This window comes from Thermocrispum agreste DSM 44070, from assembly GCF_000427905.1.
GTDB lineage: Bacteria > Actinomycetota > Actinomycetes > Mycobacteriales > Pseudonocardiaceae > Thermocrispum > Thermocrispum agreste.
The window spans coordinates 1-40,937 of record NZ_ATYX01000012.1 but is presented as its reverse complement, the minus strand read 5'-3'; the positions used below and the strand labels follow the sequence as shown (position 1 = coordinate 40,937).

The 40,937-nt window shown below is 68.7% G+C and carries 30 protein-coding genes, 1 tRNA gene and 1 pseudogene; 23 read left to right on the top strand and 9 right to left on the bottom strand.

The features are described from left to right. A partial coding sequence (locus YWY_RS21285) for a tetratricopeptide repeat protein (protein WP_028847500.1) occupies nt 1–285 on the top strand: 285 nt, incomplete at its 5' end. Nucleotides 286–754: 469 nt separating this feature from the next. On the opposite strand, the gene YWY_RS0110005 is transcribed toward YWY_RS21285, so the two are convergent. From YWY_RS0110005 to YWY_RS21280, 3 genes are read right to left on the bottom strand one after another with little or no spacing between them, the layout of a single operon-like run. Then, nucleotides 755–1,246 (bottom strand): hypothetical protein, encoded by a 492-nt coding sequence (locus tag YWY_RS0110005; RefSeq protein ID WP_028847499.1) that lies wholly within the window; start codon nt 1,244–1,246, stop codon nt 755–757. After that, nucleotides 1,243–1,626: a hypothetical protein gene (locus YWY_RS0110000; RefSeq protein ID WP_156899184.1), complete on the bottom strand. Its 384-nt coding sequence runs from the start codon at nt 1,624–1,626 to the stop codon at nt 1,243–1,245. The genes YWY_RS0110005 and YWY_RS0110000 overlap by 4 nt, the downstream gene beginning before the upstream one ends. 60 nt (nt 1,627–1,686) lie before the next feature. Beyond that, the gene (locus YWY_RS21280) at nt 1,687–2,409 is read right to left on the bottom strand and encodes a CDP-alcohol phosphatidyltransferase family protein (protein ID WP_038044956.1); all 723 of its coding nucleotides are present in this window, start codon (nt 2,407–2,409) and stop codon (nt 1,687–1,689) included. 64 nt (nt 2,410–2,473) lie between these two features. Here YWY_RS21280 and YWY_RS21275 point away from each other — a divergent pair, with 64 nt between their 5' ends. After that, nucleotides 2,474–4,069, top strand: coding sequence for an alkaline phosphatase family protein (locus YWY_RS21275; RefSeq protein ID WP_038044954.1), 1,596 nt, complete (start codon nt 2,474–2,476; stop codon nt 4,067–4,069). A gap of 6 nt (nt 4,070–4,075) precedes the next feature. Here the strand turns inward: YWY_RS21275 and YWY_RS0109985 are convergent, their stop codons facing one another. Together YWY_RS0109985 and YWY_RS21270 are read right to left on the bottom strand one after the other, a co-directional pair. Continuing rightward, nucleotides 4,076–4,897, bottom strand: a complete 822-nt coding sequence (locus YWY_RS0109985) for a class I SAM-dependent methyltransferase (protein ID WP_028847497.1) — start codon at nt 4,895–4,897, stop codon at nt 4,076–4,078. Further along, on the bottom strand, nt 4,894–6,003 hold the full coding sequence (locus YWY_RS21270) for a glycosyltransferase family 4 protein (RefSeq protein WP_156899182.1): 1,110 nt from the start codon (nt 6,001–6,003) through the stop codon (nt 4,894–4,896). Before YWY_RS21270 ends, YWY_RS0109985 begins: the two co-directional genes overlap by 4 nt. A 134-nt stretch (nt 6,004–6,137) precedes the next feature. On the opposite strand from YWY_RS21270, the gene YWY_RS0109975 reads away from it, so the two are divergent. The 9 genes and pseudogenes from YWY_RS0109975 to YWY_RS25030 all read left to right on the top strand — a co-directional run bounded on the left by YWY_RS0109975 (nt 6,138) and on the right by YWY_RS25030 (nt 14,336). Then, nucleotides 6,138–6,854: an FkbM family methyltransferase gene (locus YWY_RS0109975; RefSeq protein WP_245566632.1), complete on the top strand. Its 717-nt coding sequence runs from the start codon at nt 6,138–6,140 to the stop codon at nt 6,852–6,854. 20 nt (nt 6,855–6,874) lie between these two features. Then, a complete protein-coding gene (locus YWY_RS0109970) occupies nt 6,875–7,267 on the top strand; it encodes a ferric reductase-like transmembrane domain-containing protein (protein ID WP_028847495.1) in 393 nt (130 codons plus the stop codon). A gap of 50 nt (nt 7,268–7,317) precedes the next feature. Beyond that, nucleotides 7,318–7,614: a CYTH domain-containing protein gene (locus tag YWY_RS21265; protein WP_245566631.1), complete on the top strand. Its 297-nt coding sequence runs from the start codon at nt 7,318–7,320 to the stop codon at nt 7,612–7,614. A 105-nt stretch (nt 7,615–7,719) separates the two neighbouring features. Beyond that, nucleotides 7,720–8,082 (top strand): hypothetical protein, encoded by a 363-nt coding sequence (locus YWY_RS21260; protein WP_051310118.1) that lies wholly within the window; start codon nt 7,720–7,722, stop codon nt 8,080–8,082. 729 nt (nt 8,083–8,811) lie between these two features. Then, nucleotides 8,812–9,759, top strand: coding sequence for a replication-relaxation family protein (locus YWY_RS23225; RefSeq protein ID WP_028847494.1), 948 nt, complete (start codon nt 8,812–8,814; stop codon nt 9,757–9,759). Nucleotides 9,760–10,202: 443 nt separating this feature from the next. Beyond that, nucleotides 10,203–10,517 (top strand): hypothetical protein, encoded by a 315-nt coding sequence (locus YWY_RS24085; RefSeq protein WP_156899181.1) that lies wholly within the window; start codon nt 10,203–10,205, stop codon nt 10,515–10,517. 129 nt (nt 10,518–10,646) lie between these two features. After that, nucleotides 10,647–11,804: pseudogene (locus YWY_RS24650) on the top strand (recombinase family protein); the annotation flags it as partial. Nucleotides 11,805–12,757: 953 nt separating this feature from the next. Next, on the top strand, nt 12,758–13,678 hold the full coding sequence (locus YWY_RS23710; RefSeq protein ID WP_084609162.1) for a YDG/SRA domain-containing protein: 921 nt from the start codon (nt 12,758–12,760) through the stop codon (nt 13,676–13,678). Between the two features lie 343 nt (nt 13,679–14,021). After that, entirely contained in the window at nt 14,022–14,336 is a 315-nt protein-coding gene (locus YWY_RS25030; RefSeq protein WP_425426125.1) for an endonuclease domain-containing protein, read from the top strand. Between the two features lie 22 nt (nt 14,337–14,358). Here the strand turns inward: YWY_RS25030 and YWY_RS0109930 are convergent, their stop codons facing one another. Continuing rightward, nucleotides 14,359–15,741 carry an IS701 family transposase gene (locus YWY_RS0109930; RefSeq protein WP_051310117.1) on the bottom strand — a complete coding sequence of 461 codons (1,383 nt, stop codon included), beginning with the start codon at nt 15,739–15,741 and terminating at the stop codon, nt 14,359–14,361. Between the two features lie 1,257 nt (nt 15,742–16,998). Between YWY_RS0109930 and YWY_RS0109920 the strand changes: the two genes are divergently transcribed. Then, complete coding sequence (locus YWY_RS0109920; protein ID WP_028847490.1) at nt 16,999–17,217, top strand: hypothetical protein; 219 nt, start codon at nt 16,999–17,001, stop codon at nt 17,215–17,217. 14 nt (nt 17,218–17,231) lie between these two features. Next, complete coding sequence (locus tag YWY_RS21235) at nt 17,232–18,212, top strand: hypothetical protein (protein ID WP_028847489.1); 981 nt, start codon at nt 17,232–17,234, stop codon at nt 18,210–18,212. 1,256 nt (nt 18,213–19,468) lie between these two features. Here YWY_RS21235 and YWY_RS0109905 read toward each other — a convergent pair. Beyond that, a tRNA-Arg gene (locus tag YWY_RS0109905) sits at nt 19,469–19,541 on the bottom strand. A gap of 110 nt (nt 19,542–19,651) precedes the next feature. After that, complete coding sequence (locus YWY_RS0109900; protein WP_038044952.1) at nt 19,652–22,303, bottom strand: AAA family ATPase; 2,652 nt, start codon at nt 22,301–22,303, stop codon at nt 19,652–19,654. A gap of 298 nt (nt 22,304–22,601) precedes the next feature. Here YWY_RS0109900 and YWY_RS0109895 point away from each other — a divergent pair, with 298 nt between their 5' ends. From YWY_RS0109895 to mycP, 4 genes are read left to right on the top strand one after another with little or no spacing between them, the layout of a single operon-like run. After that, complete coding sequence (locus YWY_RS0109895; RefSeq protein WP_028847487.1) at nt 22,602–24,923, top strand: helix-turn-helix transcriptional regulator; 2,322 nt, start codon at nt 22,602–22,604, stop codon at nt 24,921–24,923. A 51-nt stretch (nt 24,924–24,974) separates the two neighbouring features. Next, nucleotides 24,975–27,389, top strand: a complete 2,415-nt coding sequence (locus tag YWY_RS0109890) for a right-handed parallel beta-helix repeat-containing protein (protein ID WP_028847486.1) — start codon at nt 24,975–24,977, stop codon at nt 27,387–27,389. 3 nt (nt 27,390–27,392) lie between these two features. After that, a complete protein-coding gene (locus tag YWY_RS21230; protein ID WP_051310116.1) occupies nt 27,393–29,813 on the top strand; it encodes a hypothetical protein in 2,421 nt (806 codons plus the stop codon). After that, the gene (gene mycP, locus YWY_RS21225; RefSeq protein WP_245566630.1) at nt 29,810–31,285 is read left to right on the top strand and encodes a type VII secretion-associated serine protease mycosin; all 1,476 of its coding nucleotides are present in this window, start codon (nt 29,810–29,812) and stop codon (nt 31,283–31,285) included. The genes YWY_RS21230 and mycP overlap by 4 nt, the downstream gene beginning before the upstream one ends. 817 nt (nt 31,286–32,102) lie before the next feature. Here the strand turns inward: mycP and YWY_RS0109875 are convergent. Continuing rightward, complete coding sequence (locus YWY_RS0109875) at nt 32,103–36,056, bottom strand: type VII secretion protein EccC (RefSeq protein ID WP_028847485.1); 3,954 nt, start codon at nt 36,054–36,056, stop codon at nt 32,103–32,105. A gap of 368 nt (nt 36,057–36,424) precedes the next feature. On the opposite strand from YWY_RS0109875, the gene eccD reads away from it, so the two are divergent. From eccD to YWY_RS21220, 6 genes are all read left to right on the top strand, one after another. After that, nucleotides 36,425–37,822 (top strand): type VII secretion integral membrane protein EccD, encoded by a 1,398-nt coding sequence (gene eccD, locus YWY_RS0109870; RefSeq protein ID WP_028847484.1) that lies wholly within the window; start codon nt 36,425–36,427, stop codon nt 37,820–37,822. Continuing rightward, a complete protein-coding gene (gene eccB / locus YWY_RS0109865) occupies nt 37,822–39,249 on the top strand; it encodes a type VII secretion protein EccB (protein ID WP_028847483.1) in 1,428 nt (475 codons plus the stop codon). Before eccD ends, eccB begins: the two co-directional genes overlap by 1 nt. A gap of 180 nt (nt 39,250–39,429) precedes the next feature. Next, on the top strand, nt 39,430–39,753 hold the full coding sequence (locus YWY_RS0109860) for a hypothetical protein (RefSeq protein WP_028847482.1): 324 nt from the start codon (nt 39,430–39,432) through the stop codon (nt 39,751–39,753). Between the two features lie 39 nt (nt 39,754–39,792). Next, nucleotides 39,793–40,086 (top strand): WXG100 family type VII secretion target, encoded by a 294-nt coding sequence (locus tag YWY_RS0109855; protein ID WP_028847481.1) that lies wholly within the window; start codon nt 39,793–39,795, stop codon nt 40,084–40,086. A 94-nt stretch (nt 40,087–40,180) separates the two neighbouring features. Further along, nucleotides 40,181–40,558 carry a hypothetical protein gene (locus YWY_RS0109850; RefSeq protein WP_028847480.1) on the top strand — a complete coding sequence of 126 codons (378 nt, stop codon included), beginning with the start codon at nt 40,181–40,183 and terminating at the stop codon, nt 40,556–40,558. Nucleotides 40,559–40,571: 13 nt separating this feature from the next. After that, on the top strand, nt 40,572–40,937 hold a 366-nt coding region (locus tag YWY_RS21220), incomplete at its 3' end, for a hypothetical protein (RefSeq protein ID WP_156899180.1).

The window sequence follows — 40,937 nt, the reverse complement described above, 5'->3', positions numbered from 1 at the left end:
GCCATCGAGCTGGGCCCCGACGAGTACACGAACTTCAGGGATCGGGCGGTCACCTACCGATGCATGGGGCGGTTCGAGGATGCGCTGGCCGATCACGACCGGGCCATCGAGCTCGGGCCCAACCGCTACCAGAACTTCGTCGAGCGGGCGGTCACCTATGCCCTGATGGGACGCGAGGAGGAGAAGGCGGCGGACGTGGCTCGGGCGATCGAACTGAACCCCGGCTGCGCGTCGATGTGCGCGCAGCCGGATGACCAGCCACCCGGCCGGCCGGATCCCGCATAGTCAGGCCGCATCGGCGGGCTCACGGAGAGCCGGGCTTGCTGTACCGGATGTACTCGTCCGCCGTGAACGACATGCCGAGGCCGTTTCCCCCTCGGAACCGGCCGACGAGGCGCGCCGGGCGGATTCCCGAAGTGCTGAAGGCGCTGCCGCCGTCACTCGTCGGCGCCGACGTTCCACATCCGCTTGCAGTCATGACCAGCCCAGCCCCGCGAGCCCCGGTCGAGCCTCCGGCCGAAGCACGAAGCCAAGCGCGCCCGACCGTCACCGCCCTCGCCTCGTGCGCGGTGGCCCCCACTGCCGGAGCACCTCGGCCGCGGCGAAAGGGCAGCCACAGCGCGACGAAAGCTGGGACGAGACATGAGGTCTTCCTCCTTCGCGTGCGGTCTGCACGCGCTTGGCTCACGCCCGGCCAGGACAGGAGGTTGCCGCACCGGAGCCGATGCTCGGTGCGCAGGCGGTCGTCGTGCGGCTAACCGGCCCTCGACCTGCGGCTCCAGGTCGTCGTGATGCCGATCGAGAGCAGCACGAAGCCGACGATCGACATGATGAATGCCGTGGCGATCTTGGTCGTGCTGTGCGGCCCGGCGGTGAAGACCAGCTCGTACGCGAAGGCGATGCCGGCACCGGCGAAGACGCCGCCGAGCGTGTTGGCGGTGGTTTCCAGCGCCCCGGACGTCTGGCTCAGCCCCAGCCGAGAGCTGGCTTGCTCGACGTGGAACTCGTCGACCGTCTGCACACCACCGCGTCGCGCGGTCCGGATGGCCTCCTGCGCCAGGTCGGCGAGATAGTCGGCGTGCAGCTCGGTCAGCCGGTCGCGGGCCTGCTGGCTGAGCATCATCGGCCGATGCGAATGCCGGTGCAGCTCGCTATTGATACGGCGGGCGGCTCGCAGCAGGTTGGCGTCCTGGCCGACGTCCGGGTTCTCGGATCCGGGCACGTCGCTGTCGAGGTCCTGGCTCAACGGTTGTCCTCCGTGCGGCCGGCGGGCACGACTTCGAGTTCGCGGCGAAACCAGACGATGTCCTGCGTGGCTTGATCGAACAGTTTTCGTAATTCGGGATCGGTGATGTCGGCGAGCGTGAAAATCGTCTTCGGGCGTATTCGTGACAAGGCAAACGACAGCGCCAGACCAACGCCGAGCAAGGCCACCAATGTGGCGAAGCTGACCAACTCGATCCGATTCAGAAGCTCGGGGAAGACGATGGTGAAGCTGGCCGAGAGGGCGGAGGTGAGAGCCATGAGTTGGGTGACCGCGAGCGCGCTTCGTCCGACGAGGGTTCCCACACGCTTGTCACCCACCGCTTTCGGCGTTGCCTGCTCCGATGGACGCTCGTCACCCACGCGATCATGGTATCGACCTGATCGGCGAAGAAGATGCCAGTTCGCGATCGTTCCCGCTTGTCAGCCGGGCGGCCGCGCTCGCCACAGCCGCACGATGTCCCGTCCGAAGGAGAAGACCAGAAGCGCCAGTGCGGCGGCCACCATGGTCGTCGTGGCCCACGCCGGGAACACCCGCGAGCACGCGGCGATCAGCACGATCCCTTGCATCGCGGCGACGGTCTTGCCGAGCCGGGTCGGTTTCAGCGGCCCGCGGAGCCAGGGCAGGAGCCACCCGGCCACGACGAACGCGTAGCGCATCCCTCCGATGGCCACCACCCACAGGCCGGCGGACGGCACCAAGTAGATGCTGAGCACGGCCAGCAGGGAAGCGTCGACCTCCATGTCGAACCGCGCGCCCAGCGGTGACGCCGTGTTCGTCGAGCGGGCAACCACACCGTCCACGGCGTCCAATGCGAGTGCGACCACCGCGGTCGAGGTGATGAGCACGTACCGGTCCGGCGCCCCGGCAAGGCTGTCCGCGGCAAGCGCTGCCACCGATCCCACCAAGGTCGAGCGCAGCAGGGTGACGACATCCGCCGGCCCCACCGTCCGCCGCTGCGAACGCCGCAGCGCCCCGATCAGCAGCGCGGCCGTCACCAGCCCGTACCCCCCACCGATCAGCCAGCCGGCGACCGTCAGGCCGGATGAGACGGCCAGCAGCCCGAGCTCGGCGAGCTGTGCCGCGACACCGGCCAGCGGCCAGACCAGCGGACCGACCCGCGGCCTTGGGGTGGTGGTCGTCATTGATCAAACATAGGCGACGGTCGGCGCGCCGTCAGTGCGAAATGCGGCGGGTAGTGTCCCAAAGGTGCCGTCAGAGCTGAAGCGCGGCCGGACGCTTGCGGCTGGGATTGTCACCGTTCTCGGTCTCGGCGTGGCCCTGTTCGCCGTGCTGGCCCCGGTCGATCCCGCGGCACTGAGTGTGTGGTCGTTCTTCCGGATCCCCGTCGAGCCGGTCGTCGTCGTTGTCGTGCTGCTGCTTCTTCCTGTCCGGGCGGTGCGCCCGGTGGCGGCCGGTTTCGGGTTCACGCTGGGGGTCGTCGCTTTCGTCAAAGCCCTCGATCTGGGTTTGTTCACCGCACTCGGCCGGAGCTTTCATCTGGCCTACGACTGGCAATCGCTCACCCCGGTGATCGATCTGCTGACGCCCCAGGTCGGCAGGCCGCTGGCCATCGCCACGGTGATTGCGGTGGTGCTTGCTGCCGCTGCTCTGGTGGTCTGCTGCACGATCGCTGCGGTCCGAGTGAGTGGCTTCGTGCGAGCACGCCGGACGCCCGCGATGCGGACCGCCCTCGCCCTTGCCGTGGTGTGGGTGGTCGCGTTGGTTGCCGGGCTGCCGGTCGCGGCGAGCAGCGCGGCCGGGTTCGCCTACGACCAGGCCAGGGAGATCGCAGCCGACCTGCGAGATCGCGCGCAGTTCGAGCGTGCCGTCGCGGACGACCAATTCGCGGACGTTCCAGCGGACGAGCTGCTTACCGCGCTGCGCGGCAAGAACGTCGTGCTGATGTTCGTGGAAAGCTACGGGCGGGTCGCGCTGCAGGACCGGGAGATCGGTCCGCAGGTGCGCGCAACCCTCGCCGAGGGCACGGCGCGCCTGCGGTCGGCGGGCTTCGGAGCACGGTCCGCCTTCCTGACTTCCCCGACCGTCGGCGGCGGCAGCTGGCTGGCCCATGCCACGCTGCAGACCGGGGTGTGGGTGGACAACCACCTCAAACACGCCGACCTGATGGACACCGACCGGTTCCACCTCACGGCCGCGTTCGACCGGGCGGGCTGGCGGACGGTCGGCGTCGTGCCGGCCAACACCGGACCGTGGCCGCACCGCGGCTTCTACGACTTCGACGCCTACTACGACGCGGAGGCGCTGGGTTATCGCGGCCCGCGCTACGCGATGGGTGGCATTCCCGACCAGTACACCCTCGAAGTGTTCGCTCGCCGGGAACTCGCTCGGCATGGTGGGCCGATCATGGCCGAAATCGACTTGATCAGCAGCCACTGGCCATGGGACAAGGTGCCCAGGATGGTGCCGTGGGACGAGCTCGGCGACGGGTCGATCCTGCGCCGGACGCCCGCCACGGTGTCGCCCCCTGGCGGCTCCCGCGCCGGTTACGCCGACACCATCCGTTACACCTTGCGGACGATCACGTCCTTCATCGAACGCTACGGCGACGACAAGACCGTGTTCATCGTCGTGGGCGACCACCAGCCCGCATCGATGATCACCGGAGGTGGCCCGGAACGCGACGTGCCGATCACCGTCGTCACCCGCGACAGAGACGTGCTTGACCGGATCGCGGCATGGCGCTGGGAGCCCGGGATGGCGCCGAGTCCGCGCGCGCAGGTGTGGCGGATGGACACCTTCCGCGATCGTTTCCTCACCACGTTCGGCCGGCCGCCGAGCTGAACCTCGTCACCTGCCCGGTGGGATCGCAAGCAGATCCACGTGGTGCACCACGATGCGGAGCGTCCCCGCCTCCCACGCCGTCCGCCACCGGGTCATGGCTGCCTCGATCGTGGGGACGAGGTGTTGATCGTGCTCGGCCGCGGCCGCGCACCATTCGGTCAGCCAACGCATCTGCAGGTCGGCATGGGTGGCGTCGAGTCGCCACGGGCTCGGTTCGGCCACCACGGTCCAGCCGTGTCTGCGGAAGGCGTCGGTGGTGACCGCTGGGGCCGAAGGACCCAGCAAGCGGCCGCGTCCGCGGATCGGGCGCTGTTGATGGCCGTTGAACGCCGCAGTGATGGCGGCCGTGCCGGGATCGGACGGCTCGCATTCGACGCGGCCGGTGACCGAGAGGGCGAACAACGCCGGAGTGCCTGCGGCTGCCACGGTGTCCACCAGGGTCCGGACTTCGTCAGCAGTCAGCAGGTCGAGCAGCGCCGACGCGCTCACCAGTGACGCATCGGTGAAGTCGTCCGTGGTCAACCGGGTGAGGTCGGCACATCGCGTTTCCACGGTCACCGGAGCGCCGTCGGCTGCGGTGAGAGCGGTCTGCTCGGCCAGCTCGAGCAGACGCCGGTCCTGGTCGATCAGCCACCAGACCTGGGCGCCGGAAATGCGGGGTGCGAGCCAGCGCATGTTCGCCCCGCTGCCGCTACCCAGATCGACCACGACCGACGGCCGTGTGGAGAGCCGTTCGGCAAGCAGGTCGACCAGCTCGGCGGTGCGTGCCGCCGCATCCGCGGGTTCGCGCAGCGCGAGCCAATCGGCAGTGACCCATCCGGGCGTCATGATGCCGTCCCGGAGGGCGTGAGTCGGCGAAGCACCGTGGCGAATCTGCGGGCCGCCGCCGACCACGGCTCGAGTGCGGTGCGACGCTCGTGCGCCGCACCGCGGAGACGGTTTCGCTCGGCGCGGCTGGTCAACCATGTGCGCACCGCCACGGCGAGTGCGGGCGGGTCGTCCGGAGGGACCAGGATTCCGGGCGGGCCGATGCTCGTCGTACCAACCGCCTCCAGCAGGCCACCCACCGCCGACGCCACGACCGGAATGCCGCGTGCCAACGCCTCGACGACGACCATCCCGTAGGACTCGGCGCGGGACGGCAAGACCAGCAGGTCCGATTCGGCGTAGGAGGCCTCGAGCTGATCGTCCGTCTGTGCGCCTGCCAGCACGATCCGGTCCGTCAGACCGAGGTCGGCGATCCGGCGGCGCACGGATGCGGCGAAATCGGCGTGGCGCTCGGCCCCGACACAGCGACAATGCCACGGCAGATCCGTCAGTGCGGCCAGGGCGTCGACGAGCACGTCCTGGCCCTTGACCGGCGCGACCGAAGCGACGCACAACAGCCGATCGCCCCGGGTGCTGGGCCTGGCCCCGGGAGCCGGGTCCACGCCGGGCTCGACGACCTGGACATCCAGTCCGTGACTCCGGCGAAGGCGGTCCGCCGTGGCGTTGCTCGTTGCCACCACGGCACGGGCCATCCGAAGTGTGCGCCGCTCTCGGTCGGCCAGCTCGGCCGCCACCTGGGCGGGCAGCCCGACGTCATCGCCCAACGGCATGTGCACCAGCACGACCAGCCGCAGCCGCTCGGCGTGCCCAGCCAGGACGTCCGGTGCCGAGCAGGCGATCAGGCCGTCCAGCACGACGGGCGCATCGTCGCTGATCTGGTCCAGCACTCGCGCGAGCCCGGCACGATCCTCCCGGGACGGTCGCGGCCAGCTCCCCGCCGCAGCGGTGAACGTGACTTGCAGGCCCGCCGCACGCAGGCCCTCCACCATCCGGCGGTCGTAGATGTTGCCGCCGGTCGGCTCGGCACCGGAAACCGCGCCGGGCGGTGCGACGAATGCCAGGTGTGCCGCCAAGCGCCGATCCTCCTCCACCACGGCCTGCCACACGTTCGTCGACCACCCTCGACGACACCTTCCACAGGGCCTCCGACACTGTAGCGTTCACCACAGGATCCGACGGCCGGACGACGGTAGGGGACGACATGGTGCGGCGTGTTCGCGGGATCGCTCGATCGCTCGTGATGTACCACGGGATTCCGGGGCGGAGCCGTCGCCTGCAGCGCTTCTACCGGGAATTCCTCGGTCCCGGGCGGCTCGGGTTCGACATCGGCGCCCATGTCGGCAGCCGGACCAGGGCGTGGCGGAAGCTCGGTGCCGAGGTGATCGCGGTCGAACCACAGCTGGATTGCCTTGCCGTGCTGCGCTGGCTGTTCCGGCGCGACGAAGGCGTGACGATCGTGCCGCTCGCAGTCGGCGCCCGGCCAGGCCGGGTTCAGCTGCGCGTCTCGACCGCCACACCGACGGTCTCGTCGGCGTCGCCGGAATGGACGGAGACCGTCTCGCGAGACCGCCGGTTCGCCGGTGTGGAATGGGACGCGACGATCGACGTCGAGGTCACTACGCTCGATGCGCTCATCGCCCGGCACGGCGAGCCGGCCTTCTGCAAGATCGACGTCGAAGGATTCGAGGTCGAAGTGCTCGCCGGGCTCAGCAGACCGCTCCGCGCGCTGTCGTTCGAGTACCTGCCGCAAGCGCACGACCAGGCACTGGAGGCGCTGCGGCTGGTCGACGAGCTGGGGGCGGCGGCGGGCGGATACCGCTACAACTACTCGCCGGTGGAGACGATGCGCCTGGTCAGCGAACACTGGCTGGACGCAGAGCAGCTGCTGCGGGTGCTCGACCGCGTGCGGCCCGGTGGGCGGTCCGGTGACATCTACGCTCGGTTGACCGGCGAGTGATGCGGGGTGGGGTGGGGACTGTGGCGACGAAAGAAGAAGTGGCGGAGGAAGCGGTGCCGCCCAGCCAGCGGGCGCGGCATGTGGTGTTGGCAGGCGTGCTCGGTGCCGCCGCCGTCGTGGAGTTCCTTTTCGTCACCGCCGGGTCAGGCAAGAACGCGATCCTCACGGTGGCGAAGTTCTTCGGGCTGCATGCCGCCCTGCTGCTGATCGTTCAGCTGACGCTCGCTGCCCGGCTGCCGTGGCTGGATCATCGGATCGGCATGGACCGGCTGACCGTGTGGCACCGGTGGACCGGGTTCGCCCTGTTCTGGGTGATCGTGACGCATGCGCTGCTGATCCTGATGGGCTATGCCGCGCTGTACGACATGTCGATCGGCGCCACCTTCCTGTCGCTGGCGACGAGACCACGCTGACCGTCAAGCAGATCACCAGCGACGCCATCGACGGCACCCACGAGATCGAAGTGGGCGTCGATGACTTCGCCGCCACCAACGCGCTTCTGAACGTGCTCGGCTTCACCGCGAAGTCCTACCAGGAAACCAAGCGCACGAGCTTCATCCTCGACGGCGCGCAGGTCGAGATCGACACCTGGCCCCAGATCCCCCCGTACCTGGAGATCGAAGCCGGGTCCAAGGACGAGGTGATCAGGGTCGCTGGACTGCTCGGCCACACCGAAGCCGACCTGACCGGCGAGAACACCATCAAGATCTACGCCCGCTACGGCATCGACCTCGACACCATCCCCGAGCTGCGCTTCTGACCATCGCTACCCGTCCACTGCGTCCGCACGCCCGCGCACCGCCGATCGGCCCGCGCGGGTGTGCGGCCCCGCACGCCCACCAGGAGCCCGCCAGCCGTGAGCGCCATGCCCGCGCAAGCAGCCCAAGAGCTGGGCCGACGCCTCCATGCCGCAGGCTTCCGCCCGCTGCCCGACGTCGATGACGACGGCGGGTTGATCGGCACCCGGCTCTGGCGAGTCCGAGCCGGATACGTTGAATACCTCGCGCTGCGCCCCAGCGGACTCGCGCACGCCGTCCGCGCCGAGGCTCTGTTCGACTATCGCCACCCAGCCGAGCACGGCGCGGTGGTCGAACACCGCTTCGGCCACGCCACCAACGCCCTGAACTGGCTGCTGAACAGCGCCGACACCACAGGGGCGCGGCTGCCCCGCCCCTATGCCCCGCACGCCAGATCGTGGCCGCCGAGCGAACCCGACGAGATCGACTGAACCGCCACCCACCGCACCACCATTCACCCGGCAACTCCCTGGGCAACTCATCGACCATTCCCTAGGCAACCCAGAGTTGCCGGGTACGCATCTGGCGTTAGTAGCGGTTGACCTGCGGTTTCAGTCGTGCGGCAGTAGTGGGCGAGTGCCCGGATGGCCCTATATGGCCACCCGTGGCGCGGCGTACACACATCCACACGACCGGATGCGCGCCGGGCGACCAACGGCCACACCAGCGGTTGACGACCACGGAGCACGGATGCAATCTTGATAGATTGATCCGCTGTCGGCTCGGGTCTGCGCAGGTAGACGGTCGAGACCCCGCCGAGGATCGACAGAACGTGTCCCGCACCGTGACGCGCCTTGGTGTTTTCCGCGTCGTCCGACGCCGAGCCAAGTGCCTACCGCGTCCCCGTGTCGTGCGGGATGGTCCGTGTTGTCGGTGATCTTCCTCGGTTGGTGGTGACGATCATGATGCGCGAGCGTGACAGGGGTGCGGTGCCGGGACGCGACGGCCGTCCGGCGGGTGCACGTGGGGGTTCATCTGGGGATACCAATGGGGATTCCTATGGGGAGTCCTCCCAGCGCTGCCGCCCCAACCTGCCGGGTTCCGGCCGTGTCGTCGCAGGTCAGCGCGCCGTAGTAGGCGCGGTTGCGGTGCCAGACTCGACGGATACCCAAATCAATGACACATCTGCGGCGGCGCGGCGGCCTGCGACGGCGGGAGCCGTGGCCGCTGCGGCCGGTCGGATCACCGACCGGGACCGGCGTGTGCTGCGGCTGCTGGAGGAGCACTTCACCTTCACCACCTCCCAGCTCGCCGTGCTCGCCGGGTTCGGCTCGGTGATCACCACTCAGCATCGGCTGGCCGTGCTGCACGCGCGGGGCGTGCTGCACCGCGACCGCCCGTTCCGGCCCGGTGGCGGCTCGTACGAGTGGCATTGGATGCTCGGCCCGATCGGCGCGCGGATCGTCGCCGCCGAGCGCGGCGTCTCGCCGATCAAACCGGCGAAGGTGGCCGCCCGATGGCGCAAGCTGTTCCACGGCTGGCGGTGGGACGAGCTGCACGCCCAGCACGCCTGGTTCTGCGCGCTGGTCGCCGCCGTGCGCGACGAACACGGCACGGGCGGGGAGTTGGTGGCCTGGCGGTCGCCGTGGCGCGTCAGCCGCGCGTGGAAGGCCACCACCGACGGCTACGGCGTTTGGCGCTACCCCGACGGCGGTGAACTGGCGTTCGTGCTGCTGCTGGACGATCCGCCCCGCGTCGGCGTGAGCGAGCTGCGCGACCGGCTGACCACCATCCCCGACCCGGCCATCGCGTTCACCCGCCGCGACGGCTACGGCGACGACACGGTGACCCTGGTGTGGTGCACCACCCTGCGCCGCGAGCAGATCATCCGCCACGCGATCACCAAACACCTCGGCGGCTCGACCGGGATGCCGGTCGCACTCGCCTGCGCCGAGTACACCGAGCCCGCCCCAGCGGGCCTGCACGACCGCGTGTGGCTGCCGCTGGGCGGCATCCGCCGCGACGGGTGCCGACTCACCCTCGCCGAGGTCACCGACGCGGCAGCGGCGTCGGCACGCGGCCCGGCCGAGTCCTGGTGGGAGGTGACAGACGCTGACGAAGTGATCCTCTACGACGACACCGACGACGACGGCCGCCAAGTCGCCTAGCTTGGCGGGCAACGAGCAATCTGGACCCCGCGTCGAGCTGTCCACTGTGGTCCCGCTTCGGCGAGACCACACCGAGACCCGAGACGAGACACCGAGACAGCAACGAGACGACCGAGACAGCCGGTCTCGGCGTTTCTCGGCTGGGTCTCGCCGGAAGTCTCGGACGGACAGTGGAAGAGTCCAGTCAACCGGTGATAGCTGGCCCCGATGCGTGCTACGGCAGTCGGGGAGTCGAAGCGTCGCGGGTTGCACAGCCCGAACCCGTCAGTCCTTTCCGCGCGCCACCCCGTGGCGCGGCCAGCCTTCCCTTACGCCACAAGCGACTGGAGAAGGCGCGGTGACCACGGCTGACGGGTCCGCTGATCGACGGTTGCCCAGTGACCGCTGACCAGCGCCCGCGACCTCCCGCCCTGCGCGGGCTCGCGGGGCATCGGAGGTGCCTCATGCACAGCCACGACAACACCCCGGACAACCCGCACGACGAACACGAAGCAGTGGTGATCCCGCTACCTCGGAAAGCCCCCGACGATGACATCGAAAATCTCCCCGAAACCGGCGCTGACCAGCCGGTTTGGTGGTATGATCAGAGGCGGAAACGCGTTGGGGACCGCCACTATTCCGGCCACGTCAACCACATTCACGGCACAGAAGCCGAACGGGTGCGCGGCGAACTCGCCGACGTGATCCGCGACCTTCTCGACTGGGCCGCGCAACAACAATCCGGTGATCACTCCACTGAGGATGGTGAAGCCGCATGACAACCCTCGGATGAGGTGACCGTCAACCCGCCAGCGCCAGCCCTAACGCGGCGGGCCGCGTCGCTGTCGGCGACCGTGCCGGTGTCCGGGCCGTCCGGCCTGTCGGACTACGCGGTCTCGCCGCTGGGGATGCCGGTGGCGTTGCTGCGGGATGAGGTACGCGTGGCGTTCCTCGGCCGTACGTCCACAGAGGACCAGCAGGACCCACGGCAGTCCCTGTTGCGGCAGTTGGGGAACAGCAAGACCGCGATTCCCGAGTCGTGGGTGATCGTGGCGCACTTCTACGACGTCGAGTCCGGCCGCATGGAACTGGAGGCACGCGGGCAAGGAACCGACTACGAGCGGTTCGACATCCCCATCGCCCGCGACGGCGGCATCGCCGACCTGCTGGACGAAGCGACCCATCCCGGTCGCCGGTTCGACGTGGTGATCTGCGAGAGCGTGTCGCGGGTCGCCCGCCGCACGTTCGAGGGCCTGTCCATCGAACGTGAGTTGGAGCGCGCCGAGGTGCCGCTGTTCGCCGCCAACGAACCGATCACCCTGACCGGTAGTCGGGCACAGCGGATCTTGCAACGGCGGATCAACAAGTCCGTGGCCGAGTACGAGGTGCTCAACACCCTGGAGCAGTCCTGGGGTGGACTGTGCACGCACGTGCGCGAGGGCTGGAACATCGGCAAACCCCCGTACGGGTACAAGGCCAAGACCTTCCGGCACCCCAACCCCACCAAGGCCGCCAAGGGGCAGACCAAGACCCGGCTGGAGCCCGACGGCGTGCGCGGCGAGACGGTCACCCAGATCGCGCTGTGGCGGTATCACGAGGGTCTCGGCTACGACACCATCGCCGACCGGCTCAACGCCGACCCCGCCAAGTACCCGCCCCCGGTGCCGCCCGGCAAGGAACGGGCACGCGGCGCGTGGGGCAAGACCAGCGTCTACGAGGTGCTGAAGAACCCCAAGTACACCGGCTACCAGGTGTTCAACCGCCGCGCCTCCCGCTCCCGGCGCGGCAAGGTCAACGACCCGGTGAAATGGGTGTGGTCCACCGAACCCGCGCACGAGCCGCTGATCCCCAAGTGGATGTACGACGAACTCACCGCCCGCAGCCAAGCCCGGCGCGGCTCCCGCGACGGCAACACCCGCAACGCCCACCCCGAGACCCGCCGCACCTACGTGCTACGCGGGATGATGTTCTGCGGATGCGGACGGCGGATGTTCGGCAACCACCGCCACAACGCCGCCTACTACCTGTGCTGGCCACGCAACAACAACCGCGGACGCCACGACAGGTACGCAGGCCACCCCAAGGCCGTCTACATCCGCGAAGACGCCGTGCTCGACGCGGTGTCACGGTTCTTCGCCGACCGCGTGTTCGGCCCCCAACGTCGCGAGATCCTGGCCGCCGACCTCGCCGGAGTCGACGACCGGGCCGCCCGCGAACGGCAGGCCGAGCGGGAACGGCTCCAACGGGTCGTCGCCGACGTGGCGCGGCGGCAGAACTCAATCCTGCGGCAAGCCCAGGACGGCGACCCCGACGACCCGTTCACCAAGGCCCTGCGGGGCACCTACAACGACCTGGAAGCCGAGAAGACCGCCGCCCTGACCACCATCGCCCAACTCGACACCGCCGACGACCCCGAGCCCGGCCGCCCCAGCCCGGCGGACATCGCCCTGCTGGACGCGCTCCCGTACCTGGCGCTCAACCTCGCCGACGCACCCGAGCCGCTGCTCCGCCGCCTGTTCGAGATCACCCAACTCGGCGTCCGCCTGCACGACGACAGCGACCACGTCACCATCACCATCCGACTACCCGCCGACCAACTACCCGAGATCGCCCACGCAGCAGAAAGGATTAACGAAACCATGATCACTACACAAGAAACGCCTGCTCAAACGGCAGGCGCTGCTTGTGTAGATGCTGTACGCGCCCCCGGTAGGATTCGAACCTACGACACCCGCTTTAGGAGACAGGCAACCATCAACACCGCACTAAGCCTGTTACCTGCGCAAACCCCCGCATCCCCACCAGGTCGAGGGCGTCCGTGGGACCGCATTGGGAATGATCAAGCCCTCGGACCACTCCTAGCGAGATCGATCCGCCAACCGCCCCACATGTATCGCGGCGCTCCGCGAGCGCCCCGTGACCGACGCTCTCAGGGCTCTCGTCAAGACGCCGGCGAGAGCACCATGGGGTCTCCCCTGAGTGCCCACCGAGTGTCAGCGGCAGGTGGCATCCTTCTGGTATGGCGTACAAGAGGACCTTCGGCCACATCCCAGGCCATCCGGAGGGCAGTACCTACTCCAATCGTAGGCAGGTCCAGAAAGCCGGACTGCACGCACACCTCCAGGCAGGAATCTCAGGAACCGCGAAGCAGGGCGCTGACGCGATCGTCCTCAACGGCGGCTACCCCGACGACCGGGACTACGGTGACGAGATCATCTACACCGGCCACGGGGGGCAAGATCCTGTCACCAAGAAGCAGATTAGGGACCAAGATCTCGATGACCCTGGGAACGCCGGACTGGTCCGTAGCCAGTTGGAGGGACTTCCGGTCCGTGTGATCCGCGGGGCTGGTGGCGAGAAGCCTTACTCGCCCAGCAGCGGATACCGCTATGACGGTCTCTACAAGGTCGTCGCGCACTGGTTCGCGAACCATGAGGATGCTCCGCAGTTCCGTGTCTGCCAATTCCAACTGGTCAAGATCTATGATCAAGTCGCTGCCGGCGTGGTAGTTGACAACCCCGATCTGTCGGCGACGGCCGAATCAACTTCAGTGCAGGGACCGGCACCTCATAAGAAGACCACTGTGAGCAAGGCCGTTCGCAGCGCTCAGGTGGTCAAGAACGTCAAGGGATGGCACAAGCACCGATGCCAGGTGTGCGGCATCGTCATCGAAGTGGATGTCGGCCCCTACAGCCAAGGGGCGCATATACGACCACTGGGGCGAAAGCATGGAGGTCCTGACGTGGAAAGCAACATGCTTTGCCTCTGCCCGAATGATCACGTCCGGTTCGACAATGGGGCACTTTACATCACCGATGATCTCAAGGTGGTGAACGCGCTTAACGGTGAGGTGATTGGCCCGCTGCGAGTCCATCCGCGGCACGTCATCGATCTGGACCATATTCGCTATCATCGGAGCCAGTTGCCGAATATCCCCTAATAAGGACGTGTTTTACGCGCGCCCAGTGGCTCATATGTTCTCAACAAGCCGCTGTCTGGCCTGAAAAGTTGCACCGCCACAGATTGTTGATCATGAGCGCTCCACAGGGCTCGTTCGCGGGCCCCTTTGCCGGGATTGCAGCCAGGTCAAATCTAAGGCTGCTTGCGGTGTAATCCGATGTCATCATGCACCAGGATGCTTCGAATCCCTTTGGAACTCGCCACCTGGGAAGCCCTTCACGTGGTGCTATCGATCACACAAGCTACGATCATCAGAGTGCGGGCGATAAGTTCCATTCGCGCATTTTTCAATAGAGGTAGTCTGGGGTGATCCTGTGAATTTTATGGGATCGAGCATGTGTAGTGTCGCGTTGAGTGCCAGCCTTGCTGAGGCTGGCGCAACCCTTGATTGGTATATCGAAAAGTTGCAAGAACAAGGGGGTGTATGTGCCATATGTTACGAGCCCTGTGCGACGGGAGGTCGACTTTCTGTCGATCACGACCATGGTTGCTGCCCCGGTCGCAAGAGCTGCGGAAAGTGTCTCAGGGGGCTGCTATGTCGAAGGTGCGATATTGGCCTTGGAGGCTTCGGTGATGATCCTGAACTGCTGTACTCGGCGGCTGACTATTTGGACGACCATCAGTTACGGCAGCTGTAATTGGGGCTGTGGCCTGCGGTGATCATGTGGTGGTGTCGGCGTAGGCGTGCCATGCCTGGTGGCATTTTCGGGCTCGGTATTGGTGGCGTCGGCGCCAGGTGGACCATGTGCGGCGGTGTTCGGGATCGCGGCGAGGCTCCGGCACGATCGGTCCTCGGATGTTGCGCAGGAGTTCGGGGACGGTGATCGCGATCATGTCGGGATCCTCGTCCGGGCCGGTGGGTTCGGTGGCTGCGGTGACGGCGAGGTAGGTGTAGGCCAGCAGGGCCAGGCAGCTCCAGCGGTGCCAGGACCTCCACCGGGTGGTCTGGCCTTTGTCCAGGCCGCAGGCCTGTTTAGCGAGTTGGTGGTCCTCTTCGATCTTCCAGCGCAGCGTGGCGACTGCGACCAGGCGGGCCAGCGGCGCCGGGCCGGTGGTGAAGCACCGGTAGTAGGACAGTTTGCGGGTGTAGCGGTGCCGCCGCACCAGCAGGACCGCGTCACCGGCCTGTTCACCGGCCTGGTCTGGGCCGTTGGGGGTGTCGTCGGGAGTGATGGCGAGCATGGCCCAGTCGTAGGAGCGGACGCCTTTGGTTCCGGTTCCGGTGCGTACGCGCTGCCATCCGCCGTCGCCGATCAGCCGAACGGCCTTGCGGGCGGTGGTGGTGTGCGGGCCGAGCGCCACGGGATGGTCGTGCTTGACCGCCATCACATAGTTCATGCCCAGGCCGCGGATGTGGCGGCGCAGGTCGCGGCCGCCGTAGACCTCGTCACCGGCGGCGAACGGCGCCCGGATCGCGCGGTCGTGGGCGTGGGTGAGCATCTGGGCGGCCAGCTGCGGTTTGGTGGCGAACTCGATGTGGTCGGGGACGCCGGCCAGCTCACGGCGTTCCTCATCGCTGGCCCAATCACGGGGTAGGTACAGGCGGTGGTCGATGATGGTGTGGCCGCGTGCGGTGACGTAGGTGAGGTTGACCGTGACCTGGCACAACGCGACCCCGCCCAGGCTGCCCGAGTACTGGCGGGCGGCGCCGACGCAGTCGGTGGAGGACTTGGCGTCGCCGGTCTCGTCCAGGATGAACACCGCGTCCTGACCCGCGTGGGGATCGTCGCCGGTCAGGTGCCCGGCCGCCCACACCGCGGTCTGGTCCAGGACCTGCCGCTCGTCCCATTTCGCCCGCGACAGCAGATGCTGCAACCGGTGCGGGCCGGTGTGCCCCAGCGCCTCGCCCAGGGTCCAGCAGTTGTGGTCCTCCAGCTCCATCAGCAACCCCAGCACGAACTCCCGGACCAGCCGCCGGGGCTCACACCTGCGGAAACATCCCGCGATCCGGGCCATCACCGCGTCCAGGAAACCCGCCCGGCGCTCATCATCGGCATGCGCTATCGTGCCCCCGACGGCCGCCGGGTTCTTTACTTTTGTCACACAAAGCAACGATCACGGCGGCCGTCTCGCATGTCCGGCACTCCACCCGATCGTGATCACCCCCGGCTGCCCCGCCGACCAGCAGCAACATCCCCACAGCCACGATCTACAGCTGCCGTATCAGTCCTGAACGGGCTGGCTGGATCGTAGTCCCCATCCCCTGGACCTTCGGCCTGTTGTGAGGGAGACTTGGGCTATGGTCAAGCTCTCCATAACATCGAGCCGTTGGGGTGAACTCACTGCGCTGTTGAAGGACGAGCATAGACTCCGGTCCGAGTATCCCTAGGTGGCCGAGTACTTGGACATGTCGCCGAGGTTGGCGGGGACTGGCGACGATCAAGCTGATGCTCAGTTTGATCTACGGTTTGTACACTATATGACCGGTGGTCGGGCTGTAAGCCAAAACCCATACTGGGACATCATCGAGCCGTTTGTAACTGAGCACGATGGTCGTCGTGTAGTAAATGGTGGCCGAGCGAAGGGGAGCGCGCGGCTTGCCTTTGCTCAGATGCTTCTGCAAGCAGCATATGCTTACGCGATTCCCGCTCCGGAGACTATCGATTGGGTGCGGGAATTCTGTGGGAGTCGTCCGATTGTAGAGCTGGGTGCGGGGCGAGGCTACTGGGCTGCGCAGTTGGCTGATTCGGTGCTGACAGTCGATGCCTACGACTCGGAGCCCCCGGACAAGGTGGGGAACGCGTCGTTCGCGAGAGTCGCCGGCCAGGTGGACACTTGGTTTCCCGTCGGTGATCTAGAGGATTTTGCGGCTCGTGCCCAACCGGCGGACTACGTGTTGTTCCTGTGTTGGCCACCTGGGTGGGGAGACGCGATGTCCTCCGAGGCACTCAAGGTGTTCGAAGATGCGGGCGGCGAGCGGCTCATCTACATCGGCGAGCCGAGGGGAGGAAATACGGGCAACGATGCCTTTTTCGATGCCTTGTCCGAACGGTGGACCCTCGACTCTGTAGATTCGAACTTCGTTTCGTGGTGGACAGACGCGGGACGACCCGCGCACGCCGTCCAGCACGGCCGGACGGGGAGGGTCCCGGCTTGCCGCCAGGGGACCGTCCGGCGCTGAAGTCTGGACCGTCCCCCCGAGCCGATGCCGGACCGTCCGCCCCGCACACCTCCGGACCGTCCGCCGCGCCGTCCCGGACCCGCAAGCGGACCACCGGCGCCCGGTCCACGGCACGCAAGGGCGGACCGTCCGCCCGCCGGTCCCGCAAAACCACGCCACCGCCGAACGTCGACGACCTCATGCCGCTCGGACGGCGCATCGCCGCCGACCTCGCCGAGGCAGGCCAGCCCTTGACCCGCAACGCGCTGGCCGTCCGGCTGCGCGAGGCCGGACAGACCGCCGGCAACGCCCGCGTCGGCGCGCTGCTGGCCCGCCTCAAGACCGAACCCACCACCGACCCCACCAACCCGACCGACTCGTCCGCTGCTTCGTCTGTCGAGGGAGAGAACGCGTCATGAGCCACGCCCGGCCCATGGGTGAAGTCGTCCGACTGCCCGTCAAGCACGCCGACCACGCCGCCGACCCGGCGGCCGACCTCGACGCCGCGCAGACCGCCCCCGTTGTCGAGGATGACGGCGAGGCGCTGGAGGGTCGCGTCCTAGTGGACCGTCCCGACACCTACCGCCCCGACGTGCGCGCCCGCCGCCTGGCCGGCGAGCGGGACCGCCGCCGCCCGATCATCGCCCCGTGGCTGCGCGACCCGGCCGAGGCCAAGGCCACGATGCGGTGGGCGGTCGGGTACGCCGGACACGTCACCGGCTACCACGCCGCCCGCATCCCGCTCTACAGCCTGCGCCTCGCTGTGCGGTCGCCGCGTGGGCTGTGCCGGGTGGCCGTAGGCACGTGGCGGTGGACATTCGACATGGACGCCCGGCCGCTGCGCACGCACGCCATCGACCGCCGCAACGACGAGGCGTATTTGAAGCTGATGGCCGAGCGCAACGACCGCGTGCGCGCCCGCCTGCTGGTCACCGGCGCCGGTCTGGCCGGTACGGGGTTGGCGGCCGCGTCGGTGGCCGCCGCCGGCGGCATCACCCAAACCGTGGTGCTGGCCGCTCTGGTGGCGCTGCTGGGCTGGATCGGCACCCCGACCGACCGGCGCATCCTCGACACCGCCGTCGTCTCCACCAAGGCGCCCAAGCTCACGTCCGAGATCGTGGTGCGGGCGCTGGCCGCCCTGGGCATCGCCGAGATCAACAAGGCCGTCGGCAGCGCGACAACGCCCCTGACGACATCGCCGCCACGCTCCGGTGGCTATCGGAGAACACCAAGCCCGTGTCCGCCCTCACCGAACCCGCTACCGCACGTGCGCTCTTGGATGCGGCAACAACAAAGCTCGACGGCAAGAAGGTCGCCGCCACCACTGCCAGAAAACACCGGATGCTGTTGGCCAACGCCATGGACTACGCCGCCGAGCTCGGCCTCTTGGACAGGAACCCGATACGAGAGCTGAAATGGAAGCCGGCACGTACGTCCGGCGAGGTAGATCGCAGGCGCGTCGTCAACCATACGCAAGCCCGTGCACTGCTAGCCGCGGTGAGGGACCAGCAACCCAGCGGACGACGCCTCATGGCGTTCTTCGCCGTGATGTATTACACCGCCCTACGCCCCGAGGAAGCGGTCAACCTCCGCAAGCCCGATATCACCCTCCCACCCCTCACGCAGAACCCGCAGACCAAGGAGATGGAGGAACCCGCCGACGCATGGGGAGAGCCGAATCACGCGGGCGCGGGCGGGCCGAAGATCGGAGGAACCCGCCGACGCATGGGGAGAGCTCCACATACGCCGCGCTGCTCCGTACGCCGGCCGAGACTGGACCGATGACGGCAAACTTCGAGAGGAGCGCCCCCTCAAGCATCGTGCGGACGGTGAAAGCCGCATCGTTCCGTGTCCGCCGGAACTGACCCGCATCCTTCGCGCCCACCTCACCGAGTTCGACGAAGGGCCAGACGGTCGCCTGTTCTACGGCGTGCGCGGGGGAGAGCTGGCCCCGATCACCTACCGCCGTGCGTGGCGCAAGGCCCGCCGAAGCGGCGCTGTCCGCTGAGGAGGTCGCCTCACCGCTGGCCGAACGCCCGTATGACCTTCGCCACGCGTGTGTGTCCACTTGGCTCAACGCTGGCGTTCCCGCCCCCCCAGGTCGCCGAGTGGGCTGGTCACAGCGTGGAGGTCCTCCTGAAGGTCTACGCCAAGTGCATCGTCGGGCAGGACGAAGCGGCGAAACGCAGGATTTCGGAAGCCTTGGACGGTTGACCGTCGAGTTGCACCAGACGGTCCACTGTCTGGTGCAACTCGCTCACATGTGTGGGGAGAACCTAGACCGGAAGCGACGACTTCCTGCCTGTGCTCCTTGTCCTGGCGGCGCTGTGCGTCGTGTTGGTCATGCTCAACGTGAGCTGCCTGACCTGCGACACATCGTAAGTGAGCTCACGATGATGGTTGCCTTCTACGCTGTCCACGACAAGGAGGGGCAGCGGTAAGGCGTCGCACGCGCTGGCTTAGGGTCCTCCCCCCCCAGGAGGTCTACACCTCCTGGGGAACCCGCGTCCCAGTGGTCGAGTCAAGTGCACTACCCGCTCGGCTGTGGGAACGCATTGGGAACAGCCAGCCGCATAGACCCGTGTCAAGCCGCATACGATTGCACACAGCAGTGAAGCCCCTGACCGGTGTTCGTGCTGGTCAGGGGCTTGTTGGTGCTGGTGGGAGGGGCGCCCCCGGTAGGATTCGAACCTACGACACCCGCTTTAGGAGAGCGGTGCTCTATCCCCTGAGCTACGAGGGCTTCCCTGCTTAGGGTAGCGGCCGCAGTCGCCCGCTTGCACAGCCGTCCGTCATTCCCGGCGATACGCCAGCCGCGCCGAGCCGTCGGCAGCCGAGCCGGCCGAGTTCCACCTACGCGCATTCGCTCAGGTACTCGCCGTTGAGGATCGCCGTCGACAGCTCGATGCGGGACCGGTACCCGGTGTGCAGGAACAGCCGGGACAACCGGCCCTCCACGCTCTTCTCGCTGGTCCGCAGGGCCGCGGCCAGTTGCTTGTTCGTCAGCCCGGCGGCGGCCAGCATGGCAAGCAGCCGCTCGTTCTCGGCCACGGTCTCCTTCCGGCCGGGCACCTTCACGCCGTGCTCCCGCATCAGGTTGCGGGCCCAGGCCCGGTACAGCACCGCGTCCAGGCTGCCGAGCAGCTCGTACGCGTCCGACAGCAGCCGCGGCTCGGCTCCGCCGTGATGCACGAGTCGCTGCAGCACCAGCGCAAGCTCCAAGGGCTGCGCCCGCTCCCTGGCCAGCTTCTCGCATTCCCGGGCGGCATCCTCGTCCTTGTCCACCATGGCGCGGGCCAGCAGTGTCAGCAGCCTGGTGCGCTCGGTCTGGGGCAGGCGCTCCAGGGCGACCAGTCCCTGTTCGGCCTCCGCGCGGTCGCCGCGCGCCAGCGCCATGTCGATCAGCTCGCTCCACACCAGCTCCAGACCGACCGTGAGCTGCGCTTCCGACGTCTCTGACGCGCACCGGAACAGGCGGAGGCGGGCGGCTTCCTCGTCGCCGAAAGCCCGCTCGACCAAAGCTTCCGCGACCTCCACCAAGTGACCGAGTATCGGCGGGGTGGCGCGGGCGGCGGCCAGCAGTTGCTGCGCGGTGATCAGCTCGCCGCGGGCGACGAGCATCCACACCGCGCTCACGTACATCCCCGCCGCGCGGGCCTCCCGGCCGTGCTCCTCCGTACCCGCGATGCTCCGGCGGGCGAAGTCCACCGCTTCCGACGCGTGACCGCGGGTGGCCGCCAGCATGGACCGGCAGTACAGCGGCAGCTGATTCTCGGTGAACTCGTGCGCAGCCAGCAGGCGTTCGGCCCTCCCGACGTCCCCGATGGTCAGCAGCGCGGTCAGCAGCCCCTCGAACTCCGTACGCCTGCTCATCTGGGTCTTGCCCGACAATTCCAGCTGCGCGGCCGTCAGCCGCCGTTCGAACCGCTCCGGCTTCCCCGTCCACAGCTCGGCCAGCGCCCAGGTCAGCTCGCCGAGCATGACCGTGGCCGGGCTAGCGCTCCGCAACTCCGATTCGGTGGTCCGCAGCAGGTCTGCTGCTTCCTGCCAGCGGTCGAGATGCCCCATGGCCAATGCCCGGGTCACGCTCAACTGTGCCGGAGTCCCCGGCCAGCGGCAGTCCCCGGCCGCGATCTCCCGGAGTGCCTCGTGCTCCCCGAGCGCCCGCAGCGATCTGGTGGCCAGCTCGTGCACCTCTTGCAGCGCGTCCGGCGACAGGTGCGCGACGTGCTCGGCGAGGATCCGCTGCACACCGGTCAGCGTCTGGTCGTACTCGCCGAGCAGGAAACAGGTCACCGTGTACTGGAGCAGGACCTTGCCCCGCTCGATCCCGGCCGGAGCCAGGTCCACGGCCGCCGCCAACCAGCGCACCGCCGACTCCGCCCGCTCGTAATGCGTCACCTGCACCTGATGCAGCAACTCACGAAGGGCCCGATCGGCATCGACCAGAATGCCGGCATCGGCGACCCGGTCCGCCATCTCGTCCGGATCGAAATTGGCCGGGACACCGTGTTCCCAGATGGCTTCGACCAGCGCTGCGGACAATCGCCGCCGCTCGAACGGGCCGAGTGACGCCAGCAGTGCCGCGCGAACCAGCGGCACGACGAAGCGCCACGTCCGGCCGAGGTGCACCACACCGGCGCGGCGCAGCCGTCCCAGAATCCCCGCCACCTGGTCCTGCGGTATGCCCGTGCTCGTGGCGAGCAGGTTCGGCACCCTCGGTCCGAGCGGGATCAGCACGGACAACGCCTTCGCGGCCGTCCAGCAGTCGTCTCCCAGCGCCCGGATCGCACGAAGAAGCTGCGTCTCCGCAGCCGGGGCGAACTGGGTGTGCGGGCGCATCAGGTACGCCCGCCGGTCCACCACCTGGATCGAACCGTTCGCACGCATCGCGTCGACGGTGTCCTGCAACGCGGCAGGCAGGCCGCGCGAGATCTCCCGCACCCGATCGACGAGCGCCGGCTCCGGCTTCGCGGTCAGCATCCTGGTGATCTCGTGCGCGACGGCGCCACGGGACAACGGTGCCAGCCGGAACCGATCGACCATCTCGCTCGCGATCAGCTCGCTGAGCTCAGGCAGGGGACCGTGACCCGGCTCCGCGGTGCACACGCAGCGCACCCGCGCGCGGATCAAGGCTCGCAGCACCGCCAGCGAATCGGGGTCCAGACAGTGCGCGTCGTCGATCAGCAGCACACCCTTCGGATACAGCTGGCCGGCGATCATCGCCGCCGCCCGGCGCGCCAGCTCGGCGTCCTCTGCGGCACCCGGGACCGGGCCGAACAGGGTCGCGGCGCGGTCCGGCGACTCCAGCCGCACGGTGTGCTCGCCAGGCTCGAACCGGATCGGCAGCACGTCCGCGCTGGCCGTCACGGTGACCGCGGTGACCTCGTGCCCTTCCTCCCGCAAGCGGTCGCTCAGCTGGGCGAGCAGGGTCGTCTTGCCGGTGCCGGTGGCGCCGGTGACGACGACGAGCGGACCTCGCGCCGCGAGGATCTCCTCCAGCATGAGCCGTCCTCGGAATGATCTGAACCACTTTCAGCTCTTCCCACGTGTGCCGGGTGTGGACGGTTCAAGGAGTCGACGTGGCCGGTGGTCTGACGTGCGCCGGGCAGGCGGCCGCCGCCCGAGAACCGGAGGCCGCCGGCCCGGTGCCGACGGCCTCCACGAACCGCCAGGCAACGCCGACGGAAGCCGTGGCCGGAAGCCGGCACCAGGCCCGGTTTCCCACTTTCGTGACCAGACCACGCGACGGCACGAAAGCGCCTTCCGGCCTCGCGCGATCGTGGAAGCGAGGTGTCGCTCGATGAAACGACCGAGTCACGACTTCGTCGGGCGACGTGCGGAACTCGACGCCCTGCACCAGCACACGAGCAAGCCCGCGCTGGTGGTGGTGCGCGGGGACGCGGGCAGCGGCAAGACCTCACTGCTGCGCCGGTTCTGTGCCGAGACCGAGGCGGCCGTCCTGGATCTCGGCGGCGTCTCCGACGACCCGGCGTGGGACGAGTTCCGCGCCCGTGCGCTGCTCGACGCGGTGCGCGCGGACTTCGAAGTGCTCGGTGAAGGCACCCGCCTCGCCGAGGCGATCGAGGGCTTGAGCAAGCTCGCCGTGCCGGAGTCCTACGCCGCCCCTGGCCGCCGCCACCGGCTGCTCGGCGCCATCAGCGTGCTGCTCTGCCGGATCAAACGGCAGCTCGTCATCGTCGTCGACGACGCCGATCGGGTTCCGGTGAGTGCCCTGGCTTCCATGCACCGGGCGGGCCACGCGGTGGTCGCCGCATGCGCCACCGCGACCTCGATCGAACTGTGCCGGTTCGCCGACGCCGTGGTGGAGCTCGGGCCGCTGACCGACGACGAGATCGCCCGCCTGTTGACCAAGCTCGCACCCGGTCCGCTGGACGAAGCGGTGCCGAAAGCACTGCAAGCAGCGCTCGGCCCGCTGTACGGGAACGCCGCCGCCCTGGTCTCCACGGTGCACCATCTGCTGGATCAGGGACGGCTGGCGAAAGTGCACGGCGTGCTCGCGCTGCGCGAGCTGCACGCGCCGATCCCGCTGCCACCGGGCCATCGTCTGGTCGGTCACCTCGACGCGACCGGGAAGCGACTGGTGGCGGTGGCTGCGACCGAGCAGGGCCTGCGGGTCGACCGCATTCCGGACCTCGCCGACGAGGCGGGACACGCGGCGGACGACTACGGCAGGGCGGCGGACCGGCTGGTCCGCGCCGGAATCCTGGTGCACGGCGAAGACGGCAGGCTGCGCTGCGTGGCCCCGGCCGTCGGTGCCGCGGTGGCTTGCGCGGATGGATCGGCCGCGGGCAAAGCCCGGCCGGTCAAGCCGCTTGCGCACTACATCGCCAACGGCGAGTACGGGCAGCTGCGCGATCTCGTCGCGGCGGAGGTGGCCGCCGCCGGCCACGAGATCGCCGACCAGGACAAGCGGACCGAACTGGCCGCAGCCGCGGCCTTGGCCGCCCTGCACACCGGGTGCCCGGTGCCCGAGCAGATCGGCAGGGTGCTCGCCGGTCCCGCCATCCGGCTGGCCGACCGCTGGTTCGCCGGGGAAACCGGCGGTGTGCACCAGCTCGTCGACGCGATCACCGACAGCTTCTCCTGCTTTGCGCAGCAGACCACGCGGGTCGTCGACGGCAGCACCTTCCCGGACCTGGTGCCGGTGCTGCGCGCGCTGCTCGGATCGCACTATTCGGCTCCGGCCGGTGGGCCGGTCACCTTGTTCCACCGGGTCCGCACCGGCTACGTCGACGGCCGGTGGAGCGAAGCGCTCAGCGCGGCACGCGAGCTGGAGTTGACGCCCGCCGCGGGAAAGCTTCTGCACGACGCCGCGCGCCTGCTGGCCGCGGACATCTGCGGATGGCGCGCGGAAGACCGCCAGGCGACCGCGTGGCTGAGCTCGGTGGACGAGAACACGGCCTTCCCCGCGCTCCGAGCTTGGGTGCAGGCCGGCCTCCGGGTGCACGGCGGCGACCCGGAAGGTGCCTTGGCCGAGGGGTGGGCATGGCTCGCGGCGAACTCCGATCGCATGGAGGAACCGGGTGCGGCGCGGCTGCTGCTCCGGCTGGCGACGATCGCTGCCGACCTCGGTGACCGGGAGGCCGCGCGCAACGTGTTGTGGCGGACCCGGGGTCGTTACGGGCCTGCGCACGGCACGAGCCTGCTCGTGAAGGGAATCGTCGAGCGGGACGTGCGATGTCTGTGCGCCGCCGAGCGGGTGATCCGGGCACATGGCACCCGATTCGAACTGATCCAGGTGTGCCAGCGGCTTGGCGTGCTGTCCGAGGAACCTCGCCGGTGGCTGGACATCGCCTACGAACTGGTGTGCGAGACCGGCGCGGCCCGGCTGATCGCCACCACCAAGCGCGTCATGGCGGACTGCGGTGTGACCGTCCGGGCCCGCCGCGGCCGCAATGCGGGGGTTACCGAGATGGAACGGCGCATCGTCGAGTTGATCCGGTTGGGCAAGACGAACCGGCAGATCGCGCTGGCCTTGCAGGTGAGCACCAAGACGGTGGAGAAGCACCTCACCCGGCTGTTCGCGAAGGTGGGCTGCCGGACCCGGCACGGCCTGGCTGTTTCCAGTTTCGGTGAGCAACCCGAGCTCGTCGGTGCGTGAAACAAGGGGGAGTCGTGTGTCTGGTGTCGCGGAGTCTGGAGAGGCTGGACAGTGAGCAAGGACGTCATCGTCGTCTCCCAAGCCGGTAAAGGGAGGTCGACCATCGCCGAGGCCCTGGCCGTCGCGTCGGTCGGGACGCTGATCGTGGTGGGCCCCGGCCGCTACCGCGAAACGCTGGTGGTGGACAAGCCGGTCACCATCACCGCCGAGGACGGCCCCGGGACCGTCGAGGTGGTCAGCAGGCGTGGGCCGGTGGTGTCGCTGGCCACCGACTCAGCCGCGGTGTCCGGCATCCAGATCACCTGTGACGACCGGGACAACCCGGCGATCGTGGTGATGCAGGGCCAGCTGTCGCTCACCGAGTGCGCGATTCGGGCGGCCGCGTGGGCGACGATCTTCTCGCAGGACAAGGGCACCGTGCTGATGCGGGACTGCGAGGTGCGCAACACCGTCGGCGCGGGCGTGGTCACCACCTCACCGGACGGCGGTCAGCTGGAGGGCTGCCGGCTGGACGAGCTCGGCACGTCCGGGATCGTCGTCGCCGAGGGCGGGAGCCTGACGGTGCGCAAGAGCGCGGTGCGCAAGGCGTCGGGCAACGGCATCTGCCTCAACGGCCGCGGCCAGCTCACCGTGGAAGACACCGAGGTGACCGGCACCGACAAGCCCGCCGTGGCGGTCGAGCAGAACGCCAGCATCTCCGCGGTCCGACTCACGGTCAGCGACGCGAACGCCATCGGCTTCTACCTCGCCACGACGCAGAACGTGTCCCTGGACGAGTGCGCGGTGCAGGGGTCCGGCGCGGAGGCGGTCTACGTCGCCGAAGGGTGCAAGCCGACGCTGAGCGGCATCACCATCCGCAACGCCAGGGGCCGGGGAATGCACTTCACGGGCCGGGCCGGCGGCACGGTGTCCGGTGCCGACGTGGCCGACGTCGACGGTGTCGGGGTCGAGGTGACCGAGCGCAGCCTCACCGAACTGGACCGGGTCACCGTGTCCAGCTGCACCAAGGGTGGGGTGCGCGTGGCGGGCGGCGCCGAACCGCTCTTCCGCAGGCTTCGGGTGTTCGGCTGCGGCGGCGAGGCCGTGCAGATGTGCGAACGGTCCCGCGGCACCTTCGAAAGCATCGAGATCGACGAGGGCAACGTCGGCGTCGCGGTGAGCGACGAGGCGCGCCCGACGGTGAGCGGCCTGACCGTTCGCGGCACCGACGGTGCGGCGGTCAGTGTGCTCGACGCGACGCTGGCGCTGTCCGACGCGACGATCGACTCGGCGGGCGCGGAGGGTGTCCTCGCCGGCCAGGGTGCCGACCTGTCGTTGTCCCGCTCGCGGGTGATCGGCAGCGCCGGCCCGGGCTGCCTGCTCGGTGAGGGCGCTTCCGCGTCGATCACCGACTGCGAGTTCTCCGCCGGTTCGGCCGACGGCATCCGGATCGACACCGACGAGTCGGTCCGGCTGCAAAGCTGCACGGTCCGGGAGAACCGGGGCAGCGGCCTGCGCCAGACCAAACCCGGCACGTCCATCCAGGTGTTGGACCTGATCAGCAGCGACAACGGGGTGCCCGACGCGTACGGGACGTCCGCGGCGGCTGCCGCACCGGCCCCAACCAGGGCCGAGGAGCGGCAGGAGCGGGCCAAGCGTGGCTCCGACCCGCTCGAGGAGCTGAACAACCTGGTCGGCCTGGCCAGCGTGAAAGCGGACGTCAAGTCGCTGATCAACTTGAACAAGATGGCCAAGCGCCGCAAGGACGCCGGGCTCTCGGCGCCGCCGATGGCCCGGCACCTGGTGTTCGCAGGATCCCCGGGCACCGGCAAGACGACGGTGGCCCGCCTGTACGGGCAGATCCTCGCCGAGCTGGGGGTGCTGCGCAAAGGGCACCTGGTCGAGGTGGCCCGCGCCGACCTGGTCGCGCAGATCATCGGCGGCACGGCCATCAAGACCACCGAGGCGTTCGAGTCCGCGCTCGGCGGGGTCTTCTTCATCGACGAGGCGTACACGCTGTCCAGCAGCAAGGGCGGCACCGGGCCGGACTTCGGCCAGGAGGCCATCGACACGCTGGTCAAGCTGATGGAGGACCACCGCGACGACGTGGTGGTGATCGCGGCCGGTTACTCCAAGGAGATGAAGGAGTTCCTGGCCGCCAACCCCGGCATGGAGTCCCGGTTCAGCCGCACCATCGAGTTCGCCAACTACACATCGGACGAGCTGGTGACGATCGTGCAGCAGCAGTGCGACAAGCACGACTACCGGCTCACCGACGACGCGGCCGAGGCGCTGCGGAAGTACTTCGCGGAAATCCCCAAGGACGGCACGTTCGGCAACGGCCGGGCGGCGCGGCGGGTGTTCGAGCAGATGGCGGACAACCACGCGTCCCGGTTGGCCTCGATGCCGAACGCGAACATGGAAGACCTGACCACGCTGACCAAAGAGGACTTGGTCTCGATCTGCGCTGACGTCGGCGGGAAGTGACACATGAACGAGCTCGACCTGCTGATGGCCGAACCGGTGCACGAGCGCCACGTGGTGATCCGGCGGCGCGACGAGGGACCGATCGACCCTGCCCTCGTCGGTCTCGCCGCACTCGGCCCCGGTGAGCTGCTGGTGGTGGCCACCCCGGCCGCGCACGAGGTGCCGAGGCTGGTGGCCGCCCTGCCCACGTTGCTGGCCGGCCACCTGGACGGGGTCGAGTCGGTTCTGGTCGCCGTCGGCGGTCTTGCCATGTCCAGCCAGGACATCCAGTACCTGGCCGGTAGGCTGGGCACCGACGTCGTCGCGCCGGACGGTGGTGTCGCGGCGCTGCCGGGCGCTGCCCTGTACGCGGGGCAGGGGATCTACGGCACCGGCTGGTACTCGTCGATCGGCGGGTTCTGCGGGGTGCGGTTCCCGGCGATGGAATGGGAGTCGTGGTTCCCGGATTCGTCGCTGGAGGTCGACGGGGTCGTCGCCACACCGGCGCCGTGCGGGCTGGTCGTCGGTGAGACCACGGACCTGACCGTGCCCGCCGATCCGCGTTTCCCGAAGCTGGTGGTGGATTCGTCGGTGTCCCCGGAAGGTGTCGCGGCGTTGCTCGGCGAGCTGCCCGACGAGCCGATCGTGGTCGTGCCGCGGTCACCGGACGTCCTGAGCCCGGAATGGCTCACCGCGGTGGCCGACACGCTGGGCCGGGACGTGCTCTTCAGCCCGGGCGTGCAGGTCATGACGGGGTCCGGCACCCCCTCGACGTACGTGCCGGGCGGCGACGGCGAGGCGCTGTTCCATCCCTTCCCGTTGCTGGTGCGGCAGCAGGCGGGCAGCGACGGCCAGGAAGTGCTGCAGGTCGCCGCGCCACCGGAAGGATGGCACGAGAACGGGCCGTGGTCCTACCGATACAGCGGGCCCGGCGAGGTCGTGGCCGACGTCGTGCCCTCGGGCCTGGTGGTGCGCAGCGCGCACGACGGCGAGCTCGACCCGGACGACCCGGCGGTCACCGATCCGTTCGACCCGTCGGGATGGATCATGCGGCTGGGCACGCCGGGACGCGTGGTCGGGCTGCCGGTGCTCGTCGCCGCCGAGAACCTGCTCGCCGGGCTGTCCGACCAGCAGCGGGACGCGGTGCAGGTGCGCATGGTCGGCGACATGGACGACGAGGCGGCACACGCCCTCGATCGGTTCGCCGGTGCCCGCAGCAGAGCGGCTGCGGCCGCTCGCGCCGGGACACGGAACGGGACGCCGGCGCGGTCGGCCGCCGAATCGCCCGCCGGGCAGGCCGGGCCCGAGCCCGTCGCCGAGCAGTCCGAGCCCGCCGCGGCGACGAACGTCGGTGGGATGCCGCCGATCGTCACGGTGTCCGGTCCTCCGGTCGCCACCGTTTCCGGAATGCCTGCCGTCGACGGTCAGGACGACGACGGCGACGAGCTGGCGGAAGACGAAGCCGAGGCCGAGGAGTACGAGGAGCAGGCGGAAGAGGCCGAGCCGGCGCCACCGCCCGAGTACGCCACGGAAACACCGCGTGTCGACGTTCCGCGCCCTGAGCGTGTACCGCACGTTCAGGCGACGCCCCAGATCGACATCAGTTCGCAGCCCACCGACGCCGGTGCTCTGCGTCTTCCGGCCAGGGTCAGCACGTCCGCGGAGCAGGCCCGGTTCACCGCGGCCCTCGGGGAGGACTACCCGATCGCGCTGGCGACGGTGAACGCTGCGATGGCGACCTGGCCGTCGCTCCGCCTGGACACCTCGCCCGGGGCCAAGGCGGACTTCGCCGCGGTGTGCGTGTTCCTCGGGTCGGGCGCCGGGAACGCCAGCGCGGTCAACTCCGCCATCCGCGTCGGGCGGCCGGGCATCATCGACGGCCATGTCTCGTGCCTGATGTCCGGGCTGCGCCGGCTGCCCACGCACCGCAGGGCGGTGCTGCGCCAGGGCAAGATGAACGCCTCCCTGGAACACCTGGCCAAGCCCGGCACGATCCTCACCGAACCCGGTTTTCTGACGGCAAGCACCGAACTCGACGTCACCTTGCCCGACGCCGACCTGGACGTGCTGATCTGGCCGTGCTCGGCCCGGCGCACCTCGGAGCTGGTGGCGAATCGGCCGGTCGACGAAGCGGTGTTCCTGGCAGGCGCACGGTTCAAGGCGCTGGCGGTGCGGACCGCCGAGGAGAACGAGGAGGACGACGAGGAGCGCGAAGGGCCGCCCGCGCCCAAGGTCGCGGTGATGTACCGGGAGCTGGCGCCCAACGAGAAGCCGGTGTCCACCGAGCTGGACGAGCGGGACCTCGCAGTACTGGCGAAGCTGGACAACGTGCTGGCTCAGCGGCACAGCAGCCGGCTGCGGTTGGTGGAGGACCCCGAGGTCGTCGAGCGGCTCACCCAGTCGATGGTCGTGTGGCAGCAGCAGACGGCGGCGGTGGCGTCGTGAAACGGCTGTTCGCGCTGATCGCCGTCGCGCTGATCGTGTTCGTCCCTGCCGTCCCCGCACACGCGCAGGAGGACCAGCAGCAGGAGGATCAGCAGCAGGAGGAGTGCCTGCCGCCGCCGACGACGGTCGAGCGCTCCGTGCCGTGGGCGCAGCGGCAACTGCAGCCGGAACGGGTGTGGCCGCTGACCAAGGGCAAGGGGGTCGTGGTCGGGGTCGTCGACACCGGCGTGGACGGCAGCATCCCGCAGCTGAAGGGCCAGGTGCTGCCGGGCATCGACGCGACGACGTCCGGGAGCGGCGGCCGGGCCGACGACGACTGCTTCGGCCACGGCACGTTCGTGGCGGGCATCATCGCGGCGAAACCGGTCGACGGCACCGGCTACGTCGGTGTCGCACCTGGGGTGAAGATCCTGCCGGTGCGGTGCGCCGTGACGGACGAGCCGGGCAAGCCGGATTCGCTGACGCCGGAATCGATGGCGCGCGGGATTCGGGCCGCCGTCGACGCGGGGGCCGACGTCATCAACGTCTCCGCGAGTACCACCGAGCAGAACGAAGAACTTGCCGACGCCGTGCGCTATGCCGCGAGCAAGGACGTCGTGATCGTGGCGTCGGCCGCGAACACCACCGACAGAGGCATCCCCGCCACGTACCCGGCGGCCTATCCGCCGGTGATCGCGGTCGGCGCGGTGGACGAGAACGGCCGGCCCGCGGACTTCTCCCAGACCGGGCCGTTCGTGGCCCTGGTGGCGCCGGGGGTGAAGGTGCACGGCCTGGGCCGGGGCGGGCACGGCCACTGGACCGGTAGCGGAACGAGCTATTCGGCGCCGTTCGTCACCGGTGTCGCCGCCCTGGTACGGGCCTACCACCCGCATCTGACCGCGGAGCAGGTCAAGTACCGGCTGCTGGCCACGGCCAGCCGCCCGGCCACGGCGCCCGACCCGGCGCTCGGCTGGGGCATGGTCGACCCGTACGCCGCGGTGAGCGCGGTGCTGCTCGAGGAGGAGAACCCGGAGCCGGAACTGGTGCACCCGCCGAGCCCCGCGCCGCCGGACATCCCGGAGCGGGACGAGATCGGGCCGTGGCTGGCCGTCGGCGGGACCATCGGTGTCGTGGTGCTGGCGACGATCTCGGTGGGGCTCGTCGCGATGTGCCGGGTCGGCCGCCTGCGCAAGTTCCGGCCCGCTCGTGTGCTCAGGGTGAAGGACACCGAGTCCCATCGGGCGCCCGCCAGCGGTCCGCCGCAACGGCGGGAAGGTCCCAAGCCTGGCCGAGACACACGGCGGCCGCGGCCGGGGCGGCGGGTGGTGCCTGCGGGGCCGCAGTTGCGGTATGACGCGATGCCGGGCGAGCCGGGCGGGGTGGCTCCCACGCCTGCCGGGTGGGGCTTCCCGGCGCACCAGTCAGGCTGGCAGCAGCCGGTTGTCGCGCCGCAGCATCCGATGCCGCTGCGGCAGGCGTTCCCCAGTTCCTGAATCCGAACCACGCCCAGGGCCGGCTGCCCGAACGACCGCGGCCGCCATCCAGCCGCGCAGGCGGGGCGTGCCAAGTATCTTGGGCGGAACTGGGAGGGCGGCTGTCATGCAGGCGCGGAGCCGGGGCGTGCCAAGTATCTCGGGCCGAACGTGGAGCGGCCGTCATGCAGGCGCGGAGCCGGTGAGATCGATGCGCCGTGTTCGAGGTGGCGAGTGCCCACCGCACGTCCGTTCGACAACTGCGCGGCGCTCGTCGGCTGGGTGGTGGGGTCCGCCGACGGGTGACGCGGAGCTGCCTTCTCGCCAGGCGGGACGAGACGTGGAGTGGCTTCGCCAGCCGATGGGCGGTCGTGCTTCCTGCTGATGACAGGGTGGCGTGCCGCTGTCGTTTCTGCTGGCCGGTGGGGTGCCATGTCGCCGGGGTGGCGCACCGTCGCGCTGTGTTGCTTTGTGAGGGGGCGGCGCGAGTACCGGGCTTGGCGGCTGGGAAGGCGTCTCCCGGCTGGCGTGCTGACCGGTGCTGACGGGTGATCGTGGAGGCCGGGTACTGCCTGCCGTTGGCGACCGGTTCCTGCGCTGCCTCATCGATCGGCATGGCCGCCGCGCAGTCTCAAGCCAGGGCCCTGCACGGCCGGTGACGCCCGTTGTCGAGCCACGACACCGCTGGTGATGGAGTTGCGCCGCCTCGCGATCGTGGCCGGTACATGTGTTACGGGCTCAGGTGCCCGTCGCCTACCGCACTCGCGCGAGCCGCACTCCGGAAATGTGCGCCGTCACTGCGCTCAGTGTGCCGACAGTCGGCGCGGCCGACTCGACCTCAATCCTCGACCAGCGGGGTCTGCAGCAGCCGCACGTTCCGTCGCCGGTCGATGAACTGACCACGGCCGACCGGCAGCGTCCGCGGCTTGACGTTGCCCAGGAACGAGCCCTCGCCCTTCGGGCAGGACATCAGCAACGCCGGGGTACCGAGCTCCCACATGCGCCGGATCGCTGTGCTCATCATGGACCGTCCTGCACCGCTCGTGCTGCGCGCCACGATCACGTGGAAGCCGATGTCGGCCGCCTGCGGCAACAGCGGCGTCAACGGCTCCAGCGGGTTCGACGACTCGGCCAGCTCGTAGGCGTCGATCACGATGTAGAGCCTGCCGCCATTCCACCAGTCCCGTTTCGGCAACCTGCTCGGCGGGATCTCCGGCCCCGGCAGCCGCTTCTTCAGCATCTGCGCGATGCCCTGGATGGTCTTCGCCATCGTCTCGCCATCGACCGAGTACTCGATCTGGTGGCTCTGCGGGATGGAGTCGTGCAGCTCGCGTCGGAAGTCGCCGAACATCACTCGGGCGTCCTTGTCGGAGTGGTGCCTGGCCACCGCCCTGGCGATGTACCTCAGCAGGTTGGTCTTGCCGGTCTCGGCGTCGCCGTAGATCAGCAGGTGCGGGCTGACGTCGAAGTCGTGGATCATCGGCGCCAGGTTCACGTCGTCGATGCCCAGCGCCAGCCGCATCTCCGCGGCCGGGTTCGGTGCGGTCGGGGCGGGCATCTCGCGCTCGGTGACCGTCATCGGCAGCAGCTTCACCTTCGGCGCGGCAGGCCCGCCCGGCACCGCGAGCGACTCGGCCAGCTCGGCCGTCGCCTCCGCCAGGTCGTCGGTTTGCGCTGCGCCGTCGATGCGTGGCAGCGCGGCCAGGAAGTGCAGGCCGTCCGGGGTGATGCCCCGGCCGGGGATGGCGGGCACGGTCTGGGCGATCCGGCTGCCGACCTCCGAGTCCACCGGGTCACCGAGCCTGAGCTCGAACCTGGTCTGCAGCACGTCACGCAGCCACGGCCGCATCTCCGACCAGCGGTTGGTGGCGACCACCAGGTGGATACCGAAGCTGAGGCCACGGGCGGCCAGCTCGGTGAACTTCTCCTCCAGCTCGTCGAAGTCCGCCCGGACCGTGTACCAGCCGTCCACCACCAGGAACACGTCCCCGTACGGGTCGACGTCGCGGAACTTGCCCTGCCGCCGCGCCCTGCGGTAGGTGGCCATCGAGTCGATGTTGTGCTCGGCGAAGATCGTCTCCCGCTTGGTCAGCAGGTTGGTCACCTCGGTCACGGTGCGGTTGACCCGGTCCCGGTCCAGCCGGTTCGCGATGCTGCCGACGTGCGGCATGACCGACAGCGCGCTGAGCGTGCCACCGAAGTCCAGGCAGTAGAACTGCACCTCCTCCGGGCTGTGGGTGAGCGCAAGCGCACACAGCAGGGTGCGCAGCATCGTGCTCTTGCCGGACTGCGGGCCGCCCACCACCGCGACGTTGCCTTGGCTGCCCGCCAGGTCGGCCACCAGCAGGTCCCGTTTCTGCTGGTCGGGCAGGTCGATCAGGCCCACCGGCACCACCAGGCTGCCGGACATGGGGCCGTCCGCCCGCGGCGCGCCGTTCGCGTCCTCGACCAGCGGGGGCAGCAACTGGTCCAGCGTCGCGGGCGTCTTCAGCGGCGGCAGCCAGACCTGGTGGGCACGCGGTCCGATGCCACGCAGCCTGCGCAGCAGGACGTCCAGCACGGTCTCGGTGTTCTCGTCCTCTTCCTCGACCTCGGCCGGCTCTTCCGGCTGCTCCTGCTGCGGCTCGATGTACTCCAGCCCGAACGGCACGACCCGGTTCTCCGTGGCCTTGGCCACCTGCGCTCGGCGCTTCTGCCGATACGGGGCGGAGGAGTACGCGGCTTTGAAACGGATCAGGGTCTGGGTGTCCGGCCGCAGGAAGCCGTTGCCCGGGCTGGTGGGCAGCTCGTACGCGTCGGGGACGCCGATGACGCTGCGGCTTTCCATCGCGGAGAACGTGCGCAGGCCGATGCGATACGACAAGTGCGTCTCGACCTTGTGGATCCGGCCCTCGTCCAGCCGCTGTGACGCCAGCAGCAGGTGCACGCCGAGGCTTCGGCCCAGTCGGCCGATCATCGCGAAGACGTCGATGAACTCGGGCTTCTGGGTCAGCATCTCGGAGAACTCGTCGACCACGATGAACAGCGCGGGCATCGGCTCCAGCGGTGCGCCCTTCGCCCGCGCGGCCTCGTAGTCGCGCCGCGACGAGTAGTTGTGCGCCCGCAGGAACTCCTGCCGCCGGTTCATCTCCCCGGTCAACGCGTCCTGCATGCGGTCGACCAGCTCGATCTCGTCGGCCAGGTTGGTGATCACCGCCGAGGTGTGCGGCAGCTGGTCGAAACCGCGGAAGGCGGCACCACCCTTGAAGTCGACCAGCACGAAGTTGAGCTCCTCCGACGAGTGGGTGACCGCCAGCGCCAGCACCAGCGTGCGCAGCAGCTCGCTCTTGCCGGATCCGGTGGCGCCGATGCACAGCCCGTGCGGGCCCATGCCGTCCTCGGCGGATTCCTTGATGTCCAGCTCCAGCGGCGCGCCGTTGGTGGTGATCCCGATCGGTACCCGGAGCCGCCGCTTGGGTGACATCCGCTCCCTGCGATACCGGTCGACGTCGAACGTGGCGACGTCGCCGATGCCGAGCAGCCCGGCCAGGTCGTAGTCGGCGGACGTCGGCTCCTCTTCCGCGTTCGCCTCGCCCATCCGGAAGCGGGCCATGATGCGCGCCAGCGCCGCCGCACCCCGCTCGCTCAACCGGTCCGGTGTGCACAGCGGTTTGCTCTTGGACTTGCCGAGCCGGTCGAACGTCACCGTGCTCACCTTGTCCTCGGTGACCTCGAGGAACAGCGTCCCCGGCCGGTCCTGCCACGGCAGGCAGCCGGAGACGTCCAGCACCACCGCGTTGCGGTAGCCCTCTTCGGCGACCCGGTGGTCGGCCGGGGCGGTCACCCCGTCCAGGACGATCACCACGAACGGTTCCGACGCGGTGATCGGGGTGTTGGGTTCGAACCGCGGCCTGCCGGTGAAGCTCGGGCCGCCGAGCAGCAGCTCGACTTCGTCGATCTCGCTCGCGGCCAGCCTGCGTGACCCCGCCGCGTCGCGGCTTTCCAGGTCCTGGTGGTGCGGGAGCCATTTGAGCCAGTCCCACCGGTGCAGCTGCTTCTCGCTCGCGCACAGCGCGATGCGGACGTCACCGGGTCCGTGTGCGGTAGCCAGCTGCGCCAGCAGCGCGCGGACCAGATCCATGACGGCCTCGTCCTCGCCGGTGAACTGGATCTGCCCGAACCCGCGCAGATACACCGCGATCGGCGCGTTCGGCAACGTGGAGTAAGCGCGGAGGAAGCGGCGCAGCGCGTGCGCTGCCAGCGGCTCCAGGTCCTCGATCGGCTTGGTGTCGGGCGGGACCAGCTTGAGCGCCGCACGCTGGGAGCCGACCCCGATGCGCACCTCACCGAAGTCGTCGTGGGACGGGCGCCGTTCCCACAGCCGATAGCCGAGCGCGATCGACCACAGCGCCCGCGGATCGGGGTGGATCCAGCGGGCCGCCTTCTGCTGAGCGGTGAGCGCATTCCGCACCCGGCTGCGCAGCTGGGCGAGGTAGCGGATGTAGTCGCGCCGGTGGCCGTGCAGCTTTTGCTTGTGGTTGAGCTGGTTGCGGATGTACTGGGTGAACATCATCCCGACGGTGGCCACCAGCATGAGCGCACCGCCGATGTAGGCCAGCCACCCGGCGCCCGGCCGGATGAGCATCATCATCCAGGCCACGGACATCAGGCCCATCGGCAGGTAGATGAGCACCGAGCTGACGCCGCCGTGCTGCTCCTCCGGAACGGCAGGCGGTTCCTGCAGCTCGAGGTCCTCGGACTCGACCTCTGGTTTGGGGCGACGTTGCCTGCGTGCGAACAGCACGGTGGCCATGGCGATGCTCCCTGAGGCGATTCGGCGAGTGGGGTGCCTCCGGTGCTCGTGGAGGTTCCTCGCCACCGAACACGCGTCAGGACGGCCGATAGGTTCGGTTTGCCGGTGATCTGCCCCCTTCCGTCGGACTCTTGGTGAGTGGAATCCCTCCACTTGCTCCACCAGCGGCGACGCGTCGTGGCGCGGCGAAACTGACCGGTCGTACGTTCGGCCGCACGGCGGTCTGCGATCGCCGGTGGCGATTCGGCGAGTGCTCCCCTTCGTGTGTTCGTGCGGTTCCTCGACCACGAACTCGTGCGCCACGAAGCCGCCGTGTGCGGCTTCGCCGGCGGTCCGAGGTTCCCTGCTTGGAAGGACCTGCACGTCAGATGGAAGCGCAGACACAGCATCGGTACTCGACCACGACCCGGCTGCGGTTCGTGCTGGGCACCAAGGCGACCGAGGTCGCGTTGCCCAGCGACGCGACGCTGACCGATCTGCTGCCCGCGGTGCTGCCCCAGTTCGGGGCGGAGTGGATCGAGCAGGGCGCCGACCACGAGGGCTGGGTCGTGCAGCGCATCGGCTCACCGCCACTGGACGAGGACAAGACGCTCGCCGAGCTGAACCTGCTGGACGGGGAATCGCTCTACTTGCGCCCGCGGTCGGATCAGCTGCCGCCGATCGACTACGACGACCTGGTCGCGGGTGTCGGCGAGCAGGTTCGCGATCACCGGTTGGCCTGGCGCCCGCCGCACACTCGGTGGCTGTTCCGGCTCGCCGCTGCGGCGGCCTTGCTCTACGGCCTGCTGGCGTTGGCGGACTTGCAGGATCCGGCCATCACCGCAGTGGTCGCGCTGACGTTTCCGGTCGTTCTGCTGATCGCCGCGGCGTTGCTGGCGCGCACCATCGCGGACACCATCTCCGCCACGATCCTGACCGGGGTCGCGGCGTGCTGTGCCTTCGTCGGCGGTCTGGCGCTGACCGAAAGCGTGGCGCCGCTGGCCGAGAAACACACCATGGCGACGGTCGGGTTCGCCATCACGCTGCTGGTGCTGTTCATCGGCAGGTACGCGGTTGCCGACGGCGCGTTGCTGTTCGTGGGCGCGATCCTGTTCACCGCGCTGTTGCTGGTGACCGGTTTCGTCGCGGCCGTCGCTCCGCTGTCGACGCACCAGGCCGCGGGTATCGGTTTGTTCATCTGCCTGGTGGTCTCGGTCTTCGTGCCCGCGACGTCGTTCCGCCTGTCGGGGTTGACCTTGCCGCTGCTGCCGACCGACGCACCGGAGCTGAGCGAGGAGATCGACCCGGTGCCCGCGCAGATGGTGGTCGACCGCAGCAAGGTGGTCTTCGGGTACTCGATGGCCATGCACGTCGGGCTCGGCGCCGCGATGTCGCTGCTGCTGCCCGAGCTCGTCGGCAACGGTGACGGCTGGGCGACGGCCTTGTCGCTGGTGATCGGGGCGCTGCTGGGCATCCGCACCCGGCATCCGAACGGCGTGGTGCAGCGCTGGGCGGTGGTGGTGCCTGCGGTCGTCGCGGTCGTGGTGAACGTCGAGAAGTACGCCGCCGAGCTGACCGACGTGGAAATGCTCGTCGCTGTCGCGCTGCCGCTGGTGCTGGTATCCGGGGTGATGTTGCTGTTCAGCAAGGTCATGCCGGGCAGACGGCACCGGCCCTACTGGGGGCGGGCGCTGGAGATCCTGGAGTCGCTCACCGCGATCGCCGTGGTCCCGCTGTTGTTGCAGGTGCTCGGCGTGTACGGCTGGATGCGGGGATTGGCCGGCTGATGCAGTCCAAGAAGGATCAGGTACAGGCCTACTTCTACGTGGTGGGCCGGCTGGTCGCGGCCGTGGTGCACGGCAAGCCCGACGTGCTGGTGCAGCCGAACCGGCGGCTGAACACCGGAACCATGTTCGGCGTGATCATCGGCCTCATCATCGCGGGTATCTGTGGCGTCGTCGGGCTGTTCCTCCCCGGTGGCAACGACTCGTGGCGGATGCCCGGTGCGATCGTGATGAACGAGGACACCGGTGCGCGGTACGTCTTCTTGAACGGTGAGCTCCGGCCGGTGCTCAACTACTCGTCGGCGCGCCTGGCTTCCGGAGGCAACGGTGCCATTCACGAGGTGTCGCAGGCTTCGCTGGACGGAACACCGGTCGGCCAGCCGATCGGCATCCCGGGAGCGCCGGACGCGCTGCCCAAGGCCGAGGACCTGAGCACCGGGCCCTGGGTGGTGTGTGCGCAGCCTCCTCAGGACGGTGCGGAGCAGCCCCGGCCGTCCACCACATTGTTCATCGGCCGGAGCATTCCGGCGAACCAGCCGGACGACCGTGCACTGCTGGTGCGCGCCCCGGACAAGACGATCTACTTGGTCTGGCACGGCAAGCGGTATCGCCTGCCGAGCCGGACCGAGGTGGCGGCGCTCGGCTACGGGCAGGTCGAACCGGTCGAGGTGGACACTGCCTGGCTCAATCCGATCCCGCAGGGACCGGACATCGAGGCCGAGCGGCCACCGGGACTGGGCACGCCGGGGCCGGAGATCGACGGCAACCCGAGCCTGGTCGGGCAGTTGTATCGCATGAAGAACCCGGCGCTGGACAGTGAACAGCTCTACCTGGTGCTGTCCGACGGGGTGCTGCCGTTGACCCGCACCGCCGCGGCTCTCTACCTGGCCGCTCCGTTCACCAAGGAGGTCTACGACGCCGGGGCGGTGGCTCCGATCGACGTGGGCCCGGCCGCGATGAACGGGGTTCCGACGTCGGGCAGCGGACCGGAATTCGTCGACGGGCTGCCGGACCGGCCGCCGCCATTGGCGAATCCGCAACCCAACGAGACGGCCTGCCTGGAGTACACCATGATCGGCGGGGGCCGGGTGAAGATCCGGCCGGGCCTGCTGCCGGTCGACGTGCACCGCCAGGCGATGCCGGCCTCGGTGCACTACGCAGGCAAGACGGCCGATCGAGTGGCAGTTCCGGCGGGCGGTGGAGTCCTGGCCGTTCACCAAAGCACCCCGGAATCGGTGCTCAACACGATCTATTTGATCACCGAGACGGGGGTGCGATATCCGTTGGTGACCGCCGATGTGGCGGCCGCGCTGGGGTATTCGGCGGAAACCGCCATGAGGATGCCCGGTGAACTGCTGGATCTGTTGCCTGTCGGCCCTGCGCTGAGCCAGCAAGCGGCCTTGACCGTGCAGCCACAGCAGACTTCGTGAGGGAAACCCCGATCGTGATCCCGGTCTCGGTGTGGCGTGGATCGCTTCATGGGGGGAGTCCCGATTCTTGCTTTCGCCAGGAGGAAAAGCACGTACGCCAGAAAGTCCGGTAGCTAGTCTCGTTGTCGAGTCTGACGTTGGATATCCGGTTCTTTGGTCACTGTCGTCGAAGGAGTGCATATGTCTACCCAAGTCAGCGATGCGGTAGTCGAGCAGCAGGCATCCAAGTACGAGACCTCCATGGCTGAGCTGGACAGCTTCTTGGAGAGGGCGAATAGTCACGCGAAAAGCCTGGTCGACAATAGCCCGGCGGACCTGACGGTCGCGCTTCAGGATGTCTGCGAGCAGTGGTGCAACAACACGAAGAACACCGTGCTGAGGCACATGGAGGACATGGCCAAGTACATTCGCAAAGCCAAAGACGATATTCTTGACATGGACAAGCAGAATTCCGTGGAGATCCTCAACCTTCCGTTGCCTACATCCCAGTTCTTGGGTGGCTGATCAGCGGCAGGCAGGATATCGATCTCGGGGAAGGAACACATGGACGCCATCAGGTATGCATACGAAGACATCGATGAGGTTGTCGCCTATCTGAAGCAGGTCGCCCAGGACATCATGGATGAAGCGAACAGGCTGCGTAGCAGCGTCGAGTCGTCCATGTCCGACTGGACTGGTGATACTGCCGACATGTATTACAAGCTGAGCGACGACCTGGTTGCAGACCTGCAGAACAACAAGGAATGGCTGAACCATGCGGCAACGATTCTGAAAGAGCGTGCGAACGCAATGTACGAGCAGGACCATGCGGGCGCCAGGAACATGCCTGGTGCCTGATGATTTCCGGGGTGGTGTGCGTGGGGTGAGAGTCCGGCGCATGCCACCCCTTTCCTGTTCGTCCTGAGCATCGGTATTCGTGGAGGGATGGGCGATGCATGTCACCGAGTTCAACCCGGAAGTGATGAGGTCGGTTGCCAAGGCCCTACGCCAGATCGCGGGTGAGGATTCCGACTTCACCCAGCTGCGGAGCGGGGACGGGTTCGGCGGCGGCGTCGGCACGTTCGACATGGGCCAGCAGTTGCTGCGCATCGTCAACGATCGGCGCATCGGAATGCTGGTGACCAAGATCGACTTCGGTGAATCGATCGGCGAGCTCGCCGATGGGCTGGAGAAGCTCGCGGAAGCCATGAGAACGCTCGACGAGGACAACGCGGAGTCGGTCAGGGCTTTGGAAGGGCTGCTCGGCGAGCTGCGCAAACACGTGAACGACGACGACATCGAGTCGCCGGAGGGATCGCAGACCACCTGAGGGGGTTGGTGCCGTGTCGTCGGAGACGTCTTACAGCCCGGAGGGGTTGCGGAAGGTCGCGAAGGAGATCCGGGCGTTGGTTCAGGGTGATGCGATGCGCCCGTTCAACAATTTGAAGCGGGTGTTTCCGGAGTGTGGTGATTTTCCGCTGGCGAATTGGCTGGATCGGCGGGTGCTTGACCGGGCGGACGGGTGTGCGTTGCATGCGGAGCGGTTCAAGGCGGCGCTGACGGCGATGGCGGACAGGCTGAGTCTGATTGCCGACGAGTTCGAGCGGGTCGACGGTGAGAATGCCGCGGAGGTCGCCAAGCTGCTGGGCGAGATCAAGGCGACGGCCGAGGACAAGTATCCGACCAGCCTGGTCAGAAACCCTGACGAC

What these genes read in the sequence shown, in the direction of transcription:
- YWY_RS21280 (WP_038044956.1), bottom strand. Translation starts at nt 2,409, where the DNA reads ATGACGACCACCACCCCAAGGCCGCGGGTCGGTCCGCTGGTCTGGCCG.
- YWY_RS0109985 (WP_028847497.1), bottom strand. Translation starts at nt 4,897, where the DNA reads ATGACGCCCGGATGGGTCACTGCCGATTGGCTCGCGCTGCGCGAACCC.
- YWY_RS0109975 (WP_245566632.1), top strand. Translation starts at nt 6,138, where the DNA reads ATGTACCACGGGATTCCGGGGCGGAGCCGTCGCCTGCAGCGCTTCTAC.
- YWY_RS21260 (WP_051310118.1), top strand. Translation starts at nt 7,720, where the DNA reads ATGCCCGCGCAAGCAGCCCAAGAGCTGGGCCGACGCCTCCATGCCGCA.
- YWY_RS24085 (WP_156899181.1), top strand. Translation starts at nt 10,203, where the DNA reads ATGCACAGCCACGACAACACCCCGGACAACCCGCACGACGAACACGAA.
- YWY_RS23710 (WP_084609162.1), top strand. Translation starts at nt 12,758, where the DNA reads ATGGCGTACAAGAGGACCTTCGGCCACATCCCAGGCCATCCGGAGGGC.
- YWY_RS25030 (WP_425426125.1), top strand. Translation starts at nt 14,022, where the DNA reads ATGGGATCGAGCATGTGTAGTGTCGCGTTGAGTGCCAGCCTTGCTGAG.
- YWY_RS0109920 (WP_028847490.1), top strand. Translation starts at nt 16,999, where the DNA reads ATGCCGCTCGGACGGCGCATCGCCGCCGACCTCGCCGAGGCAGGCCAG.
- YWY_RS21235 (WP_028847489.1), top strand. Translation starts at nt 17,232, where the DNA reads ATGGGTGAAGTCGTCCGACTGCCCGTCAAGCACGCCGACCACGCCGCC.
- YWY_RS0109900 (WP_038044952.1), bottom strand. Translation starts at nt 22,303, where the DNA reads ATGCTGGAGGAGATCCTCGCGGCGCGAGGTCCGCTCGTCGTCGTCACC.
- YWY_RS0109895 (WP_028847487.1), top strand. Translation starts at nt 22,602, where the DNA reads ATGAAACGACCGAGTCACGACTTCGTCGGGCGACGTGCGGAACTCGAC.
- YWY_RS21230 (WP_051310116.1), top strand. Translation starts at nt 27,393, where the DNA reads ATGAACGAGCTCGACCTGCTGATGGCCGAACCGGTGCACGAGCGCCAC.
- YWY_RS0109875 (WP_028847485.1), bottom strand. Translation starts at nt 36,056, where the DNA reads ATGGCCACCGTGCTGTTCGCACGCAGGCAACGTCGCCCCAAACCAGAG.
- eccD (WP_028847484.1), top strand. Translation starts at nt 36,425, where the DNA reads ATGGAAGCGCAGACACAGCATCGGTACTCGACCACGACCCGGCTGCGG.
- eccB (WP_028847483.1), top strand. Translation starts at nt 37,822, where the DNA reads ATGCAGTCCAAGAAGGATCAGGTACAGGCCTACTTCTACGTGGTGGGC.
- YWY_RS0109860 (WP_028847482.1), top strand. Translation starts at nt 39,430, where the DNA reads ATGTCTACCCAAGTCAGCGATGCGGTAGTCGAGCAGCAGGCATCCAAG.
- YWY_RS0109855 (WP_028847481.1), top strand. Translation starts at nt 39,793, where the DNA reads ATGGACGCCATCAGGTATGCATACGAAGACATCGATGAGGTTGTCGCC.
- YWY_RS0109850 (WP_028847480.1), top strand. Translation starts at nt 40,181, where the DNA reads ATGCATGTCACCGAGTTCAACCCGGAAGTGATGAGGTCGGTTGCCAAG.